Source organism: Limnohabitans sp. (assembly GCF_046052765.1).
GTDB lineage: Bacteria > Pseudomonadota > Gammaproteobacteria > Burkholderiales > Burkholderiaceae_C > Limnohabitans.
In genome coordinates, this window is the sequence record NZ_JAVLFQ010000054.1 from 1 (window position 1) to 51,470 (window position 51,470).

A 51,470-nucleotide genomic window follows, 5' to 3' on the forward strand; every position below is an offset into this window, starting at 1 on the left:
GGCTGCGGACGGACAAGGAGAATAAGCATGCTGCAACCAGCGCGCCGTAAATACCGCAAGGAACAAAAAGGTCGTAACACCGGCATCGCCACCCGTGGCAATACCGTGGCGTTCGGCGACTTCGGCTTGAAGTCCACTGACCGCGGTCGTTTGACCGCGCGTCAAATCGAATCTGCACGCCGTGCGATTTCACGTCACGTCAAACGTGGCGGTCGTATTTGGATTCGCATTTTTCCGGACAAGCCGATTTCACAAAAGCCTGCTGAAGTCCGTATGGGTAACGGCAAAGGCAACCCCGAGTATTACGTGGCTGAGATCCAGCCCGGCAAAGTACTCTACGAAATCATCGGCGTGCCCGAAGAACTCGCGCGTGAAGCATTCCGTTTGGCTGCTGCCAAATTGCCTTTGCGAACCACCTTTGTGTCGCGCCTCATTGGCCAATGATTCAGGAGCTGAAACATGAAAACATCTGAATTACGCCAAAAAGACGCCGCTGGTCTTGACACCGAGATCAAGGAGCTGCAAAAAGCTCATTTCAATATGCGCATGCAAAAAGCAACGCAACAACTCACCAATACATCGCAGATGAAGGTGACACGACGCGCTATTGCACGCGCTAAAACCATTCAGGCTGAACAAGCCGCAGCCCAGGAGTGAACATGACTGAAGCCAAAACATCACTCAAACGCACCCTGATCGGTAAAGTTGTCAGCGCCAAGCGAGCCAAAACAGTCACTGTGCTGGTTGAGCGCCGTGTCAAGCACGCGCTCTACGGCAAGATCGTTGGAAAATCCAGCAAATACCATGCACACGATGAGAACGGTCAATATCACTTGGGTGATGTGATCGAAATCACCGAAAGCCGTCCTATTTCCAAAACCAAAAACTGGGTCGCAACCCGTTTAGTGGAAAAGGCAGCTGCGGTTTAAGTTGTATTTATCTTCCTGACAACGGAAACTTCATAAATGGCCCACAATCGTGGGTCATTTCTTTTTTTGGAGCAACACATGATCAAAGTCGGCGACCACTTACCTCACACCACATTGATGGAATATTCGGATGTAGACGGCGAAGCCTGCAGCATCGGCCCTAACCCTGTCGAAGTAGCCAAAGCAAGCTCAGGCAAAACGATTGCTTTGTTTGCATTGCCTGGCGCATTCACGCCTACTTGCTCTGCCAAACATGTGCCCGGTTACATAGACAAGCTGACCGAGTTGAAAGCTGCAGGCGTGGATGAAATTTGGTGTGTCAGCGTCAACGATGCATTTGTCATGGGCGCCTGGGGACGTGAGTTAAAAGCCACCGGTAAAGTACGCATGATGGCCGATGGCGACGCTGAGTTCACCAAAGCCACAGGCCTGACCTTAGACCTGACTGGCAAAGGACTTGGATTGCGCTCCAACCGTTACTCCATGTTGGTCAAAGACGGCAAGGTGCAAACCTTGAACATCGAAGGCCCTGGCAAATTTGAAGTCAGCGACGCTGACACCATGCTGTCACAAGTCAAGCACTGAATCTGTTTGTGTCAGCAAAGGAAGTGCCTGGCTTGCATCTGCAGCACTGGCGCTTCCTTCCTGTATCAATAGCTGTCTAGCAGCGTAAGAGCGCCATAACTCAGCGCCGCGCAAACCAGAAAAATTAAAACAGCCAGCCATCGATGTCTGGCACTGTCAGCAGATGCTGGGTTTTCATGATGTAGTAATTGGTAACCGCTGACCATGGCTCTTACCAGCGGCATTTTTTGATACAACGCATGGTAGAGAACCGCGGCTATATGAATGATCACCATAGCGAGCAGCAGCCATTTGCCCATACTTGAATGGTAGGCAGTAGCCATGCTTACCCACCTACCACTGATATGAGGCGTGATTGGTCCTGTGAAGCCAGCATCGTCGTCGCTTGCCATGCCAGTGATTAACTGCAATCCAATCAACACCAGCATGACAAACACGGACCAACTGCCCAAGGGATTGTGGCCTGCACGTGTCCAAGAGCCGGGGCGGCGCAGGTAAGCCATGCTGTCACTCACCGAAGGCCAGAAATGGGCAAACCTTGACCAATGGCCGCCGATCACCCCCCAAACAAGCCTGAAACATAACAAGGTGAGTAGCACATAGCCAAACCGGGCGTGCCAGACCATGTGTTCCAACACAAGAACCGTGAACACCGAGGCTGACATGACTACAACCAATGCCCAGTGGAAAATACGGGTGGGTAGATCCCAAACTTTGACAAGAAAATTCATGGAAGAAAAAAATAAAAAACGGGTGAGATGGGTATTAGACCTGAGTGACCTGTCCCCCGCTTTGGCATACATTTGAAAAATTCAGGAGGATTTTCATGAACAAGCTGATTTATATAGCCGTAGCAAGTGTGTTGACTGCCATGGCCGTGCCCGCCAGTGCGCAATTTGCCAAGGCAGAGGACGCCATCAAGTACCGCCAAAGCGCATTGTTTGTCATGGGACAGCACTTTGGACGACTCGCGGCCATGGCGCAAGGAAAAATCCCACACGACCCTAAGACCGCTGCTGACAGTGCGGCCGTCGTGGAGAACATGTCTCGTCTTCCTTGGGCTGCCTTTGGTGAGGGCACAGACCAAGGCGGCAACACCAAAGCAAAGCCTGAGGTGTGGTCTGACAATGCCAAGTTCAAAGATGCGGCTGAAAAAATGATGGCCGAAGTGGCCAAGTTAAATACGGCGGCAAAAACAGGTAAATTGGACGACTTGAAAGTGGCCGTCGGTGCAACAGGCGGCACTTGTAAAAACTGTCACGACAATTTCCGCAATAAATAATTCGGCTCTTGTCACTCGCTGCGCTTGCTTGATTAATTGCAAGTGAGGGACGGTTTCTTAAACCAGCGGCGTGTCGTCTGTGCCCAACCAATCCTTGAGTACTTGGTGAGTGTGTTGACCCAGCATGGGCGGCGGCATGAACTGACGAACAGGGGTTTCACTCATTTTGATCGGGCTTGCAACCAGCGACAAATCTTTGAGTAATGGGTGTTGCCATTGTTCAACCATACGGCGTTGAAGTATGTGTGGATCAGCAAATACTTCGGCCAAATTGTTGATGGGTCCGCAAGGTACTTTGGCCGATTCAAGCAGGCTCAGCCAATATTTTTTCCCTTGCGTCATGAATTGTGCAGACAGCATGGGTATGAGCGTATCGCGGTGCCTAACCCTGTCTTGGTTACGCACAAAGCGTGGATCTGACGCCCACTCGGGTTTTTTGATGCAGTCGCACAATTTGGCAAATTGACCATCATTGCCCACCGCCACAATGATGAAATCTCGCTGGGCATGGTCGTTGGCAGCGACTTCAAATACTTGGTAAGGAACAATATTCACATGCGCGTTGCCCATGCGCCCTGGAGGTGATTGGCGAGGCGTATTTACCAAGAAATTTGCGCCCAAATTGGCCAGCATGGCCACTTGCGTGTCTAACAAAGCCATATCAATATGCTGACCTATGCCGCTGCGTTCAGCGTGACGCAAAGCCGCCAGAATGGAAACCGTCGCATACATACCGGTGAATAAATCGGCCACAGCGACACCTACTTTTTGGGGTCCGCCGCCAACCTCATCGCGCTCCCCCGTGACACTCATGAGTCCGCCCATGGCCTGCACAGCAAAGTCATAACCCGCACGATCAGCATAAGGCCCCGTTTGACCAAAACCTGTGATGCTGCAATACACCAGGCGCGGGTTGATGGACTTCAACGCTTCATAGTGCAAGCCGTAGCGCTGCATATCGCCGACTTTGAAGTTTTCAACAACGACATCTGCCTTGCTTGCGAGGTCGCGAATCAATTGCTGACCTTCAGGGCTGGCCAAGTCGCAAGTGATGGAGCGTTTGTTGCGGTTTGCACCTAAAAAGTAAGCGGATTCAGCACTGTCGGTTTGCGCTTGTGTTTTTAAAAAAGGAGGTCCCCAGCCGCGTGTATCGTCGCCTACCAGCGGGCGTTCTACTTTGACGACATCGGCGCCTAAATCTGCCAGCGTTTGTGTACACCAAGGGCCGGCCAAGACCCGTGACAAATCTAATATGCGAATGCCATCCAGTGAGTTCATGGACAGATTTTCACTCAAACCAGACTACCTATTGAAATTGAAATGGGTTGCGGTTGAGAAGACAACTTGGTCAACCACAGGTAAGCGCAAGACATACCCGGTTCACAAGGACGATAATGCACACAGAGTACAACTTCCATGAACACACGTATTTTGATCATTGCCCATGCGCCCTTGGCGACCGCCTTGCGGGAATGTGCCTTGCATGTGTTTCCTGAATGTACACAGGAGGTGGTAGCTATTGATGTGCCCCCTGATCAATCACCAGAAGATACCTATGCAGCTGCACAGCATTTACTGGTCACAGAGCCTGGGCAGCAAATTCTTGTCTTGACAGATGTCATAGGCGCGACACCGTCCAATGTAGCGCAGCGACTGGTCCAAGCGCATGAATCCAGTCTGGTGGCTGGCGTCAATTTACCCATGTTGTTGCGCACGGTCTGTTATCGGCATGAGAATTTGAAAGAGTTGACCCATCGCGCCCTAGAAGGCGGCACCCAAGGTGTGCTTCAATTAAACGCCGTCAGCAATGGATCCAAATAAATTCAGGAATGTATGAAGTCAACCGTCACAGTTATCAATAAACTTGGTTTGCACGCCAGGGCATCTGCCAAGTTAACCAAAATGGCCGGTAGCTTTCCCTGCCAAGTATGGGTTCGCAGGGGTGAACGCAAAGTCAACGCCAAAAGCATCATGGGTGTGATGATGCTTGCTGCGGGCATAGGCACAGAACTTGAAATAGAGACCGAGGGTGAGCAAGAGGCCCAAGCCATGCAAGCACTGCTGGCGTTGATCAACGATAAATTCGGCGAAGGCGAGTGAGACTGACATGACGTTTTCCATCCACGGTTTGGCAGTCGCCCGTGGTATTGCCATTGGAAAGGCAGTGCTGGTGGCAAGCAGTCGCGTGGATGTGGCTCACTATTTCATACAGCCGTCAAAAATAGAAGAAGAACTCCATCGTTTTACCGAAGCGAAAAATGCTGTCATGACTGAGGTTCAGCGCTTGCATCACTCTGTGCCTAAAGATGCGCCGCCCGAATTGGCAGCACTGCTGGAAGTACACATGATGCTGCTGCAAGACGAAATGCTGGCAGATGGCGTGAAACATTGGGTCACTGACAGGTTGTACAACGCTGAATGGGCGCTGACATCTCAACTCGAAGTGGTGGCCAGACAATTTGACGACATGGAAGACGTGTATTTGCGTGAACGCAAAGGCGACCTTGAACAAGTGGTTGAACGTTTACTGCGCCACATGAAAGGTCTGACAACCCATTTGCCGCCACCTGCAGAGCGTAAATCTGCGAACGCATGGCATCAAGACCAACTACTTGACGACAACCATGAGGCGCCGCTGGTGTTGATCGCGCACGACCTGTCACCCGCCGATATGCTTCAATTCAAGCAAGGTGTTTTTACCGGTTTTGTGACTGATGTCGGCGGTAAAACATCCCATACGGCCATCGTTGCGCGCAGTCTGGATATTCCTGCTGTCGTGGGGGCGCGTCATGCCAGTCAATTGATCAAGCAGGATGATTGGGTGATTATTGATGGTGACGCAGGCGTCATCGTTGTCAGTCCCTCGCCGATTATTCTGGCTGAGTACGCGTTCAAACAAAGGCAATCAGAGCTCGAGCGCGAGCGTCTGGCCAGATTACGACACACTCCCGCCGTCACTGTAGATGGTCAACAAGTGCATTTGCTGGCAAATATTGAATTGCCTGAAGACACGCAATTGGCGCTGGACATGAGTGCGGTTGGCGTCGGTTTGTTTCGCAGTGAATTTCTTTTCATGGGACGCGATGGACAGCTGCCCGACGAAGAAGAGCAGTACCAAGCCTATCACCGCGCAGTTGTAGGCATGAAAGGCTTGCCGGTGACCATACGCACAGTAGATGTGGGCGCTGACAAACCACTTGACCGCACCGCCAAAGACCAAGAGCATTTGAACCCGGCATTGGGGTTGAGGGCTATCCGTTGGAGTCTGGCAGATCCAAACATGTTTTTGAGTCAATTGCGAGCCATATTGCGCGCGGCTGCGCACGGCCAGGTCAATTTGTTGATTCCCATGTTGGCACATGCGCAGGAAATACACCAAACTTTTCAATTGCTGAATGTGGCCCGCCAACAGTTGGATAAAAAATCAGTGCCTTATGGCCCGCTGCGTGTCGGGGCCATGATAGAAGTACCGGCAGCGGCTTTGAGTCTGCCATTGTTTTTAAAACATTTTGATTTTCTGTCTGTCGGCACCAATGATTTGATCCAATACACCTTGGCGATTGACCGTGCCGATGAACAAGTGGCGCATTTGTATGACCCGCTGCATCCGGCTATTTTGAATTTGCTGGCCAACACCATTGCACAGGGGGCGGCAGCAGGTAAAGAAGTCGCTTTGTGTGGGGAAATGGCAGGCGACCCCAGCTTGACACGTTTGTTACTGGGCTTAGGGTTACGCAATTTTTCTATGCACCCTACCCAAATATTGCGGGTCAAGCAGGAAGTATTGCGAGCGGATACCCAGCGCTTGGCGCCTTGGGCTCAGTTTGTGATGCAATCGGATGACCCTGCGACTGAAATACTCACCTACTGATCAGGGCGAACCGCTGGGCACATAAACGCTGTCATCGGTGTAAATCATATCCAGCGGCAGACGAATACCTTTGGCATGGTCCTCGGCGCAACGAATCAATAAACGACTGCGGTGCCTGGCTTGGCTGGCCTTCATTTCATCTAAGCTCATCCATAAAGTGCGCACAATACCTTCATCCAATGGACGTGTCGCGTCATGCGCACCTAACACCCCAGTGAATGCAAAACGCAAATAGGTGATGTCCTCTTCTGGGTCTTGGGGCGTCGGTGGTTTGCTGAACCGCGACAGGTAAATTCCCACCAAAGCAGTTGGTGTGAACGCATACGCCGTTTCCTCCAGCACCTCGCGAACGCAGGCTTGCAGCGGCGACTCGCCCGGGTCCAAGTGACCCGCAGGATTGTTGAACATCAATCCTTTGGGGGTGTGTTCTTCCACCAATAAAAATCGGCCATTGTGTTCAATGATGCCGGCCACGGTCACACTGGGTTTCCAACGATGTGTCATAGTGCAAAATGCTCACTTTTGAGGGCTTGTTCTGAATCTGCGATGATTCTCGCCCATTGCGTATAGGAGATAACCATGCTGATAGGCGTGCCTGCCGAAACCACGTCGGGCGAAACCCGTGTTGCCGTGACCCCAGAAACGGCCAAAAAAATCATTGCCCAGGGACACACCGTCAAGATCCAAGCCGGGGCCGGTGTGGCGGCCAGTGTCACAGATGCCGCCTACGAGGCGGCCGGTGCCCAAATCACTGATGCTGCTGGTGCCTTAGGTGCGGAACTGGTGCTCAAAGTGCGTACACCTTTAGCCGCTGAGTTGACGCAAATGAAGCCGGGCAGTGCGCTTATCGGCATGCTCAACCCTTTTGATGCCGAAGGTTTGCAACGCCTTGCCGCAGCAGGCCTGACCAGTTTTGCGCTTGAAGCCGCACCTCGCACCACGCGGGCGCAAAGCATGGACGTGTTGTCTTCGCAAGCAAATATTGCTGGTTACAAGGCGGTGATGATGGCCGCTGACAAATACCAGCGTTTTTTCCCCATGCTGATGACCGCTGCCGGCACCGTCAAGGCCGCGCGTGTCGTTATTCTGGGCGTGGGTGTGGCGGGCTTACAGGCCATTGCTACCGCCAAGCGACTCGGCGCTGTGATCGAAGCCTCGGATGTGCGCCCCAGCGTGAAAGAGCAGGTGGAGTCGCTCGGCGCCAAGTTCATCGACGTGCCCTATGAAACCGCTGAAGAAAAAGAAGCTGCCGAAGGTGTTGGCGGCTATGCACGTCCGATGCCGCAGAGTTGGTTGGATCGCCAGAAGTTGGAAGTCGCCAAACGCGTAGCGATGGCAGATGCAGTGATTTCTACCGCTTTGATTCCGGGCCGCGCCGCGCCGGTGCTGATCACAGAAGACATGGTCAAAAGCATGAAACCGGGGTCGGTCATCATTGATTTGGCCGCTGGCAAAGGCGCCAATGGCGTAGGCGGTAATTGCCCCTTGAGCGAAGCGGATCGCATAGTTGTCAAGCATGGTGTGACGCTGGTGGGTGAAACCAATTTGCCCGCATTGGTGGCGGCAGATGCTTCGGCACTGTATGCACGCAATGTGCTGGATTTTTTGAAACTGGTTTTGCCTAAGGACAAGGGCTTTACTGTTGATATGGAAGACGACATCGTGGCAGCCTGCCTGATGACACAGGGCGGCGACGTCAAAAGGAAATAAGCATGGACCACACCATCACCAACCTCATTATTTTCGTGCTGGCGATTTACGTCGGTTACCACGTGGTCTGGAACGTCACACCCGCATTGCACACACCGCTGATGGCGGTGACCAATGCAGTGTCTGCCATCATCATCGTAGGTGCGATGCTGGCTGCGGCACTCACTGTCACGCCGCTTGGCAAAACCATGGGCGTGCTGGCTGTTGCGTTGGCCGCTGTCAATGTGTTCGGCGGCTTTTTGGTGACTCGACGCATGCTTGAAATGTTCAAGAAAAAAGCCCCCAAGACAGGAGCTGCGAAATGAGCATAAATCTCGTTGTTCTTTTGTACTTGGTAGCCAGTATTTGTTTCATTCAAGCGCTCAAAGGGCTGTCGCATCCAACCACCTCTATCCGAGGCAATCTGTTTGGTATGAGTGGCATGGCGATCGCGGTGATCACGACGGCCGCTTTGATTTTCAATCAAGCGACCCAGTTAAGTCAGGTGGATCCGGTTCAAGGGCTAGGCTGGGTATTGCTTGGTCTGGTCATCGGCGGCGGCGTCGGTGCCCTCATGGCGCAGCGCGTCGAGATGACCAAAATGCCCGAACTCGTCGCTTTTATGCACAGCATGATCGGTCTGGCCGCCGTGTTCATTGCCATCGCAGCGGTGGTCGAACCTTCAGCCTTCGGTATTGTGGCCCAAGGCTTGGGCACACTGGATATTCCCAATGGCAACCGCTTGGAGTTGTTCTTGGGTGCCGCCATCGGCGCCATCACTTTCAGCGGTTCGGTCATTGCATTTGGCAAGCTGTCAGGCAAGTATAAATTCCGTTTGTTCCAGGGCGCACCTGTGGTGTTTGCTGGTCAGCACATGTTGAACTTGCTTATCGGCATTGCCACAGTGGGCTTGGGCGTGTACTTCATGATCAGCGGCAACTGGAATGCGTTTTTGGTCATGCTGGCGCTGTCTTTTGTGCTGGGCGTGCTGATCATCATTCCTATCGGCGGTGCTGATATGCCGGTGGTGGTGTCCATGCTCAATAGTTACTCAGGCTGGGCAGCAGCAGGTATCGGTTTTTCCTTGAATAACAGCATGTTGATCATTGCCGGTTCGCTGGTGGGTTCGTCTGGAGCCATCCTGTCTTACATCATGTGTAAAGCGATGAACCGATCCTTCTTCAATGTGATTTTGGGCGGATTTGGTGGCGATGCCACCAGCGCTGTCGCCGGCAGCACCGAGCAGCGTCCGGTCAAAAGCGGCAGTGCCGATGATGCGGCTTTTATTTTGGGCAATGCAGAAACCGTCGTCATCGTGCCCGGTTACGGCTTGGCCGTCGCACGTGCGCAGCATGCAGTGAAAGAGTTGGCTGAAAAACTGATTCACAAAGGCATCACCGTTAAATACGCTATTCATCCGGTCGCTGGGCGCATGCCCGGACACATGAACGTGTTGCTGGCCGAGGCCGAAGTGCCTTATGACCAGGTGTTTGAGATGGAAGACATCAACGGCGAATTCGGTCAGGCAGACGTTGCCATCATTCTGGGTGCCAACGACGTGGTCAATCCGGCGGCCATGATCAAGGGCAGCGCCATTTATGGCATGCCCATATTGGAGGCCTACAAAGCCAAAACCGTGATTGTCAACAAGCGTTCCATGGCAGCGGGTTACGCTGGTCTGGACAATGAATTGTTCTACATGGACAAAACCATGATGGTCTTTGGCGACGCCAAGAAAGTGGTGGAGGACATGGTCAAGGCGATTGAATAAGTCGCTATTGATAACAAGGATGCGCCCATGAAGCCGATTGCTATTGTGGGCGCTATGCAGCAGGAGTTGGCAGGCCTCAAGCAGGCTTTGCAAAATACGCACACCATCAAACTGGGTTCGCGAGAAGTCACGTCCGGGACGTGGCACGGGCAACCCGTGGTGCTGGCGCTTTCACACATAGGCAAGGTGGCGGCTGCCACAACCGCCACAGCAATGATTGAGCGGTTTGATGTGACTGAGTTGGTATTCACAGGCGTAGCGGGTGGATTAGGTCAAGGCGTGAATGTCGGCGATATGGTGGTGGCCACTGAGTTTTTACAACACGATATGGACGCCTCTCCTTTGTTTCCCATTTACGAAGTGCCGATGTACGGACGCGCCCACTTTCCCACCGATCTGCATTTGACCCAGAGCTTGAAAGCCGCGGCGCAGGACATTTTGAAAAATCCGGCTCAGTGGATAGACATGGATGTCATGCGTGAATTGCATGTGCATGCACCCAAAGTACATGCAGGCATGGTGGTGAGCGGGGACCGTTTTGTCTCCACAACCGTTGAGAGCCGGGATTTGCAGCAGCGCCAACCCCATGCTTTGGCTGTCGAGATGGAAGGCGCAGCTGTGGCGCAAGTCTGTTTAGATTATGGTGTGCCATTTGGCGCAGTTCGCACGATCTCAGACCGTGCCGACGACGCTGCCACTGTTGACTTTTCTCGCTTCATCCATGAAGTGGCCAGTCGCTATACCTTGGCTTTGCTGGGTACCTGGTTATCCAAGCGCAGCAGCGGTTAACGCAACCAACCGCGCTTGTAGCAAAACCACATCGGCAGGGCTGCACTCAGGAACATGACGCTGACCACATACGGGTAGGCGTAGCTGCCCAGCATGGCAAATTCAGGGAATTGCAGGTTCATGCCGTAAATGCTGGCCACCAATGTGGGTGGCAGCAAAGCCACGCTGGCGACTGAGAAAATTTTGATGATCTTGTTCTGACTGATGTTGATGAAACCAACGGTGGCATCCATCAAGAAGTTGATTTTGTCAAACAAAAACGCCGTGTGACTGTCTAATGAATCGATGTCCCGCAAAATCTGGCGCGCGTCATCAAACTGTTCGGCGTTGAGCATGCGCAGTCGCATAGCAAAACTCAGCGCACGTCGGGTGTCCATCATGTTGCGACGGATACGGCCATTCAAATCCTCTTGGCGAGCAATCTCTGCCAGTACTTCACCAGCCAGTTCATCGGTCACATCGCCAGACAGCACCATTTTGCTGATTTTTTCCAATTCATCGTAAATGCCCTCAAGTGTGTCAGCTGAATATTCTGCATCAGCAGAAAATAACTCTAGCAATACATCTTTGGCGTCCTCGATCAGGCCGGGTGCTCTGCGTGCGCGCAAGCGCAACAATCTAAACACGGGCAAGTCTTCTTCGTGAATTGAGAACAGCACACCGTGGCTTTTTAATGCGGCATTGTGTTGATTCAATATGAAAGCGACTCGAACAGCACGCGGCTCATCAATGTCCGCAATCAAAAAGTCTGAGCGAATATGCAGTTCGCCGTTGTCCTCTTCGTAAAAACGCGCGGACTCTTCAATGTCTTCGTCCATCGCATCGTCAGGAACTTGAACATCAAAATGCTGGCTGATCCAGCGTTTTTCTTCAGGTGTGGGGGACTCTAAATCCACCCAAATCGGTTGAAAGCGTGAGAGTTCTTCGAGCGAGGAAATCTCTTCTTGAAACAGGCGGCCATTGGCCAGCGAAAAAATATTGAGCATGGCAATTCTCAGTGCGTGAATGGGCGGATGAAAAGTTTGGGTACGCTTTCGATTCCGCCTGGCCTGTTGCCGGTAAACCGAAAGCTACCAACTAGGGTAGGTTTCCAAGGAGTTTGCTCCGTGACAAATGAAGCGGTAATTATGGCATTGAGAAATGACTATTGAATCTGACTGTTAAAGTCTGCGGTTTATCTGGTGAAATTGAATGCATACTGAACTGACGCCCAGGCGTGAACTGGCATTGCTACTGACATTGGCTGGTATTCAATTCACCCATGTGGTTGATTTCATGATCATGATGCCACTGGGGCCGCAACTGACAGCCTTGTTTTCAATCAGTGATGCGCAATTTGGTTTGCTGGTATCGGCTTACACATTTGCCGCTGGTATTTCAGGTTTATTGGCTGCGTCGTTTGTCGATCGTTTTGAACGTAAGCGGCTTGTTTTGGTGCTTTACTTTTTGTTTGCGCTGACCACGCTGGGCTGCGCCATGGCGCCTACCTACGGTATGTTGATGCTGGCGCGAACGGCAGCCGGAGTGTTTGGCGGGATCTTGTCAGCCATGACGCAAACCGTGATCGGCGACGTGATTCCGTTCGCACGCCGTGGCCGCGCAACCGGGTTGGTGATGACGTCATTTTCTTTGGCTACCGTCGTCGGTGTACCTAGTGGCTTGTTTCTCGCTAACCATGCAGGCTGGCACAGCAGTTTCATCGCTATCGCGGTCGCATGCTTGTTGGTTGGTGCGATGGCCTTGGTGAGTTTGCCGACGCTGGACAAGCACGTGGCGCAGGCGCGGGGTCAAGATGTGTTGTTTGCTGTTCGCGGTGTATGGGCGGATCAAAACCACCGACGCGCCTTGGCCATGTCTTCCGCCATGATGTTCGCGGCCTTCACCGTGATCCCCTACATCACCATTTATATGCAAAGCAATCAGGTATTGTTGCCGACTGAAATTCCCTTTATTTATTTAAGTGGCGGTGTGGTGACCTTGTTGTCCGCGCGTTGGATTGGCATACTGACCGACCGGGTCGGTAAGCGCAAAATGTTTCAACGCATGTTGCTGCTGTCCATGGTGCCTATGACCATCACCACCCTGATGCAGCCGCTACCTTTACCGGTGGTGCTGCTGGTGTCATCAGCCCTGTTTTTCTTCATGAACGCGCGCATGATCCCTGGCATGGCATTGTTGACTTCAGCTGCCCAACCGCAATTTCGCGGCGCATTCATGTCGTTGAACGGTGCAGTGCAGTCCATGTCCATTGGTTTAGCGACTTGGATCGGGGGCCTGCTGATACAGCGTAATCCTCAGGGCCAAGTCACGCATTACTGGCTGTGTGCGCTGGTCGGGGTGTCTGCCTCACTGTTAGCTTATGCATTGGCTCAGCGGGTCAAGATGCATACCTCTGAGCCAGGCCATGTAGCTGCTTGAAGGTGGGCGTGCACTCACATTTCCCTTTTTTCGATGAAGGACAGACCGCGGGGTTTGCTTTTTTTTCCAACAAGGTGCATAGTGGCGAAGACCTGTCACCGTTCAGGCATGTTGCCTGGGCGATTGCGCACAGGTATTTGTTTGGAGGCTTGGTATGAATTTAACGATCAGCGGTCATCATCTTGAAGTCACCCCAGCATTGCGAGGTTACGTCACCCAAAAATTAGACCGCATCATGCGTCACTTTGACCAAGTGGTCGATGTGCGCGTCTTGCTATCTGTAGAAAAGCAAAAAGAAAAAGAAGGTCGTCAGCGTGCAGAATGCAATATTCATGTCAAGGGCAACGATTTGTTTGCTGAAAGCGCCAGCCAAGACCTGTATGCAGCTGTCGATGACTTGGTTGACAAACTGGACCGGCAAGTCGTGCGACACAAAGACCGCATCCAAAATCACCAGCACCCCAGCATCAAAAGGGATATGTTGAATTGAAATTCAGTGTGTTGTGTGAAAACCGCCTGTCTGACAGGCGGTTTTTTTCATGAATCTTCTTTTTATTTAATCTAAAAGTAATAAATATTTACCCTAGCTTGACATTGAATCTAGGTGCATAATCAGCCCCCAATCATGAACAGACTCGCTGCCATTTTGCCCCCTGCCCAAGCGATTGTGCAGGTAGACGCCACCAGTAAAAAACGTGCTTTTGAGGAAGCCGGTTTGCTGTTTGAAAACCTGCACGGTCTTAACCGCGCCATGGTTGCAGACAGTTTGTTTGCCCGCGAACGACTGGGGTCTACCGGCTTAGGTTACGGCGTGGCCATTCCGCATGGACGTATCAAGGGCATGAAATATCCCCTGGCGGCGGTTTTTCTGTTGGCAGACCCGATTGGGTTTGATGCACCCGATGAAAAGCCTGTGTCTTTGATGATTTTTTTGTTGGTGCCAGAAGCTTCCACCCAAAAGCACCTTGAAATTTTGTCGGAAATTGCTGAAATGCTGAGTGACAACGGTTTGCGTGACCAGTTGAAGCAAAGCCAAAATGCCGCCGAACTCCACCAGTTGATATCCAACTGGCGATCTGTGCAAACTGTTTAATTTGCTTTCACTTTGAAACCTACCGCTGTCAGCGCAGACGTATTGTTTGAAGACTTTCGTCAGAAGCTGGATTGGCAATGGGTGGCCAGTCAAGATGCCACCGAGCGGCATTTCGATGAAGTCGCAGTGCGCATGGCACGCTCTGGCGCTGACTTGGTGGGTTACCTCAATTACATCCATCCTTACCGCTTACAGGTTTTGGGCGAGCGGGAAATCAATTATCTAACCCACGAAGACCCACTGATAGCTGAGCGTCGTATATCGCGCATTGTGACCTTGGTGCCGCCTGTGCTGGTCGTGGCAGACGCGCAGACGCCTACCGAGTCCTTGCTCACAATGTGTGAGCAGGCGCAAATCCCCATGTTTGTCACTGCAGAATCTGCAGCCTTTGTGATTGACTTGTTGCGCGCATACCTTTCCAAGCATTTTGCCGACCGCACCACATTGCACGGTGTGTTCATGGATATTCTTGGGATGGGGGTGATGATCACTGGCGAATCAGGCTTGGGCAAAAGCGAACTGGGGCTGGAATTGATTTCGCGCGGCCATGGGCTGGTGGCAGACGACGCGGTGGACTTGTACCGCATCAACCAAACGACGCTGGAAGGCCGTTGTCCGGCTTTGCTGCAAAACTTGCTTGAGGTGCGTGGCATCGGACTGTTGGATATCCAGGCGATCTTTGGCGAAACAGCCGTGCGCCGCAAAATGCGTTTGAAGCTGATTGTTCATCTGGTGCGCAAGGAAACGTTGGAGCGAGATTACGACCGCTTACCGCATGAACCTCTGACCGAGATGGTGCTGGGCATTGCCGTGCGCAAAGTGGTGATTCAGGTGGTGGCAGGTCGCAATATTGCGGTGCTGGTTGAAGCCGCTGTGAGGAATACGATTTTGCAGTTGCGCGGCATCGATACCTACGAAAAATTTGTGGGCCGCCACCGCGAAGCCATGCTGTCCAACCAGATCGATTGATCAGGCGTTTTTATGCGGGCAAGGGTTACGCTTGCAATGTGCGTACAAGCTCAATGCATGGTCGGATATTTCAAATCCTTTGGCGTGGGCAATGTCGTGCTGGCGTTTTTCAATTTCAGCATCAAAAAATTCTTCCACCCTGCCGCAATCCAGACAAACCAAGTGGTCATGATGCTGGCCTTCATTGAGCTCATAGACCGCTTTGCCACTTTCAAACTGACTGCGTGTCAGCAAGCCGGCTTGCTCAAATTGCATCAATACCCGGTAAATGGTGGCCAGTCCAATGTCGGCACGTTCATTGAGCACCAAGCGGTACACGTCCTCGGCGCTCATGTGTCGTTGCCCGCTTTTCTGGAACAACTCCAAAACAGTGATGCGGGGCAGTGTGGCTTTTAAACCCGTATTTTTTAAATCACCTTTAGACTGCATATGACCTTTCGCAACCAGGGAGAGGGAGAGTCATGACCCATCGTTACAATGGATTAATCATAGCCTGCTTATTCCCTACCATGACTCCCATGCATCCTCCACTGGCGCGCAGCTGCGGTCTGATCCTGCTGTCGTCGTTACTGACAGCCTGTGCCTTGGTGGACGACCCAGTCGCCCGAGCGATGCGTAAAGTCACGCCCTACCGCATCGAAGTTGTGCAGGGTAATTTTGTCTCCAAAGAGCAGTTGCAGGTATTGCGACCAGGCATGACCCGTTTGCAAGTCAAAGAAATTTTAGGCACACCCTTAATCACCAGTGTGTTTCATGCCGATCGCTGGGACTATGCATTCACCATACGGCGCAAAGGTACACAACCGCAGCAGCGCAAGTTATCGGTATTTTTTCAAAATGATATGTTCCTGAAAGCAGAGTCTGAAGAATTACCCAGTGAATCTGAATTTGCCGAGCGCATTTCGGTACCCGAGGAACTTCAAAAACCACCACGTTTGCAAGCCACGCAGCAAGAACTTGACAAGTTTCGTCAATCCTCTTCCCCCTCCACACCTGTAGAGCCTGTGGACAACAACACGCAGCGCAAGCAGTACCCGCCGCTGGAATCCCCCGTCAGATAATTTGAAAGCTATGAGCAACCCTTCAGACAGCCCTATTTGCCAAATCGCCATCGCAGGTGCCAGCGGGCGCATGGGCCGAATGTTGATTGAGGCTGTGATACATGCCGAGGACACGCAGCTTTGCGGGGCATTGGACGTTGTTGGTAACTTGCATCTGGGCACCGATGCGGCTGCATTTCTTGGCAAGCCGGTGGGCGTGCAAATCACTGCCGATATAGATGCGGGCTTGCAAAATGCACAGGTGTTGATCGATTTCACGCGCCCTGAGGGCACTATGCAGCATGTGGCGGCATGTCGTCGGCTTGGAGTGCACATGGTGATCGGCACAACAGGCTTCACTGAAGCGCAAAAGGCTGAGATCAAAGCTGCCGGTCAAGATATTGCCATCGTCATGGCGCCCAATATGAGCGTGGGCGTGAACGTGACACTCAAGCTGCTGGAAATGGCTGCGAAAGCTTTAAGTGAGGGTTACGACATTGAAATCATAGAAGCTCACCACAAGCACAAAGTCGATGCGCCTTCTGGCACCGCGTTGAAAATGGGTGAAGTCATCGCCGAGGCACAAGGGCGCGCCTTGAAAGACTGTGCAGTCTATGAGCGCTATGGTCACACCGGTGAACGCGTTGCCGGCAGCATCGGCTTTTCCACCATCCGTGGTGGTGACATCGTGGGGGACCACACGGTGATGTTTGCCACTGAAGGCGAACGCATAGAAATCACCCACAAATCGGCCAGTCGCAGTACCTATGCCCAAGGCAGTTTGCGTGCGGCACGTTTTTTGGCACATCAGCGCAGTGGCTTGTTTGATATGTTTGATGTGCTTGGGTTGAATCAGCAGGGTCGCGCCGCGTGAGCTTGATAGACACGCTGTCGCAAGCAGATGGCTTGAGTCGTGCGGTCACGTTGTTATTGCTGTGTATGTCTGTGGCCAGTTGGGTGATTATTCTTTACAAAAGTTGGCTGTTGCAATCGGCCGTCAAGGACTTGGCTGTTTGCAAAGGACTTTTTTGGCAGGCAACGGATTGGAGCCAAGCGCATGCGCAGTGGTTACAAGCAGATCGCCAGGCCATGTTTGTGCCTTTGTTGCAAGCGATCAGCTTGGCGCCAAGTAACGGACTGGCCTCACAGCCTATGCTGCAAGACCAACTGACTCGCTCTTTGCGCGAAGCCTTGCAAGCAGTTCGCACCCGTTTGCAATGGGGCCAAGATGTGTTGGCGACCGTTGGTGCCACAGCGCCATTTGTGGGTTTACTGGGGACGGTCTGGGGTATTTTTCATGCGCTCACCAACCTGTCGGTAGCTGGGCAATACACCTTGGACAAGGTGGCACAGCCAGTCGGTGAGGCGCTAGTCATGACAGCCGCTGGTTTGGCTGTCGCCATACCTGCGGTGATAGCCTATAACCTGATGGGGCGACGCTTGGCACGCATAGACGCCGAACTCGAAGGCTTGGCCTACGACTTGCGGGCATTGGCGCCCAGCGTCACTGTCAAGCTAGGATGAGAGGCAAGCATGGCCTTTGGTGAATTTGAACCACGCCAAAACCATACGCCCATGGGTGACATCAATGTCACGCCCTTGGTAGACGTGATGTTGGTGCTGTTGGTCATTTTCATCATTGCAGCGCCGTTGATGACCAGCGGCTTACACATGGAGTTACCACAGGTTGATGTACCGCCGACTTCTGTCAAGACCACACAACTCAACGTCGCGCTCGACAGCACCGGTGAATTGACTGTCGATAGTCAGCCATTGCAAATCAACCAATTGGCGGCTGCTTTGAGCTTGCGCGCCCAAGCAGCCCAGGCCAGCGAGGTGCAACTCAGCATTGATAAAAACGTGCCCTACGGCAAGGTGGCAGAAGTGATGGCTGAAATACAAAAATCCGATCTGCACAGTGTGTCTATGGCGGTGCTGTCCGCAGCGCCTAAAATGCAGTCCAACTCCCCGACTGTGCGCAATTGAGCGCGCACGGGGTTTCTTATTGAACCCCATGCCATCTCATTCCCACCCATCCGAACCCGTCAGTGGCGAAACCGCTCACACCGATTACCAAGCATCAGCGATTGAAAAGGCCGTGCAAGCTGCCTGGACGCGTGCAGACGTTTACCGTGTGACTGAAGACAAGTCGCGACCCAAGTACTACGCTTGTTCCATGCTGCCTTACCCCAGCGGGAAGCTGCACATGGGTCATGTGCGTAACTACACCATCAACGACATGCTTACCCGACATTTGCGCATGAAGGGCTTCAATGTACTCATGCCTATGGGCTGGGACGCGTTCGGTTTACCTGCAGAAAACGCTGCGCTGAAAAATGGTGTGCCGCCAGCCAAATGGACCTACGAAAACATCGCCTACATGAAGCAGCAAATGCAGGCCATGGGGCTGGCCATTGACTGGTCGCGCGAAGTCGCCACTTGCGATGCCAGTTACTACCGATGGAACCAGTGGTTATTTTTGAAGATGCTGGACAAAGGCATCGCCTACCGCAAGACCCAAGTGGTGAACTGGGACCCAGTGGACCAGACCGTGCTGGCCAACGAGCAAGTCATTGATGGCAAAGGCTGGCGCACAGGCGCGGTGGTTGAAAAGCGCGAGATCCCCGGCTACTACCTGAAGATCACCGACTATGCACAAGAGCTGCTCGACCATGTGCAAATCGGCAACCCCAAGGCCACCTTGAATGGCTGGCCGGACAAAGTGCGGTTGATGCAAGAGAACTGGATTGGCAAATCTGAGGGCGTACGTTTTGCGTTTACCCATGAGATTCGGGATGCTGCGGGTCAATTGATCCAAGACGGCCGCATGTATGTGTTCACCACGCGCGCCGACACCATCATGGGTGTGACGTTTTGTGCGGTCGCACCCGAGCACCCACTGGCGTTGTATGCGGCCGCGACCCAACCCGCCCTGGCGGCATTCATCGAAGAATGCAAAGCTGGTGGCACCACCGAGGCGGAACTGGCATTGAAGGACAAGGTCGGCATGGACACCGGTTTACAGGTGACGCATCCGTTGACGGGTGAGCAAGTGGCGGTATGGGTGGGCAACTATGTGTTGATGAGTTACGGCGATGGCGCGGTCATGGGTGTGCCAGCGCACGATGAGCGGGATTTTGCGTTTGCGTTGAAGTACGGGTTGGTGATTAAGCAGGTAGTCAGTGTTGGTGCCGCTGACATGACGGTATTGCGTTCGGATGGTGGTGCCGCTGCGGGGACTGCCCCCAGCGTACCCGCTATCGCTCATCAAGTGAAGGCTGCAGCATCGTTCGATAACCAAGTATGGAAAGACTGGTACGCCACCAAAGACGGCGTATGCCTCAACTCCGGCGTGCTTGATGGACTGCATTTCAAAGACGCGGTCAATAAAGTGTCCGCGCTAATCGCGGCGAAAAACCTGGGCGAGAAAAAAACCACCTGGCGTTTGCGCGACTGGGGTGTGAGCCGTCAGCGTTACTGGGGTACACCGATTCCCATCATCCACTGCGACGAGCATGGCGCGGTGCCCGTGCCGGAAAAAGACCTGCCAGTGGTGCTGCCGCAAGACTGTATACCCGACGGTTCCGGCAACCCATTGCACAAGCACCCAGGCTTTCACCAAGGTGTGGTTTGTCCAACCTGCGGTAAACCGGCACGGCGTGAAACCGACACCATGGACACCTTTGTCGATTCGAGTTGGTACTACATGCGTTATTGCGACCCGACGAATACCGACAAGATGGTGGCAGATGGCAGTGATTACTGGATGCGTCAAGAAGGAGTGGCTAGCGGCGGCAGCGGTATGGATCAGTACATCGGCGGCATCGAACACGCTATTTTGCATTTGTTGTACGCACGTTTCTGGACCAAGGTGATGCGTGATTTGGGTTTGGTGAAAGTGGACGAACCGTTCACCAAGCTGCTGACCCAAGGCATGGTGCTCAACCATATTTACTCGCGCAAAGGCGAAAAAGGTGGTGTTGAATATTTCTGGCCACACGAAGTCCAGGACCAGTATGACGCGACCGGTAAAGTGATTGGCGCGGTTTTGAAAGAAGCCAAAGGACATTTACCGGCTGGCACTGCCATCGTCTATGAAGGCGTGGGTACCATGAGCAAAAGCAAGAACAATGGCGTGGACCCGCAAGACCTGATCGAGCGCTACGGCGCTGACACGGCGCGTTTGTACACCATGTTCACTGCACCTCCCGAGGCTACGCTGGAGTGGAATGATTCGGCTGTGGAGGGCAGTTACCGTTTTTTGCGTCGGGTATGGAATTTTGCGCACAAGCACCGTGCAACTATTGCCCAAGGTATGGGGGTCGACAGAAGTCACCCTGTGGAATTCAGCAAACCTGCCAAGGCCTTGCGACTAGATATTCACAGCGTGCTCAAGCAGGCGAATTACGACTACGAGCGCATGCAATACAACACGGTTGTTTCTGCGGTGATGAAAATGCTCAACACCTTAGAAGATGCTGTGTTGAGCGACAGCGCGGAAGACTGCGCCGCATTGGCTGAATGCGTTTCTATTTTGCTTCGCGTGCTCTATCCGGTGTGTCCGCATATCAGCTATCACTTGTGGGGCGACTTAGGTTATGCGGCTTGTTGCGGTGATTTATTGGACGTGAGCTGGGCTGGCGTGGACGACAGCGCACTGGTGCGCGACGAGATCGAACTCATGCTGCAAGTCAACGGTAAATTGCGCGGCTCGCTGCAGGTCAGTGCACAAGCAGACAAAGCGGCCATCGAGCAGGCGGCGCTTGCAAGCGAAGCCTTTCAAAAACAGGCGCAGGGGGCCGCGGTGAAAAAAATCATCATTGTTCCCGGCCGACTCGTCAATCTGGTGGTCTGATGTCACAACCAACTGCTGATCAAAAGACGACTCGCCGCACGTGGCTTCATCGAAGCTTTCAAGCTGGCGCCGTTGTCATCAGCGCTGCATTATTGACGGCATGTGGTTTTGAGTTGCGAAAAGCCCCCGAGCTACCTTTCAAAACCATGTACACCAACTTTGCCGAGGCGTCGGTATTTGGGCAATTGCTCAGGCGCAATCTCAAAGCCTTGGACAACATCGAAGTCATCATGGATGTGCGAGACATAGAACGTGCCGATGTGATTCTTGAAATTCTTGAAGAATTGCAGGAAAAAGTGATTCTCTCTCGCACCGCTACCGGCACTGTCAGAGAGTACACGCTGCGTTTAAGGGTTCGCTTCAAATTAAGAACCCGTGATGGTTTTGATTTGATACCCGCCGCGGACCTGGTGCAAGAACGTGAAATCAGCTTTAATGAAACCGCCGCTTTATCTAAGGAAGCTGAAGAGCAATTGCTGTACCGTGATATGCGTGCTGACTTGGTCCAGCAAATGATTCGCCGGCTGGCCGCCGCGCGCATGCCCTGAGCCCTGTTCATGCAAATCGCTGCTGCACGTCTTTCCGACCAACTTCACAAAGGCGTGCGCAGTCTTTACACCTTGCATAGTGATGAGCCTTTGCTGCTGCAAGAAGCGGCTGATTTAATCAGACTGACTGCGCGCAACCAGGGGTATACCGAGCGCCATGTATTCACTGTCATCGGTGCTCATTTTGATTGGGCAGAGGTGCAGGCCGCCGGTGCTTCTATGAGCTTGTTTGCCGACAAGTTGATATTGGATTTGCGTATTCCTTCTGGCAAACCCGGCAAAGAAGGCAGCATCGCTTTGCAGCAATTGGCGCAAAGCGTGGCAGACAACGACGCGGTGCTGTTATTGGTGTCATTACCAAGGCTGGATAAAACGGCTAAGAGCAGTGGTTGGTTCTTGGCATTGGAGGCCCATGGCGCGACGGTTCAACTCGATCCAGTCCATCGTGCCGACTTGCCCGCTTGGATTGCCCAGCGTTTGGCTCAACAGCAGCAGCGTGTGCGTGAAGGCGAAGAAGGCCAGCGCAGTTTGCAGTTTTTTGCTGATCGGGTTGAGGGCAATTTATTGGCCGCTCACCAAGAAATTCAAAAACTGGGCCTGCTGTACCCGCAAGGCGAATTGGCTTTGGAGCAGATAGAGCGCGCGGTCTTGAATGTGGCTCGTTACGATGTGTTCAAGTTGGGCGAGGCGGTGCTGGCCGGACAACATGGGCGGGTGCAGCGCATGATGGATGGCCTGCAGGCTGAGGGCGTGTCTGAGGTGCTGGTGCACTACACCTTGGCCGAAGATATTCGCAGCTTAAAGCGCGTCAAGGATGCAGTCGCTGCTGGCCGACCGTTGCCTCAGGTTTTGCGCGAGCAAAGAGTATGGGGGCTCAAGGAGCGATTGTTTGAGCGCGTTTTACCGCATATCTCTACGACCTCGCTTGATCGTTTGCTACAAAGTGCGCATCAGGTCGACGGCATTGTCAAAGGCATGAAACTGCCTGCTTGGCCCACAGACAACTGGCAAGCCTTATTGCGACTGGCATTGATGTTGAGCAAGGCATGTAACGCTCGCTGATTGTTTTTTCCGCTGATGCAAGGCTGTTTGCAAATCAATATTTGCACCTGTTGCTATCTCTGCCAAAATCTGAACATGAACGCACACACTATTTCCGATCTGATGTTGGTTATGGGTCAACAGGCCAAGCAAGCCAGCGCCAACATGGCCAAAGCCACAGCAGCCAGCAAAAGCGATGCATTACGCGAGCTCGCGCGTTTGTTGCGTGATGACACCCAGGCCTTGGTGGCCGCCAACCAAGAAGATTTACAGCGAGCCCAAGCCAACGGTTTGGACGGCCCCATGTTGGACAGGCTGAAACTCACGCCTGCTATTTTGGAAACCTGCGCTATCGGCTGCGAGCAATTGGCGGTCATGCCTGACATCATCGGCAGCATCTCCGGCATGACCCAACAACCTAGCGGCATTCGCGTGGGCCAGATGCGCGTGCCCATAGGCGTGTTCGGCATGATTTTCGAGAGCCGACCCAATGTCACCATTGAGGCTGCTTCGCTGGCCATCAAGAGTGGCAATGCCTGTATTTTGCGCGGCGGCTCAGAAGCATTGGCGTCCAACACGGCGTTGGCGCAACGTGTTCAACAGGCTTTACATAACGCCGGTTTGCCGCGCGATGCGGTGCAACTGGTGCCGACCACGGACCGTGAAGCTGTGGGCCATTTGATCGCTATGCCAGATTTTGTCGATGTCATCATTCCGCGCGGCGGCAAGGGTTTGATCGAGCGCATCAGCCGTGATGCCAAGGTACCTGTCATCAAACACTTGGACGGCAATTGCCACACTTATATCGACGATCCCTGCGATCTAGAGACGGCCATCAAGGTCACCGACAACGCCAAAACACAAAAGTACAGTCCCTGCAACGCCACCGAAAGTTTGTTGGTGGCGCGTGGTGTGGCGGCGGCATTTTTGCCGCGCATAGGACACATATTCGCCGACAAAGGGGTGGAGATGCGCTGCTGCCCCGAGAGCAAAGCCTTGCTTGTCGATGTCAAGGGCGCAGTGGTGAAAGATGCGCTTGAGCAAGATTGGTTCGAGGAATACCTTGCCCCCGTCATCAGCATCAAGGTGGTCAAAGATGTTGATGCCGCCATTGCGCACATCAACCACTACAGTAGCCACCACACGGATGCCATCCTCACGCTCAACCACGTCAACGGTCAGCGCTTTGTGCGCGAAGTCGATTCAGCCAGTGTGATGATCAACACCAGCACGCGGTTTGCCGATGGTTTTGAATATGGTCTGGGTGCTGAGATTGGTATTTCCACCGATAAATTTCACGCACGCGGCCCGGTGGGCATCGAGGGCTTGACCTCGCTGAAGTTTGTGGTGTTGGGGATGGGGGAAGTCAGGAGCTGAGCGTTGCTATTGCTGGCGATAGCGTGGCAATCAAAAGCAAAAACGCTAGGCAAGCGTTTCCCGTCATCATTAAGCCTGTCGCGCGCAGGCCCAATTAAAAGTCTGGTTTAGAAAATGAAACCCCCGTACCGTATAGCTTAGGCAAAGCTTGAAGACTATGGTTTGACACACAGTTACTTGTTTTGTATGCCTGTCACAAGCCCTTCGCTTGAAACTGTCAAAATCCCCCCCACCTCTTACACACACACGAGACAACAAGCCCCATGGGTCCCCACCTCATTACCGCACTGACCGGCCCCATCAACGAGCTCGAGCAGCGCATCATCGATTCCATGCCGGCTATCGAGCGCTGGTTTCGCTTGGAATGGATGGAGCACACACCGCCTTTTTATTCATCGGTCGATATCCGCAACGCAGGCTTCAAGCTCGCACCGGTAGACACCAACTTGTACCCCGGCGGCTGGAACAACCTCACACCCGAGATGCTGCCACTGGCAGTGCAAGCCGCCATGGCAGCGATAGAAAAAATCTGCCCCGAAGCCCGCAACCTGTTGCTAATACCCGAGAACCACACACGCAACACGTTTTACCTGAGCAATGTCGCGCAACTTGCGCGCATCTTCAATATGGCCGGACTGAATGTACGCATCGGCTCTATCAATCCCGACATCAAAGAAAATACATCCTTTGAACTGCCCAATGGTGACAGCCTGATGCTCGAACCCATCATCCGCAGTAAAACCAGACTGGGTTTGAAAGACTTTGACCCGTGTACGATTTTGTTGAATAACGATTTAAGCGCAGGTATCCCAGGTATCCTTGAAGACCTCCACGAGCAATACCTGCTGCCACCTTTGCATGCTGGTTGGTGTGTGCGACGTAAAAGTGTGCACTTTGCCAATTACGAGGAAGTGGCCAAACGATTTGGCAAAATGATAGGCATAGACCCTTGGCTGATCAATCCCATGTTCAGCCAATGTGGCGAGGTCAATTTTGCAGAAGGTGAAGGCATGGAATGCCTGACCACCAATGTCGACGCGCTGCTCACCAAAATCCGTCGCAAATACAAGGAATTTGGCATCCACGAAAAACCGTTTGTCATTGTCAAAGCCGACAACGGTACCTATGGCATGGGCATCATGACCGTGCGCGATGTCAAAGACCTGGAGGTGCTTAACCGCAAAACCCGCAACAAAATGAGCGTGGTCAAAGACGGTCAAGAGGTCAACCAGGTCATCATTCAAGAGGGCGTGCAGACCAACGAGCGCATCAATGACGCGGTGGCTGAGCCGGTGGTCTACATGATGGACCGCTATGTCGTCGGCGGTTTTTACCGGGTGCATGCTGAACGCGGCATTGATGAAAACCTGAACGCCCCCGGCTCCAGTTTCGTTCCTTTGGCATTTGAGCAAAGCGCTCACACACCACAGCCAGGCATGAAACCCGGAGCCAGTGCGCCTAACCGCTTTTACATGTATGGGGTGATTGCCCGTCTGGCCATGCTGGCCGCCAGTTATGAACTGGAAGCCACCGACCCGGACGCCGAGGTGTACGAGTAAAAAATAACTCGTTTGCTGCGTTGCAAAATCGTTAAACTTTGTGCTTCCTAGATTACCGGTAGGGCGGCAAATGTCGCTCGATGTTTTATGAGCGAAGCGATCAGCCAAGACCACCAGCAATCTTCGTTGGCTGGTTTGACATTGGGTGCCATTGGGGTGGTTTACGGGGACATCGGTACCAGCGTGCTGTACTCCGTCAAAGAAGTGTTTGGCTCAGGCCACGTGGCATTTACCCCAGATAACGTTTACGGCATTTTGTCCATCTTTTTTTGGACGTTGACTTTCATTGTTTCCCTCAAGTATGTAACGCTGGTGCTGCGCGCCGACAACAATGGCGAGGGCGGTCTGGTGGCCATGCTGGCCTTGGCATCTTCCTCGGTGCGAGATAAACCGCGCTTGCGCAGCGTGTTGCTGGTAGTGGGTATTTTTGGCACTTGCTTGTTTTATGGCGACGGTGTGATCACCCCGGCTATTTCCGTGCTATCGGCCGTAGAGGGTTTGGAAGTCGTTTCCCCCACGTTTAAAAAAGCCGTTATACCTTTGACCTTGCTGATTTTGTTATGTTTGTTTGCCGTACAAAAACGCGGTACAGGCGGCATAGGCAAGTTCTTTGGTCCTATCACCATGGTTTGGTTTGCTGCAATCGCGGTGCTGGGGCTCTACCACATCGTTGGGCACCCAGAGATTTTGTGGGCCATCAGCCCGCATTACGCTGTCTTGTTCATTTGGAACCAACCGTTCACAGCGTTCATCATTTTAGGTGCCGTGGTCTTGTGCGTGACAGGTGGAGAAGCGCTGTATGCGGACATGGGACACTTCGGTAAACAACCGATTCGTCTGGCTTGGTTTGCCATCGTCATGCCTTGCCTGACGCTGAATTATTTTGGACAGGGGGCTTTGTTGTTGAGTGACCCGGGCGCGGTGGACAACCCGTTTTTCAATATGGCACCCGATTGGGCATTGATTCCATTGGTGGTGTTAGCAACTGCCGCCACCGTGATCGCCTCTCAGGCCTTGATCACCGGCGCTTTCAGTGTGACCAAGCAAGTCATTCAACTCGGCTTTTTGCCTCGCTTGCAAATTTTGCACACCAGCGCCAAAGACACTGGGCAGATTTACATGCCACTGGTGAATTGGGGCTTGTTTGTGGTCATTGTGCTGGCGGTGGTGATGTTTAAAACATCTAGCAACCTAGCTGCAGCCTATGGCATTGCAGTTTGTACAGACATGTTGATTACCACTGTACTGACATTTTTCGTTATCCGTTATGCGTGGAAATACCCCTTGTGGTTGTGCATTGCGGCGACATCAGTGTTCTTCTTGGTCGACCTGGCTTTTTGGAGTTCCAATTTGTTGAAACTGGCCGACGGCGGCTGGTTTCCCTTGTTCATCGGCGGATTGATATTGACGTTGATGCTGACATGGCGAGACGGGCGCTCGTTGCTTCACCACAAGACACGTGATGAATCGATGGGTCTGGCGTCATTTTTAGAAGCCTTGTTCTTGGCGCCACCTACCAGGGTGGAAGGCACCGCTGTATTTTTGACGTCTGAGGACGGCATAGTTCCCAACGCCATGCTGCACAACCTGAAACACAACAAGGTCTTGCATGCGCAAAACCTGTTTGTCACGGTACGTAACCATGAAATACCTTGGGTGGTGAATGACAAACGCGTTGAAGTCGCCGATTTGGGTAACAGTTGCTGGCAAGTCATCGTCCATTACGGTTTCATGGATGACCCGGATGTGCCGTTTGCGCTGTCCTTGATGCGCGGACAGGTTGGCGAGATCAACGCCATGAACACCAGTTACTTTTTGTCGCGTGACAGCATTGTGCCGACCGTTGGCGGCGGTATGTCGCAGTGGCGCGAGAAATTGTTTGCACAGATGTACCTCAATGCCAGCGCTGCTGCAGACTTTTTGAATTTACCCAGCAATTCGGTGGTGGAGATGGGTAGCAAAATAGAAATCTGAACCCGGATTAGGTGACCGATCCGTTCGCTGTTACCCTAGCGCCATGAACATATTGTTTGTTTGCGATCCTGTGGCTTCTTTTCATATCGAAAAGGACAGCACCTTCACCATGATGCGCGAAGCCCAACTGCGCGGGCATACGGTCTGGGTTTGCGGTACCGATGCGCTGTTTTGGCAAAGCGGTGGGCTGGTCAGTGCTCGCATGCATCAGTTGAAATTGACTGGCCGTTGCGTGGATTGGTTCACTGTCACTGCTGAAGCGAACCGAAGTTTATGCAGCCTAGACGCTATCGTCATGCGCAAAGACCCACCATTTGACAATGAGTATTTTTATGCCACCCATTTATTGAGCCAGGCTGAACGCGAAGGTGCGCGTGTGTTCAACAGTCCGCAGGCACTTCGTGAGCATCCTGAGAAGTTGTCATTGATGGAATTTGCGGCTTTTGCCCCGCCTACACTGGTCACGCGCGACGCCAAAGCCATTCGCGAATTTCATGCATTGCACCATGACATCATCTTGAAGCCATTGGACGGCATGGGCGGTATGGGTATTTTTCGGGTCAAGGCCGATGGTTTGAATTTGGGCAGCATCATCGAAACCTTGAACCACAACGGCGCTGTCAGTGTGATGGTGCAAACGTTTTTGCCTGAAATCACACAAGGGGATAAGCGTGTTCTCGTGATTGACGGAGAAGCGGTTCCTTTTGCGCTGGCAAGAATTCCGCAGGGCAATGAAGTGCGCGGTAACTTGGCCGCCGGCGGCAAAGGCGTGGCCAAGCCCTTGAGCGTGCGTGACAGGCAAATCGCCGAGGCGCTCGGACCGGTGCTGGCCGCGCGCGGTTTGTTGCTGGTGGGTCTGGATATCATCGGAGACAGTTTGACCGAAATCAACGTCACCAGTCCCACCTGCTTCAGAGAAATCACTGACCAAACCGGCTTTGATGTACCCGCCATGTTCATGACTGCACTCGAGCGTCGTCTGGCCGATTAATATAGTTCACAATGACCATGCACACCACCTATTTCGAGTGATGAAGGTCTTTATAGAACAAAGTTTATTTGAGCCTTATGCGTACGCTGCCAAAGAGCGGTTAGACGCTGTCAGGCCTTTTGAATATGCACAGACGCGCAACCATGTACAAGGCGCTGTCAGTATGCTGTCCCCTTATCTGACCCACGGCATATTAAGCGTTCCTGAGGTGGCTGATTACATGTATCAGGTGCATCGCATGGGGGCACAACATAAGTTTATTTACGAGTTGGCTTGGCGCGAATATTTTCAGCATGTGCATGAAATGTTGGGCGATGCGATACACAACAATTTGCACCCAGGCGTATTGCCTGAAGATGCCTACAGCTTGGACCTGCCGGCCGATGTTCGCAGTGGTGCCAGTGGTATTCCTGTGATCGACCAAGCGGTGAGACAGTTGTATTTCAACGGTTATGTACATAACCACGCTCGTTTATGGCTGGCCAGTTATCTCGTGCACATACGCAAAGTGCATTGGCGCGTCGGTGCCGATTGGATGTACAGCCATTTGCTGGATGGTGATGTCGCTAGCAATGACTTGAGTTGGCAATGGGTGGCAGGCACCGCCAGCAGCAAACCCTATTTATTCAATGCAGACAATGTGAGTGTCAATGCACCAGAAATGTGGCACAGCAAAAACACGGTGATCGATCAGGAAAAAGACATCATCGACATGATTGCACGCAGCCGTGCCACATTCACACAAACAGCCCAAGCGTTTGCACGCATTGACGAACCAGAGCTACTCAGCCGACCACCAGCAGAATTCGATTTGTTACCAGCAGGCATCGCGGCGGATAAGTTGATCGGCCGCCATGTCTGGTGGATACACCCTTGGTCATTGACCGATAAGCCGCCTCTCGATGCGCCGGCAGATGTCATGCGTGTGGCTGCCTGTTGGTACGAATGGACGCAAGACAGACCGTGGAGCATGGCCCGATGGAAGTTTGTTGCCAAGGGCATGCATCAACTGGCATCACACTGCTGGTTTGAAGATGCCACACGTTTGGCTGAGATATTAAGCAAAGCCAAAGCTGTGCATGTCTGGGACCACCGCAGCTTGCCCGATTGGCCTGGCGTGCCTTGGGTAAGGCACAGCGCACCTCGCTTGTGGCCGGCGCAGCCAGAGCACTGCGCATCATTTTCAAATTGGTGGAGCAAGGTCAATCGCTACCGCTTGACCTTGCCACAGTTGTTGCGGCGAGTGGTTTGACCGAATCAGACCGCCGCTTTGACTTTCAATCGCCAAGCATGCAATAGCGGTTCTGTATAACCGCTGGGTTGGGTCATGCCGTGGAACACCAAATCGGTGGCTGCCAAATAGGCTTTGGAGGTGGTGAAGTGAGCGGCCATGGGTTGGTACAAGGGGTCGCCGGCATTTTGCTTGTCGACCACCGCCGCCATGCGCTCAAAGGTAGCGCGAACTTGCGCTTCGCTGACCACGCCATGCTTGAGCCAGTTGGCGATATGTTGGCTGGAAATGCGCAGCGTGGCGCGGTCCTCCATCAAGCCGACATTGTGGATATCGGGCACTTTGGAGCAGCCCACCCCTTGGTCGACCCAGCGCACCACATAGCCCAGAATACCTTGGACGTTGTTGTCCAGTTCTTGCTGTTTGTCAGCCTCGCTCCAATCGGCTTTGGCAACGACGGGCACGGTCAACAAGTCTTTCAATAAAGCAGCGTGTTGTTTATCAGCGTCGATCTTTTCAAGTTCCTTTTGCACGTCACTCACCAGCAGTTGGTGGTAGTGCATGGCGTGCAACGTCGCTGCCGTTGGGCTGGGCACCCAGGCGGTGTTGGCACCGGCTTTAGGATGCGCGATTTTTTGCTCCATCATGGCTTTCATCAAATCGGGCATGGCCCACATGCCTTTGCCGATTTGCGCTTTGCCGCGCAGGCCGCATGACAAGCCGACCAACACATTGTTTTTCTCGTAGGCGGCGATCCACGCGCTGCTCTTCATATCGCCTTTGCGCAGCATGGGACCGGCGTGCATGGCGGTGTGCATTTCGTCGCCGGTGCGGTCTAAGAAACCGGTGTTGATGAACGCCACGCGGCTGGCTGCAGCAGCGATACAGGCTTTGAGGTTGACGCTGGTGCGGCGCTCTTCGTCCATGATGCCGAGCTTGACGGTGCTGTCGGGCAAACCCAGAATCTGCTCAACTCGGCCAAACAATTCAGACGCAAAAGCCACTTCAGCAGGCCCGTGCATTTTGGGTTTGACGATATAGACCGAGCCAGTGCGTGAATTGCGGATGCCGTTGGCACCATGGCCTTGTAAATCATGCAAAGCAATCGCGGTGGTGACCATGGCGTCCATGATGCCCTCAGGAATTTCATGTGTGAGGCCATCGGCACCGTCAAACAGAATGGCTGGATTCGTCATCAAATGGCCAACGTTTCGTAAAAACAGCAGCGAGCGCCCGTGTAGTTTCACCTCGGCGTTGCCCTTGGGTGAGTGGTACACCCGGTCGGGGTTGAGGCCGCGTTTGAAGCTGTGGCCGCCTTTGGTGACATCTTCTGTCAGCGTGCCTTTCAAAATGCCTAACCAGTTGCTGTAGGCCAGCAGTTTGTCCTCGGCATCCACGGCGGCGACGGAATCTTCCAGGTCCAAAATGGTGGAGAGTGCGGCTTCGACCACCAAGTCGCTCACGCCTGCCGGATCGGTGGCTCCAATCGGGCTTTTCGGATTGATTTGTATATCCAAGTGCAAGCCGTTGTGAACCAACAGCACGGACGAGGGGTGGGCTGCATCGCCTTGGTAGCCAACCAATTGTGTGGGGTCTGACAACGCAGAGGTTTTGCCGCCTTTCAAAGACACCACCAAAGCGCCTTTGACCACGGCATAGCCGGTGGAGTCGATGTGTGAGCCCTTTTTCAAAGGCACGGTGCGGTCCAGCACATAGCGGGCGTATTCAATGACTTTGGCGCCGCGTTTGTCGTTGTAGCCCGGGCCTTTGGCACAGCCGTTGTCTTCAGATATGACGTCAGTGCCGTACAAAGCGTCATACAGTGAACCCCAGCGTGCGTTGGCGGCGTTCAAGGCATAGCGGGCGTTCAAAATCGGCACCACCAATTGCGGGCCTGCCTGCACAGCCAATTCAGCATCCACATGAGATGTGGTGGCTTTGGCTTTGGCGGGTACCGGCACGAGGTAGCCGATACCGTGCAAAAACGCCTGATAAGCCTTCATGTCAGCCACCGGGCCAGGATGGGATTGATGCCATTGGTCTAACTCGGTTTGTAGCCGGTCGCGTTCGCTCAGCAGAGCAGCATTTTTCGGCGCCAAGTCTTGCACCAGTTGGTCAAACCCCTTCCAAAAAGTGACACTGGATACACCCGTGCCTGGCAGTACTTGTTGGTCAATAAAGTGATACAAGGAGGAGGCCACATGGAGTTTGTAAAGTGATGTGCGCTGAGTCATTCAAGGCTTTCTGATGGGAAAAATGGAAGGTCGGGGTTTTCACCGATAATTTTGTATTTTAGGAGTTCGTTGTGCAATTTTTCAAACTTGTTGTCACAGCACTGACCATCGGTGCTTGTTCGCTGGCGTTAGCTGAGTCTGAGTTCGGCATTTTTGGCGGCGCTCAAAGCTCCCCTCACTCAGACGTTGTCAACACCAAAGCCAACACCACCTTTTATACCGGTTGGAAAGCGCAATCATTTACCTTTCCTATTTATGCCGGATGGCGTTATACCCGTTGGTTAGACGACGATTGGGCTTATGCGGTCAATTACGCCCACACCAAAGCTATCTCAACCGATCAGGGCAGCTCAAGTGACAAGACTGGCTATACAACGCTCGAATTCACTGACGGCGCCAACCCCATCACGGTGATTGCTATGCGCAGGTTTTCATACAGGGACATCAAACCTTATGTCGGCGCAGGATTGGGTATTTCTGCGCCCCACGTGGAAGTTCAATGGACCGGCAGCAGCAAAACATTTGGCTACCAGTACGGCGGCCCGGTTGCGACTGTGCTCGCAGGCTTTAGCTACCCTTACAGCGACAAATGGAGTGTGTTCACCGACTTCCAGATGCACTACATGAAAATGAACGTGGCGATTGACGGCGGCCGTCTCAAAACCAATCTGATTACCAATGCATTGAACGTTGGAGTCAGCTACCGCTTCTGACCGGCCTATATGCAACAGGTTCAGCAAGATCTGCTGGCAGCGCTGACCACTGCCTTGGAAACTTTGTCGCCCGGGAGTGGCGATAAGGCCCGTTTTGAAACGCCTAAAGTGGCTTCGCATGGAGACTGGGCCGTCACTGCCGCCATGCAATTGGCGAAACCTTTGGGTCGCCATCCGCGCGAACTCGGCGAGCAATTACGCAGCACTTTGTTGGCGTCTACAGCGGGACAACGCTGGGTCTCAGCCATCGAGCTTGCCGGGCCAGGTTTCTTGAATTTGCGCCTCAAGCCTGAAGCCAAGCAGCAGGTGGTGGTTGAAGTGTTGCGTGCCCAGGCGCTTTACGGTGTTCAAGCAAAGCACGGACAAAAATTACTGGTTGAGTTTGTTTCTGCGAACCCGACCGGACCCTTGCACGTCGGTCATGGCAGACAGGCCGCATTGGGTGACGCGATTTGCAATTTGTTTGAAACCCAAGGCTGGTCGGTGCACCGCGAGTTTTATTACAACGACGCTGGCGTACAAATTCAAACCCTGGCCATTTCTACGCAGTGCCGTGCCAAGGGCATCAAGCCCGGGGATCCGCAATGGCCAGAAAACGCCTACAACGGTGAGTACATTGCCGACATTGCGCAAGACTTCTTGGCCAAGAAAACCGTCACTGCAGATGACCGCAGCTTCACTGCCAGTGCCGATATCAACGACATAGACAACATCCGCGACTTTGCGGTGGCGTATTTGCGCCGTGAACAAGACCTGGATTTGAAGGCCTTTGTTGTCAAGTTTGACCACTATTACCTCGAGTCCAGTTTGTATAGCGATGGTCGTGTAGAGGCTGCGGTGGCGAGTTTGCAGGCCTCTGGCCACACCTATGAACAAGACGGCGCCTTGTGGTTGCGCTCTACCGATTTCGGTGACGATAAAGACCGCGTGATGCGCAAGTCCGACGGCAGTTACACCTATTTTGTGCCTGATGTGGCTTATCATTTAGCCAAGTGGGAGCGCGGTTTCACCAAAGTGATCAACATCCAGGGCACCGACCACCACGGCACGATTGCACGGGTACGCGCTGGCTTGCAGGCCGCTTCAGTGCAACAGCAATTGCATATTCCTCAAGGCTACCCAGACTATTTATTGCACACCATGGTGCGCGTCATGCGCGCCGGCGAGGAAGTCAAAATCTCCAAGCGAGCAGGAAGTTATGTGACCTTGCGCGACTTGATCGAGTGGACCAGCAAGGACGCGGTGCGTTTCTTTTTGCTCAGCCGCAAAGCAGACACCGATTATGTGTTCGACGTAGATTTGGCGCGCGCCAAAAACAATGAAAATCCGGTGTACTACGTGCAATACGCACACGCTCGCATTTGTTCGATTTTGAGCACTTGGCAAACGCAATCACAGATGCCGCTTGAAGGTTTGTGTAACGTCGACCTCACGCCGCTTAACAGCCCACCGGCACAGGCACTGATGATGTTGCTCGCGCGTTATCCGCAGACACTGACACAGGCTTGCGCAGACATGGCGCCGCATGATTTGACGTTTTATCTGCGTGACTTGGCCGCCTGTTATCACAGCTATTACGATGCAGAGCGCATACTGGTGGAGGACGTCAACACCAGAGACGCCAGAGTGGCTTTGGTCAAAGCCACCGCACAGGTTTTGTCAAACGGATTGAATCTGCTGGGTGTGGATGCACCGATCAGCATGTAAAGGTACATCACATGGGACATTTTTTCTTGCAGCGCGGCAACACTTTGGTGGGTTTTATTTTGGGCTTGGTCGTCGGGCTGACGGTAGCGCTGGGCGTGGCGGTTTACGTCACCAAGGTGCCGATTCCGTTTTTGAACAAAGGGCTGACGCGCAATGCCGAACAAGATGCGGCAGAGGAAAAGAAAAACAAAGACTGGGATCCGAACGCTCCTTTGTACGGCAAGAACCCTGGCGCCAATACGCCTTCAGAAACAATCAAACTTGGCAAGCCAGGTGAAGTGGCAGCGCCAGCGCCAACGGCGCCAAGCGCCTCCACCTCGGAGGATCCCTTGGGCGAATTGGCAGCCAGCAAAGCGCAACAAGCCGATGCGTTTCAGTACTTGGTGCAAGTGGGCGCCTTTCTCAACAGCGCTGAGGCTGACAGCCAACGCATCAAACTGGCACTCGCCGGTTTTGAGCCTGTGATTTCACAGCGCGATCAAGATGGCAAAGTGATTTACCGCGTGCGTGTCGGTCCCTACGACAGCAAGTCGCAGGCAGAACAAATTCAAGCGCAATTGAAAACAAATAAATTCGAATCCGCATTGATTCGCGTGCAACGTTGAACCAGAAAGGTATTGTCATGAAACGCCGTCAATTCACATCTCTTGGTAGCACTGCGTTGGCAAGTGCCTTGTTAAGCTATTGGCCCGCGTCACAGGCTCAGCCAACAGCCTTCAAAGCCGGAACCGATTACTTGGCGTTGTCCAAGACACTCCCCAGTGAATCTGCCAAAGGCAAGATTGAGGTGCTGGAGTTTTTTTGGTACAACTGCCCGCATTGCAATGCGTTCGAACCCACGCTTAGTGCATGGAGTAAAAAATTACCCAAGGATGTCGAATTGCGTCGCGTACCGGTGCGTTTCAGAGAGACCTTTGAACCACAGCAACGCGCTTACTACGTGCTTGAAGCGCTGGGCAAAGTGGAAGAATTACATGCCAAGATGTTCGCCGCTATTCATATTGAAAAACAAACCCTTGAAAAGCAAGATGCACTGGTTGCATGGGCGGAAAAAAATGGCATACCCGCTGCCAAATTCACCGGGTTGTTCAATTCGTTCTCTGTCGTCAGCAAGGCCCGTCGTGCGGCGCAACTGCAAGAACAGTTCAAGGTGGAGGGCGTACCCGCGCTCGGCATAGGTGGACGTTTTTATGTGGATGGCAGTTTGTCCGGCAGCATGGAGCGGGCTTTGCAGATCACTGACTTTTTGGTCAACGAGATTCGCAAGGGGCGCTGATTAAGCGGCTGGTTTATACCCCTACAATGCGAGGATTGTTCACTACAGCAATTTTCGTGCCTTGAAAACCCTAGCCCTCATTCTCAGCCTGTTCGTACTCACGCCTTCATTGGCCATGGCTGAGGCAGCCGATCGAAAAAAACCGATGAATGTGGAAGCGGATTCATTGGACCATGACGAGCTCAAACAGGTCAGCATTTTCACGGGCAAAGTTTTGGCCACCAAAGGCACCATCACCATGCGCGGCCACCGTATTGAAGTCCGCCAAGATCCTGATGGTTACCAGTATGGTGTGATCAAACCCTTGGCGGGTCAGCGCAGTTTTTTTCGCCAAAAGCGTGAAGGTGTAGATGAGTGGATTGAAGGCGAGGGTGAGTCGATTGAATACGATGGCAAGGCAGACAAGGTGGTTTTGCTGGGTCGTGCTGACTTCAGACGTTACCGTGGCACGGTGCTGAGTGATCAGATGACAGGGCAACGGATTGTGTATGAAAACTTGACCGACCAGTTCACTGTAGACGGCAAGGTGGGGGGCAACAAACCTGGCAATGGCACGGGCCGTATCCGTGCCGTGTTGTCTCCCAAGCCAAGTGACGAGGCCGCCAAATAATGGCCCTCACCGCAGCCGCCACCGCTGACGGTTTGCAGGTGCAGCATTTGCAAAAATCCTATGTGGGTCGCCGCGTGGTCCAAGATGTGTCGATTTCGGTCAACAAGGGCGAAGTGGTGGGTTTGTTAGGCCCTAATGGCGCGGGAAAAACCACTTCTTTTTACATGATTGTCGGGCTGGTGCGGGCTGACGGCGGCACGATTTCTATTGACGGCGTCCCTGTTGAGCATTTACCCATTCACCTGAGAGCGCGCATGGGCCTGAGTTACCTGCCGCAGGAGGCTTCCATCTTTCGCAAACTCAATGTCGCCGACAACGTGCGTGCTGTGCTTGAATTACAAACCGATGGCAACGGCAAATCCTTGAGCAAAACTGAGATTGAGCAACGTTTAACGGGTTTATTGCAGGAACTGCGCATCGAGCACTTGCGTGAATCTGCGGCGCTGGCTCTCTCTGGTGGCGAACGTCGCCGTGTAGAAATTGCCCGCGCCTTGGCTACTCAACCGCGTTATATCTTGCTGGATGAGCCATTTGCCGGCATTGACCCGATTGCCGTGCTTGAAATTCAGCGCATCATTGGTTTTCTCAAGGCCAAAGGCATTGGTGTGTTGATCACCGACCACAATGTGCGTGAAACCCTGGGCATTTGCGACCATGCGTCCATCATCAGCGAGGGTCGGGTGTTGGCCGAAGGCAAGCCGCAGGACATTATTCATAACCCAGAGGTACGGCGGGTGTACCTGGGTGAAAATTTCCGCATGTAAGGCACGGAACGCAGCATGAAGCAAGGCCTCTCACTGCGCGTCTCGCAACACCTGGCACTCACGCCTCAGTTACAGCAGTCGATCCGTTTGTTGCAACTCTCCACCTTGGAGTTGAGTCAGGAAATTGAACAAATGCTGGACGACAACCCGTTTCTTGAAAAAGAAATGGAAGACCTCGCGCCGCGTGAAGACTTCGGGCTGGCGCAGGAAGACGCCATAGCAACCCCGTCTGAATCAGAAGCTGATAACGACGTTTGGGAAGGCCCGATGGATCGCGTCAGTGAGGTGCGGGTGGAGACTGCCAGTGAAGCCTCGGATGCGCCGTTGGATGCGGCTGGTGTGGCTGAAAGTTGGGACGGAGACGGCAGCGTCGAGTTTTCGCCGGATGACAGCGAGTGGGGAGGCGACGCACCGGCGAGCAATAACAATAACAACAACGATGAAAAAGCGCAGGCCACCGAATTGGCACGTAACCAGGAGTCCCTCACCGCATATTTGCACCGTCAAGCCTTGTCCCTGCGATTAGATGACACGGATCGCGCTGCCTTGCGTTTTCTGATCGAGTCCCTCAATGATGATGGTTATCTGGAAGACAGCTTTCAAACGCTGGCTGAAAGTCTGGCGGGCGACGATATCGAACAATGTGAAGAGCTGGTGCATCGCTTTCATGTGGCCTTGGGTTTGTTGCAAAGCTTGGAGCCCACGGGCGTGGGTGCGCGAGATTTGGGCGAGTGTTTGCGCTTGCAACTGCAAGTCATACCTGCGGATACTGAAGAACGAGCGCACGTGCGCGCGTGTGCTCTGTCCATTTGTAAACAGCCGTTGGAGTTGCTGGCAAAGCGCGATGTCAAACGCTTGGTGATGGCTATTGGGGCCAGCGAGTTGGAGGTCAAGACGGCCATGGCGCTGATTGCACGCCTAGAGCCCAAGCCCGGACGTCGCTTTGTCGATGTGGAGCGTAATGTGGTGGTGCCTGATGTGCTGGTCACTGCCAGCGGATTAGACAAGCAGGGACTGCCTCAATTTCGCGCCATGCTCAACCCAGAGGTGATGCCGCGCCTGAAGGTGAACGACATTTACGCCAATGCCCTCAAAGGCAGCAAGGGCGACAGCCACGCCGGATTGCAACAACGCTTGCAAGAAGCGCGTTGGATGATCAAAAACATCCAGCAACGTTTTGAAACGATTTTGCGCGTGAGCAATGCCATCACGCAGCGACAAAAAAGTTTTTTCATTCATGGCGAACTCGCCATGAAGCCCATGGTGTTGCGTGAAATTGCAGAAGAGCTGGGTTTGCACGAATCCACCATCAGCCGCGTCACCACAGCCAAGTACATGCACACGCCCTACGGCACCTTTGAATTGAAATATTTTTTCGGCTCGGGGCTGGGCACGGACAGCGGCAACAATGCGTCAAGCACGGCGGTGCGCGCACTCATCAAACAATTGATCGCCAGCGAAAACCCGAAAAAACCCTTGTCGGACAACCAACTCTCTGACATGCTCAAGGAGCAAGGCATCGATTGCGCGCGTCGCACGGTGGCCAAATACCGAGAAGCTTTGCGCATAGCGCCTACCAACCTGCGAAAAACGCTGTGAATGCATTGAACCTGTTTGTCCCCTGCGCCGCCGGGGTGGAGGCTTATCTGGCTGCCGAAGTGGCACACATCACGGGTTTGCCGCCAACTGCCATGCAAACCCTCAGAGGCGGTGTGCAATTGCAAGCGTCATGGCGCGACGCGTTGCTTTTAAATTTACACAGCCGCTTGGGCATGCGGGTGTTGATACAACTGGCCAATGCACCTTACCTGAGCGAGCAAGATATTTACAACGCTGCCGCCAACGTTGCATGGGAAATGTGGTTCACGCCGCGTGAGAGTTTTCGCATTGATTTCACCGCGCAACACAGCCCGCTCAAGAGCTTGAACTTTGCCGCACTGCGAGTCAAGGATGCGGTGGCAGACCGGTTCCGCGACAAAGCGGGCGTGCGACCGGATGTTGACACGCAGCGACCGGCGGTGCGCATACATCTGCACTTGAGCGAAAAAACCCAAAGCATTTACCTAGACACCAGCGGTGAGCCCTTGTTCAAACGTGGCTGGCGCGAAGACAAGGGGGACGCGCCGCTCAAAGAAACCTTGGCGGCCGCCATGTTGGCGGCCAGTGCATGGAGCATGCCGCCGGTGTATGCGCCCGGTGAAACACGGCCTGCGCAAATCCCGCTGGCAGGTGTCGAGCAAGGTTTGGCTTTGTATGACCCATGCTGTGGCAGTGGCACCATCGCTATTGAAGCCGCGCAAATCGCTTGCCGCATCGCTGCGGGTGCACACAGGCGCTTTGGTTTTGAGCGTTTGCGTATGTTTGATGCCCATGTGTGGCAGCAACTTAAAGAACAGGCGGCGGCAATGCAATGTGCGCCGCGAGCACCGGTGTTTGCCAGTGACGTGGCTTTTCGCATGGTTGATTTCGCCAAACGCAATGCCGAGCGTGCCGGCGTGGCGCATGTCATTGAATTACGAGGTGGCGACGCTTTGCAACGCATGCCGCCCGGTCACACGCCAGGCATCATGTTGGTGAATCCACCTTACGGAGAACGCATAGAGACCGCTGGTGTAGCGGGCAGTTCCAAGCGTGGCTTTCGTGCTGATCACTCGCCCTCTTTCGATGATGACGCAGACCCAGGCGCAAACCCCAAAACCGGCAGAGAAACGGGGCAAGTGCAAGACGGCGGCGACTTTTTCACTCAGTTGGCCAGCCATTGGAAGAAAAATTATGCGGGTTGGCGCGCCTGGGTGTTGACGCCAGATTTGAAATTGCCTGGGCGCATGCGTTTGAAAGAATCACGCAAAGTGCCGATGTGGAACGGTCCCATCGAATGCCGAATGTTTCGCTTTGAATTACAAGCGGGATCGATGCGATCTGAAACGCCTGTGTCTGGCCGTGAATGAGGGTCTGTTGGCTTTGTCGGTCATGACCTTGGAGCGACAAGATAGAAATCCAGATGCCATGAAGCCAGACAATACCGATCCTCCCAAGGTGGTACTTGACACCAATATCTTGTTGGATCTGTGGATTTACCAAGACCCTGCTACCACTGCGTTGCTGAATGCGTTGCAAGAAGGCCGTATACATTGGGTAGCCACGTTGAGCATGCGAGAAGAACTCTGCCGTGTGTTGACATACCCGCACATCACCGAGCGCCGACTGCGTCAACACATCACTGTGGAAGCTGTGATGGCGCAATTTGATAAATATGCACATATCCAATCGATGGCTGTGCGTGCCCCTTATGTTTGCAAAGACCCAGATGATCAAAAATTTATAGATCTTGCGGTGGTACATCAAGCCTTGTTACTGAGCAAGGACAAACAAGTGCTGCGATTGACCAACCGCTTGGCCAGATTGTCGGTGACTGTGTCTCAGCAACTACACTCTCATTAGTCATTTCATAAGCGGAGAAGCTATGTCATTGCGAATGACAGACGATCAGATCAGTCAAGCCTTGTTGCTATTGAATGCAAGCGCATCTGTGAAATGGCGTATTCACGATAAGAAACTGCAAGCTGACTTCAAGTTTGCCGACTTCCATCAAGCTTTCGAATTCATGACCGCTGTGGCGCAGGTAGCGCAACAGATGAACCACCATCCTGAATGGATGAATGTGTACGACCGCTTGACGGTGCAACTGACCACGCATGATGCAGGCGGTTTAACGCTGCTGGACTTTCAATTGGCGCGGGCCATGGCTGATTTGCGTCAAGTGTTGCTTCACCCAGAAAGTCGCGCCGTACAAACAGCAAACACGCCGTTGCCAGACGCATTGCGTGCATGGGTACAAGCCTTTAACAGCGCTGATTTGAACGCCATGCGTCATTGTTATGCGAATGACGCTGTGTTGTGGGGCACTTACGCCACGCAATCGATTGAGGGTCGGCATGGGGTCTGCGGTTATTTTCAACAAGTATTTGATTCTGGCCGCCAAGTTCAAGTGCATGTGTTGTCGCACCAAATCCGCCATGACATCGGCATGCAAATAGGGATTGGCAGTTGCCGTTTTGTGTCGCAAGAAAATGCTGTGGAGGTCAGCGCCGAGGCACGCTTTACTTTTGTGTGGCGGTCTGTGGCTGGCATTGACCAGATCGTGTCGCACCATTCATCTGTGATGCCTGTGCCAAAGATCACTTGACCCAGTCTAGCGATAGCGCATGACCATCATCAAGCCGGTAACAATGGTTTCTGATGAACGAGACAGCGGTCAACCACGGTGATTGAGTAAAGCCAGTAGACGCTCAACGGCATGCGCATGTGTGGCCCCGCGGACGGTTGCACGGTCACCCTCGAAATGGCAGGTTTCAACTTTGACCCAAGCGGTTTCAGCCCCCAGCGTTGGACCGTTGTCGCTGGGCAACGCCCAGGCAAAACACACGGTTCCCACGGGCTTGGCGCGGCTGCCGCCGCTAGGTCCTGCAATACCGGTGACGGCCAAAGCCACTTGCGCTTTGCTGTGATTCAACGCGCCCAGTACCATGGCCTGCGCCACTGTTTCACTGACCGCTCCGTGCAAGTCGATCAATGCAAAAGGAACACCTAGCAATTCATGTTTGGCGTCATTGCTGTAACTCACAAAGCCGCGTTCAAACCATTGGCTCGAACCGGCAAGCGCAGTGCAACCAGCGCTGATCATGCCGCCCGTGCAGCTTTCAGCCGTGGCCAACATCCAACCGCGTTGCAACAAAATAGCTGAAAGTCTTTCTGTGTTTTCAGTCACGTTCATCTGGTGGCCTGCCATAGAGAAATAAACAACAGCGTGCAAAACGCTGCCACGATATCGTCAAACATGATGCCAAAACCACCACGCCAACCCAGGCCGTGGAAATGGCGGTCTGCCCAGCCTACCGGTCCGGGTTTGAGCGCATCCAACAAGCGAAACAACACAAAGGCCACCAACTGCCCGGCCAATCCCACTGGCATCCATAGCCACAACACCATCCAAAAAGCGACTATTTCATCCCATACTATGGCGCTGGGGTCTTGCACTTGCATATGTTCTGCTGTCAGGGTGCAGGCCCACCAACCGATAGGCAGAGAAACAGCGATCAAATACCCCATCTCTGCCGTGGTTAACCACACACTCAACAAACCATACGCAGCCCATGCCCACAACGTGCCTACCGTGCCTGGCGCTCGAGGGCTCAGGCCAGCCCCAAAACCCATGGCTAACACATGGGCTGGGTGTGACCACATGAAACGGGCCGCATGGCCTTGGGTATCAAATGACATGGAGATGCATCTTTACAAAAAATGGTCAAACGAAGCAAACCGTCGCGACAGTGGCAGACCGTTTGCATCCAGCACCTGCAGTCCACTGCCACTGGTGATGCGGCCCACGCAAGTGACACTGATGTCGCAGTCGTTTGCAGCCTCTTGTACCGCTTGCGCTTGGTCAGGGGAGGCGGTGAAAAGCAATTCGTAGTCATCTCCACCAGACAAAGCCATGTCCAAGCGTTTGGCAAAAGGCAGGGCTTGCATGGCTGCAGTGATGGCGGCGCTGTCCTGTACCCAGTCTGTGGTTAAAACTGCGCCGACCTGAGACGCTTTAAGTATCTGGCCTAAATCGCCTACCACCCCGTCACTGACATCGATACATGCATTGGCGATGCCGCGTAAGGCCATGCCTAGGGCCACGCGCGGCTGGGGTTGCTCTAAGCGCCGCCTGACTGATTCGAAGTCTGCGCTGGAAAGAGACACATTACCGCGAAATATCTCCAGCGCCAACCTGGCGTCACCTACCGTGCCGCTGATGTAAATGTCGTCCCCTGCTTGGGCTGCGCTTCGCAACAATGCATCGCCTGGTGGCAATTCGCCAAACACGGTGATGCAAATAGTTAAGCAACCTTGGGTGGTGTCGCCGCCGATTAACTCACACTGGTACTCGTCAGCCAAAGCCATCATGCCGTCAGAAAAACCTTTGAGCCAGCTCTCGTCAACCCTTGGCAATGCCAGCGCAAGTGTGAACGCCAAAGGTTTGGCGCCGCTGGCAGCCATGTCACTTAAATTGACAGCCAAGGCCTTGTGGCCTAAGCGCTGGGGTGCAACTGTGCTGAGGAAATGACGGCCTTCGATCAGCATGTCCGACGACACTGCGAGCTGCATGCCGGCTTGCGGTTGCCATAAAGCGCAATCGTCGCCGACTCCCAGCACCGCCCGTCTGGTCGGACGGGTGAAATAGCGGGCAATCAGATCAAATTCACCCATGCTGTTTAATGCATACGCCGCTTGCTGCCGGAGTCGCTCAAAGCGTCCAACACAAACATGGGGATATCGACATCGAATTTTTCGCCATCGACAGCGACGCAAAAATAACTGCCGTGCATAGTGCCAGTAGGTGTACGCAAGCGGGTGCCGCTGGTGTATTCAAAGCTCTCGCCCGGTTGCAACAGAGGTTGGTGTCCGACCACGCCCAAGCCTTTGACTTTTTCGTGCATACCTTCAGCATCGTTGATATGCCATGTGCGGGAGATGACTTGGGCGCCTATATCACCGTGGTTAACTATATTCACGGTGTAGGCAAATGCAAACAAACCGTCGTCCGGACTGGATTGCTCGGGCAGGTAATGTGGCGTGACTTCCACGCTGAGTTTGTAGTTAGCCATGGGGTGAGGGAGAATCAGTCAGAATAAAGGGGAAATGCCGATTCTCACACCATAATCACCCATGACTACCACCTACCGCATCGCCCCATCCATTTTGTCCGCCGATTTCGCCCGCCTGGGCGAGGAGGTGAAAAACGTTGTCGCCGCCGGTGCCGACTGGATTCACTTTGACGTCATGGACAACCACTATGTGCCCAATTTGACTTTCGGCCCTATGGTGTGCCAGGCGCTCAAGCCGCATGCCAAAACGCCTGCAGGTGTTGCCGTCCCTATTGATGTGCATTTGATGGTGCAACCGGTGGACGCATTGGCGGCGGCTTTTGCCCAAGCCGGCGCTGACTTGATCAGCTTTCACCCCGACGCTTCTAGCCACGCCCACCGCAGCGTACAAGCCATCAAGGCGGCCGGTTGTCAGGCCGGCGTGGTGTTCAATCCAGCCGAACCTTTGGATGTGCTGGACTGGCTGATAGATGACATTGATTTGATCTTGATCATGAGTGTCAACCCCGGCTTTGGCGGGCAAAGTTTCATCGATTCTGCTTTGCGTAAAGTCGAGCATGCTGCCAAACGCATACAGGCCAGTGGACGCGACATCCGTTTAGAGGTTGACGGCGGCATCAAGCCCGACAATATCCGTTCTGTTGCCGATGCCGGTGCAGACACGTTTGTGGCTGGCAGTGCTATTTTTGGCAAGCCGGATTACAAAGCGGTGATCGATCAGATGCGCCAAGCGCTGGCTTAATTTTTTTGAAATGCATAAATGAAATACACCACCTCGTTATTTTGTGTCGCTGCCAGTCTGCTGGCTGCCAGCGTCAGTCATGCGGCTTGTTTTGCGGATTCACCGCTGACCAAACCGGACAGCCGTTACGAAGCTGCCAATGCCAATGGCACTGAAGTCAAAGACAAAGAAACCGGCTTGGTCTGGCAGCGTTGTGTGGTGGGTATGCAGTGGAATGGCACGGCCTGCACAGGGGCTGCGACTGCCCAAGACTGGTTCACTGCCACCAAGTCTGCCAGCGAAGCCAAATGGCGCTTACCTACCCAAGCAGAGCTGGAAGGTTTGAGTGAAAAAAGCTGCTCGGACCCGGCCTTGAACCAGACTTGGTTTGGCTCTCCTCCTTTTGGCTGGGTATGGACATCCACCGATATGGGCAGCCCTGATGGTGCGGTAGTGGTCCATTCAGGGAGCTCTTTGATTGCCAATTTGATCAAAAAAATTCCTTTGTTTGTCAGACGTGTGAAATCTTAAATTTTTCTTATGACTGCCCACTTACCTCCGTTTACGTTCGGCGATATACAGGCCGTGATGATTGATCTTGACGGCACCATGGTCGACACCATGGGCGACTTTGAAGCCGCGCTCAATTTGTGCTTGAGCGATCTCGATTTGCCCAAGGTGTCGCCTGCGGTGGTGAATATTGCGGTGGGCAAAGGCTCCGAGCATTTGATTCGCACAGTTTTGCGTCATCAACTTGATTTGCCCGAGGTCAAAGCCTCAGGCATGGTGTGTGACAACACCGGTGTTGAGAATTTATTTGAACCTGCTTTTGCTCGCTACCAACACCACTACGAAAAAGTCAACGGCAAGTTCGCAGATGTGTATGCAGGCGTGTTGCCCGGTCTGCAGCAATTGCAAGCACGCGGCTTAAAGATGGCTTGTTTGACCAATAAACCGACGGCGTTTGCCAAAGTTCTGCTGGCCGACAAAGGGCTGGCTGGTTTTTTCAGCCATGTCTATGGCGGCGATACTTTCCCGCGCAAAAAACCCGACCCTATGCCACTGCTGGAAACCTGCAAGGCTTTGGGCACTTTGCCTGCGCATACTTTGATGCTAGGTGATTCGCAAAACGACGCTCTCGCTGCGCGCGCAGCGCAGTGCCCTGTGGTGCTGGTCACTTACGGGTACAACCATGGTGAGCCGATACACGGGGTAGATTGCGATGGGTTTGTGGACAGTATGGCTGAGCTGCAAGTCTGATCGATGGCTTGACTTGGCTTTTGTTACACTTTTAACTATGTTTACTCATCTTCCTATTCTCACAGGGTCTAATGACCGGGGAGCTTGGCCTTGGCGTCGCCCGTCTTGTATGGCGTAACCTGGCTTGATTGAGTTGTTACGCCTCCTCTGAAGCCAGGGTATTCAACCCTCTTTTTTCTTTTTTTGCCCTTCTCAAAGGGCTGAGCTGTGGAGGCTCCCAGTGATCTCTGAAATTGAATTCAACCAGTTGTTGACGCAAGGCTATAACCGGATTCCCTTGATGGCCGAGGCTTTTGCCGATCTCGAAACGCCGTTGTCGCTGTACTTGAAGCTGGCGTTCACCAAGGACAGTGGCAAATACAGTTTTTTACTTGAATCTGTGGTGGGCGGCGAGCGTTTTGGTCGCTATAGCTTCATTGGTTTACCCGCGCGTACTTTTCTCCGGTCCCAAGGATTCGGTGATCAGGCATACACCGAAGTCGTCACTGATGGTGTGGTTGTCGAGACCAACCAAGGCAATCCCTTGGACTTCATCGAAGCCTACCAACAGCGCTTCAAAGTGGCTTTACGTCCGGGCATGCCACGTTTTTGTGGTGGTTTGGCTGGGTACTTCGGCTACGACACAGTGCGTCATATCGAGAAAAAACTTCAGCATTCCTGTCCGCCGGATACCTTGGGATGCCCCGATATTTTGTTGCTACAAACCGAGGAACTGGCGGTCATTGATAACTTGTCGGGCAAATTGTCATTGCTGGTCTATGTAGACCCCGGCCAACCACAAGCCTATGCGCGGGGTTTGCAGCGTTTGCAGCAATTGAAAGAGCAACTTAAACATTCTGTACTGACACCTGAGATTCAGGCAACAGAGCGTCAAGAGGCTGAACGTGAATTTCATAAAGCCGATTACATACGTGCAGTTGAACGCGCCAAGGCATTGATTGAGGCGGGTGATTTCATGCAGGTGCAAGTAGGGCAGCGTATCCAAAAGAAGTTTTCTCAGAGCCCTTTGTCTCTATACCGTGCATTGCGCTCACTCAATCCGAGTCCGTATATGTATTTCTACAACATGGGGGATTTCCAAGTCGTGGGTGCATCGCCAGAAATATTGGTGCGCCAAGAAACCACGCCCGCAGGCAACAAAGTCACCATCAGGCCTTTGGCAGGAACACGGCCACGCGGCGCGACCCCCGAGCAAGACATTGCTACTGAGCATGAGCTCATCAACGACCCCAAGGAACGTGCTGAGCATGTGATGTTGATTGACTTGGCACGCAACGACATAGGGCGAATTGCGAAAACCGGCAGCGTCAAAGTGACCGAGGCTTTTGCCGTCGAACGCTACAGCCATGTGATGCATATCGTGAGCAATGTCGAAGGCTTACTCACAGATGGAATGAGCAGCATGGATGTATTGCGAGCGACTTTTCCTGCTGGCACACTGACAGGGGCGCCCAAAGTACACGCCATGGAATTGATCGATCAACTCGAACCCGTGAAGCGAGGTATTTACGGAGGCGCTTGCGGTTATTTGAGTTTTGCTGGAGACATGGATGTGGCTATTGCTATACGCACCGGCATCATCAAGGACAACACTTTGTACGTGCAAGCGGCAGCCGGTGTGGTGGCGGATTCGGTCCCCGAGATGGAGTGGCTGGAAACCGAGCACAAGGCGCGCGCTTTGTTGCGAGCAAGTGAGCTGGTCGAGGAGGGCTTGGTATGAAGCTCCTGATGATCGATAACTACGACAGTTTCACCTATAACCTGGTGCAGTACTTTGGTGAATTGGGAGCGGCCATAGAAGTTTTTCGCAATGACGAAATCACCATCGCGCAAATATCAGAACTGTCGCCCACACACTTGGTGGTGTCGCCAGGCCCGTGTTCGCCTGCTCAAGCGGGTATCTCGGTTGCTGCGATTCAGCATTTTGCGGGTAAATTGCCCGTTTTAGGCGTGTGTCTGGGGCATCAAAGCATAGGCGCTGCGTTCGGTGGAAATATCGTGCGCGCACAACAATTGATGCATGGAAAAACCAGCGTCATTCATACCACCCAACAAGGTGTGTTCACTGGCTTACCTGAGGCATACACAGTCAACCGTTATCACTCGCTGGCGATTGATCGCACAACATTGCCAAAGGAACTTGAAGTCACTGCTTGGACCGAGGATGGTGAAATCATGGGCGTTAGGCATCGCAGTTTGGCGGTGCAGGGTGTGCAATTTCATCCGGAGTCCATACTCACGGAGCATGGCCACGCCTTGTTAAAAAATTTTTTACACGGTGCGCCTTGAACACCTTAGCCCCACGCAATGACAATTTGGATTCGCTCGCAACCATGCTGCCCGTTTTGCAATCGGCGCATGCTTTGTATATGCTTGAAACAGTGACATTCATCAACAAGATGTTTACGGAGAACGCATGACCATCACTGCCAGCCAAGCTTTACAGCGCACCATAGAGCACCGGGAAATTTTTCACAATGAAATGTTGCATCTCATGCGCATGATCATGCATGGAGAGATTTCGCCTTTGATGACAGCCGCCATACTCACCGGTTTGCGTGTCAAAAAAGAAACCATAGGTGAGATCACGGCGGCCGCACAAGTCATGCGTGAGTTCTCCACCAAGGTAGAAGTGGCGGACAAAACCCATTTGGTCGACATTGTCGGTACGGGCGGTGATGGTTCTCATACCTTCAATATTTCCACCTGTGCCATGTTTGTTGCCGCAGCCGCAGGCGCGCGCGTGAGCAAGCATGGCGGTCGCAGTGTCAGCAGCAAAAGTGGCAGTGCCGATGTGTTGGAAAACCTGGGCGTCAACATCAATTTAAGCCCATCAGCGATTGCCGAATGCATTGCACACACCGGCATTGGATTCATGTTTGCACCCAATCACCACCCTGCCATGAAAAACGTCGCCCCAGTGCGCAAAGAAATCGGTGTACGAACGATTTTCAATATCCTCGGCCCGCTGACCAACCCCGCTTCTGCGCCGAACATTTTGATGGGTGTTTTCCATGCCGATCTGGTTGGCATACAAGTGCGAACCTTGCAAAGACTCAGCGCTGAGCATGCGGTGGTGGTGTATGGGCGCGATGGTATGGATGAGGTCAGTTTAGGTGCGTCCACGCTGGTGGGTGAGTTGAAAAACGGCGAGATCACCGAGTACGAAATTCACCCGGAAGATTTCGGCCTGACCATGGCCAGCCATCGCAGCTTGCGGGTGGAGACAGCAGAGGAATCACGCGATATGCTCAAGGCCGTGTTGAACAATCAACCGGGTCCGGCGCTCGACATCGTTGCCCTGAATGCAGGCGTGGCTTTGTATGCAGCAGATGTTGCACCAACCATGATGGACGGATTGAAGTTGGCGCAGCAAGTGCTTGCCAATGGTTTGGCGAATCAAAAATTAACTCAGTTCATCGAATTCACCCACCGTTAAGACTTGGGTCGATATAAGGAAACGCAGTGAGCGACATACTCAACAAAATAGTAGCCACCAAGCACGAGGAAGTGGCCCTGAGGCTGAAAAAAATACCTTTCGCCGCCATGCGTGCAGATGCAGAAAGCCGTGTCATGACACGTGGCTTTGAAGCTGCTTTGCGTGCCAAGATGGCCCAAGGTCAGGCGGCAGTCATCGCTGAAATCAAGAAGGCCAGCCCTTCCAAAGGTTTGCTGCGCGAAGACTTTATTCCGTCTGACATCGCCCAGAGTTATGCGTATGGTGATGGCAAGCTCAGCGCGGCTTGTTTGTCCGTGCTTACCGACGAAAGTTATTTTCAGGGCAGCACAGATTATTTAAAACAAGCCCGTGCTTCATGCGACTTGCCGGTGTTGCGCAAAGATTTCATGGTGGATCTCTACCAAATCTACGAGTCACGCGCCATGGGCGCAGACTGTGTGCTGTTGATCGCGGCCTGTCTGGATGATGCACAAATGGCTGAGTTTGAGGCCGTGGCCCACAGCTTGGACATGGCGGTGCTGGTGGAGGTGCATGACAGCGCGGAAATGCAGCGTGCGCTCAATCTGAAAACGCCTTTACTCGGGGTGAACAACCGTAATTTGCGAACCTTCGAGGTGTCATTGGACACGACGCTTGATTTGCTCAAAGAGTTGCCCGCCCATCGCCTGCTGATCACTGAGAGTGGTATCGCTACCCAAGCCGATGTGCAGCGCTTGCGCGATGCCGGTGTGCAGGCTTTTCTGGTTGGCGAAGCATTCATGCGAGCAAGCGAACCTGGCGAAGCATTGGCGCAATTGTTTGCCGAATGACCCTATGTATTTACATCACGCGAACCCCAAAGAGTGGGCCGTGCATGCGACTTGGCAACCGTTAGTCAACGCCTTTTGGCAAAGCCCTGATGGCCAGGCATTGCAGGTGTATTTGAGTCAGCGTCTCGAGGCAGGCGCGCGTATTTTCCCGCCTGAGCCCTTGCGCGCGCTGTGGCACACCCCGCTTTCAGGGGTAAGGGTGGTATTGCTGGGACAAGACCCCTACCATGCCGTCGGCCAAGCACAGGGCCTGTCTTTTTCTGTGGCGCAAGGCTTGGCTATTCCGCCCTCTTTGCGCAATATATTCAAAGAAATGCATGCAGACCTTGGCTTGCAACCCCCGATGAGCGGTTCGCTGGTCACATGGGCCGACCGTGGTGTGTTGTTACTCAATACATGTTTGACCGTTGAGGAAGGGCGCCCTGCATCTCATGCTGGACAAGGCTGGGAAGCGTTGACTGATGCCATCATCAGTGCGGTAGCCAAGCAGCCACAGCCAACGGTATTTTTGCTGTGGGGCGCGCATGCGCAGTCAAAACGCCACTTGATTGAAGTCGATGAAGCAATGCAAAAGGAATTTCTGCAAGCAGCGCATTTGGCAAATGCAGGTAAATTCATGCGTTCAGAGGGCGTGGGTAACTCGTTGCTAGAGGCGAACCACCCCTCGCCTTTGTCTGCTTTGCGTGGCCCCAATCCATTCATGGGCTGCAAACATTTCTCTATGGCTCAGGCTTGGTTACGGACGCAAGGCGTTGATTTTCAATGGGATTTGGAAGAATAACGTGGCTTAACAGGCATTTAGGCGCACAGTTGACAGTAAATATTCACGTCTAAACCTGTGCTATAGTCTTTGGCTCGCTGGAGGGGTGCCCGAGTGGCTAAAGGGGGCAGACTGTAAATCTGTTGGCTATACGCCTACGTTGGTTCGAATCCAACCTCCTCCACCAGGATTAGAAGACCGTCAAAAGCCCGGATAGCCTCCGGGCTTTTTTCTTGTCTGCGCAGCCCCGGGTCAGTCGACCTGTGCGCCGGAAAACTTCACCACTTCGGTCCATTTGGTGATCTCGCTGCCGATCAGCCCGGCGAATTGGGCCGCGGTGCCGCCCATCGGGGTATAGCCCATCGCGACCAGCCGGCCGCGAAAATCCGGGTTCGCCAGTGCGGCGTTGATGGCGGCGTTGATCCGGGTCGTGATCTCGCCGGGTGTTCCCTTGGGGGCGAGCAGGCCCATCCAGGTTTCCGACACCAGCT

57 protein-coding genes, 1 tRNA gene and 2 pseudogenes are annotated in these 51,470 nt (G+C 53.3%); 49 read left to right on the top strand and 11 right to left on the bottom strand.

What is annotated here, in order from left to right; genetic code table 11:
• Positions 1-27 precede the first annotated feature (27 nt).
• From rplP to AC9UG7_RS07275, 4 genes are all read left to right on the top strand, one after another.
• Positions 28-444 carry a 50S ribosomal protein L16 gene (gene rplP, locus AC9UG7_RS07260; RefSeq protein ID WP_509586082.1) on the top strand — a complete coding sequence of 139 codons (417 nt, stop codon included), beginning with the start codon at positions 28-30 and terminating at the stop codon, positions 442-444.
• A gap of 15 nt (positions 445-459) precedes the next feature.
• A complete protein-coding gene (rpmC, locus tag AC9UG7_RS07265; RefSeq protein WP_509586084.1) occupies positions 460-657 on the top strand; it encodes a 50S ribosomal protein L29 in 198 nt (65 codons plus the stop codon).
• Positions 658-659: 2 nt separating this feature from the next.
• Positions 660-929: a 30S ribosomal protein S17 gene (gene rpsQ / locus AC9UG7_RS07270; protein WP_509586086.1), complete on the top strand. Its 270-nt coding sequence runs from the start codon at positions 660-662 to the stop codon at positions 927-929.
• Between the two features lie 78 nt (positions 930-1,007).
• Complete coding sequence (locus tag AC9UG7_RS07275) at positions 1,008-1,514, top strand: peroxiredoxin (RefSeq protein ID WP_509586088.1); 507 nt, start codon at positions 1,008-1,010, stop codon at positions 1,512-1,514.
• A 65-nt stretch (positions 1,515-1,579) separates the two neighbouring features.
• Here AC9UG7_RS07275 and AC9UG7_RS07280 read toward each other — a convergent pair whose 3' ends face one another.
• Positions 1,580-2,245, bottom strand: coding sequence for a cytochrome b/b6 domain-containing protein (locus AC9UG7_RS07280; protein ID WP_509586090.1), 666 nt, complete (start codon positions 2,243-2,245; stop codon positions 1,580-1,582).
• A 95-nt stretch (positions 2,246-2,340) separates the two neighbouring features.
• Here AC9UG7_RS07280 and AC9UG7_RS07285 point away from each other — a divergent pair, with 95 nt between their 5' ends.
• Complete coding sequence (locus AC9UG7_RS07285; protein ID WP_509586092.1) at positions 2,341-2,796, top strand: c-type cytochrome; 456 nt, start codon at positions 2,341-2,343, stop codon at positions 2,794-2,796.
• 57 nt (positions 2,797-2,853) lie between these two features.
• On the opposite strand, the gene AC9UG7_RS07290 is transcribed toward AC9UG7_RS07285, so the two are convergent.
• Entirely contained in the window at positions 2,854-4,074 is a 1,221-nt protein-coding gene (locus AC9UG7_RS07290; RefSeq protein WP_509586093.1) for a CaiB/BaiF CoA transferase family protein, read from the bottom strand.
• A 138-nt stretch (positions 4,075-4,212) separates the two neighbouring features.
• Between AC9UG7_RS07290 and AC9UG7_RS07295 the strand changes: the two genes are divergently transcribed.
• The 3 genes from AC9UG7_RS07295 to ptsP are packed head-to-tail and all read left to right on the top strand — an operon-like array spanning position 4,213 to position 6,667.
• Complete coding sequence (locus AC9UG7_RS07295; RefSeq protein WP_509586095.1) at positions 4,213-4,617, top strand: PTS sugar transporter subunit IIA; 405 nt, start codon at positions 4,213-4,215, stop codon at positions 4,615-4,617.
• 12 nt (positions 4,618-4,629) lie between these two features.
• Positions 4,630-4,896 carry an HPr family phosphocarrier protein gene (locus tag AC9UG7_RS07300; RefSeq protein ID WP_509586097.1) on the top strand — a complete coding sequence of 89 codons (267 nt, stop codon included), beginning with the start codon at positions 4,630-4,632 and terminating at the stop codon, positions 4,894-4,896.
• Between the two features lie 7 nt (positions 4,897-4,903).
• Positions 4,904-6,667: a phosphoenolpyruvate--protein phosphotransferase gene (gene ptsP, locus AC9UG7_RS07305; RefSeq protein ID WP_509586099.1), complete on the top strand. Its 1,764-nt coding sequence runs from the start codon at positions 4,904-4,906 to the stop codon at positions 6,665-6,667.
• On the opposite strand, the gene AC9UG7_RS07310 is transcribed toward ptsP, so the two are convergent.
• Positions 6,668-7,171, bottom strand: a complete 504-nt coding sequence (locus AC9UG7_RS07310) for an NUDIX hydrolase (RefSeq protein WP_509586101.1) — start codon at positions 7,169-7,171, stop codon at positions 6,668-6,670.
• A 75-nt stretch (positions 7,172-7,246) separates the two neighbouring features.
• Here AC9UG7_RS07310 and AC9UG7_RS07315 point away from each other — a divergent pair, with 75 nt between their 5' ends.
• From AC9UG7_RS07315 to AC9UG7_RS07330, 4 genes are read left to right on the top strand one after another with little or no spacing between them, the layout of a single operon-like run.
• Positions 7,247-8,377 (top strand): Re/Si-specific NAD(P)(+) transhydrogenase subunit alpha, encoded by a 1,131-nt coding sequence (locus tag AC9UG7_RS07315; RefSeq protein WP_509586103.1) that lies wholly within the window; start codon positions 7,247-7,249, stop codon positions 8,375-8,377.
• 2 nt (positions 8,378-8,379) lie between these two features.
• The gene (locus AC9UG7_RS07320; RefSeq protein ID WP_509586105.1) at positions 8,380-8,682 is read left to right on the top strand and encodes an NAD(P) transhydrogenase subunit alpha part 2; all 303 of its coding nucleotides are present in this window, start codon (positions 8,380-8,382) and stop codon (positions 8,680-8,682) included.
• Positions 8,679-10,127, top strand: coding sequence for an NAD(P)(+) transhydrogenase (Re/Si-specific) subunit beta (locus tag AC9UG7_RS07325; protein ID WP_509586107.1), 1,449 nt, complete (start codon positions 8,679-8,681; stop codon positions 10,125-10,127). The genes AC9UG7_RS07320 and AC9UG7_RS07325 overlap by 4 nt, the downstream gene beginning before the upstream one ends.
• A gap of 27 nt (positions 10,128-10,154) precedes the next feature.
• A complete protein-coding gene (locus AC9UG7_RS07330; protein WP_509586109.1) occupies positions 10,155-10,916 on the top strand; it encodes a 5'-methylthioadenosine/adenosylhomocysteine nucleosidase in 762 nt (253 codons plus the stop codon).
• Here the strand turns inward: AC9UG7_RS07330 and AC9UG7_RS07335 are convergent.
• Positions 10,913-11,902, bottom strand: a complete 990-nt coding sequence (locus tag AC9UG7_RS07335) for a magnesium and cobalt transport protein CorA (protein ID WP_509586111.1) — start codon at positions 11,900-11,902, stop codon at positions 10,913-10,915. The genes AC9UG7_RS07330 and AC9UG7_RS07335 overlap by 4 nt on opposite strands.
• 205 nt (positions 11,903-12,107) lie before the next feature.
• On the opposite strand from AC9UG7_RS07335, the gene AC9UG7_RS07340 reads away from it, so the two are divergent.
• From AC9UG7_RS07340 to hprK, 4 genes are all read left to right on the top strand, one after another.
• Entirely contained in the window at positions 12,108-13,334 is a 1,227-nt protein-coding gene (locus AC9UG7_RS07340) for an MFS transporter (protein ID WP_509586113.1), read from the top strand.
• A 154-nt stretch (positions 13,335-13,488) separates the two neighbouring features.
• The gene (gene hpf / locus AC9UG7_RS07345) at positions 13,489-13,824 is read left to right on the top strand and encodes a ribosome hibernation-promoting factor, HPF/YfiA family (RefSeq protein WP_509586115.1); all 336 of its coding nucleotides are present in this window, start codon (positions 13,489-13,491) and stop codon (positions 13,822-13,824) included.
• 135 nt (positions 13,825-13,959) lie between these two features.
• Positions 13,960-14,427: a PTS sugar transporter subunit IIA gene (locus AC9UG7_RS07350; RefSeq protein ID WP_509586117.1), complete on the top strand. Its 468-nt coding sequence runs from the start codon at positions 13,960-13,962 to the stop codon at positions 14,425-14,427.
• A gap of 12 nt (positions 14,428-14,439) precedes the next feature.
• Positions 14,440-15,396 carry an HPr(Ser) kinase/phosphatase gene (hprK, locus tag AC9UG7_RS07355; RefSeq protein ID WP_509586119.1) on the top strand — a complete coding sequence of 319 codons (957 nt, stop codon included), beginning with the start codon at positions 14,440-14,442 and terminating at the stop codon, positions 15,394-15,396.
• Here hprK and fur read toward each other — a convergent pair whose 3' ends face one another.
• Positions 15,397-15,825 (bottom strand): ferric iron uptake transcriptional regulator, encoded by a 429-nt coding sequence (gene fur, locus AC9UG7_RS07360; RefSeq protein ID WP_509586121.1) that lies wholly within the window; start codon positions 15,823-15,825, stop codon positions 15,397-15,399.
• Between the two features lie 80 nt (positions 15,826-15,905).
• Between fur and AC9UG7_RS07365 the strand changes: the two genes are divergently transcribed.
• From AC9UG7_RS07365 to AC9UG7_RS07420, 12 genes are all read left to right on the top strand, one after another.
• A complete protein-coding gene (locus AC9UG7_RS07365; RefSeq protein ID WP_509586123.1) occupies positions 15,906-16,457 on the top strand; it encodes an outer membrane protein assembly factor BamE in 552 nt (183 codons plus the stop codon).
• A 10-nt stretch (positions 16,458-16,467) separates the two neighbouring features.
• Positions 16,468-17,310, top strand: a complete 843-nt coding sequence (dapB, locus tag AC9UG7_RS07370; RefSeq protein WP_509586125.1) for a 4-hydroxy-tetrahydrodipicolinate reductase — start codon at positions 16,468-16,470, stop codon at positions 17,308-17,310.
• Positions 17,307-17,960 (top strand): MotA/TolQ/ExbB proton channel family protein, encoded by a 654-nt coding sequence (locus AC9UG7_RS07375; protein WP_509586127.1) that lies wholly within the window; start codon positions 17,307-17,309, stop codon positions 17,958-17,960. The genes dapB and AC9UG7_RS07375 overlap by 4 nt, the downstream gene beginning before the upstream one ends.
• 9 nt (positions 17,961-17,969) lie before the next feature.
• Positions 17,970-18,422 carry an ExbD/TolR family protein gene (locus tag AC9UG7_RS07380; protein WP_509586129.1) on the top strand — a complete coding sequence of 151 codons (453 nt, stop codon included), beginning with the start codon at positions 17,970-17,972 and terminating at the stop codon, positions 18,420-18,422.
• A gap of 28 nt (positions 18,423-18,450) precedes the next feature.
• The gene (locus tag AC9UG7_RS07385; RefSeq protein WP_509586131.1) at positions 18,451-21,291 is read left to right on the top strand and encodes a leucine--tRNA ligase; all 2,841 of its coding nucleotides are present in this window, start codon (positions 18,451-18,453) and stop codon (positions 21,289-21,291) included.
• A complete protein-coding gene (locus tag AC9UG7_RS07390; protein WP_509586133.1) occupies positions 21,291-21,839 on the top strand; it encodes an LPS-assembly lipoprotein LptE in 549 nt (182 codons plus the stop codon). Before AC9UG7_RS07385 ends, AC9UG7_RS07390 begins: the two co-directional genes overlap by 1 nt.
• 9 nt (positions 21,840-21,848) lie before the next feature.
• Positions 21,849-22,901: a DNA polymerase III subunit delta gene (gene holA / locus AC9UG7_RS07395; RefSeq protein ID WP_509586135.1), complete on the top strand. Its 1,053-nt coding sequence runs from the start codon at positions 21,849-21,851 to the stop codon at positions 22,899-22,901.
• A gap of 75 nt (positions 22,902-22,976) precedes the next feature.
• Positions 22,977-24,257 carry a glutamate-5-semialdehyde dehydrogenase gene (locus AC9UG7_RS07400; RefSeq protein WP_509586137.1) on the top strand — a complete coding sequence of 427 codons (1,281 nt, stop codon included), beginning with the start codon at positions 22,977-22,979 and terminating at the stop codon, positions 24,255-24,257.
• A 263-nt stretch (positions 24,258-24,520) separates the two neighbouring features.
• Positions 24,521-25,816, top strand: a complete 1,296-nt coding sequence (gene gshA / locus AC9UG7_RS07405; RefSeq protein ID WP_509586139.1) for a glutamate--cysteine ligase — start codon at positions 24,521-24,523, stop codon at positions 25,814-25,816.
• A gap of 87 nt (positions 25,817-25,903) precedes the next feature.
• Entirely contained in the window at positions 25,904-27,790 is a 1,887-nt protein-coding gene (locus tag AC9UG7_RS07410; RefSeq protein ID WP_509586141.1) for a potassium transporter Kup, read from the top strand.
• Between the two features lie 43 nt (positions 27,791-27,833).
• Entirely contained in the window at positions 27,834-28,781 is a 948-nt protein-coding gene (gshB, locus tag AC9UG7_RS07415; RefSeq protein WP_509586143.1) for a glutathione synthase, read from the top strand.
• Positions 28,782-28,821: 40 nt separating this feature from the next.
• Entirely contained in the window at positions 28,822-30,033 is a 1,212-nt protein-coding gene (locus tag AC9UG7_RS07420; RefSeq protein WP_509586145.1) for an FAD-binding domain-containing protein, read from the top strand.
• 5 nt (positions 30,034-30,038) lie between these two features.
• On the opposite strand, the gene AC9UG7_RS07425 is transcribed toward AC9UG7_RS07420, so the two are convergent.
• On the bottom strand, positions 30,039-32,246 hold the full coding sequence (locus AC9UG7_RS07425) for a malate synthase G (protein WP_509586147.1): 2,208 nt from the start codon (positions 32,244-32,246) through the stop codon (positions 30,039-30,041).
• Between the two features lie 71 nt (positions 32,247-32,317).
• On the opposite strand from AC9UG7_RS07425, the gene AC9UG7_RS07430 reads away from it, so the two are divergent.
• The 11 genes and pseudogenes from AC9UG7_RS07430 to AC9UG7_RS07480 form a co-directional block, all read left to right on the top strand.
• Positions 32,318-32,959, top strand: a complete 642-nt coding sequence (locus AC9UG7_RS07430) for an outer membrane protein (protein ID WP_509586149.1) — start codon at positions 32,318-32,320, stop codon at positions 32,957-32,959.
• A gap of 9 nt (positions 32,960-32,968) precedes the next feature.
• The gene (gene argS / locus AC9UG7_RS07435) at positions 32,969-34,666 is read left to right on the top strand and encodes an arginine--tRNA ligase (RefSeq protein ID WP_509586151.1); all 1,698 of its coding nucleotides are present in this window, start codon (positions 32,969-32,971) and stop codon (positions 34,664-34,666) included.
• An 11-nt stretch (positions 34,667-34,677) separates the two neighbouring features.
• Entirely contained in the window at positions 34,678-35,271 is a 594-nt protein-coding gene (locus tag AC9UG7_RS07440; RefSeq protein ID WP_509586153.1) for an SPOR domain-containing protein, read from the top strand.
• 17 nt (positions 35,272-35,288) lie between these two features.
• Entirely contained in the window at positions 35,289-35,942 is a 654-nt protein-coding gene (locus tag AC9UG7_RS07445) for a thiol:disulfide interchange protein DsbA/DsbL (RefSeq protein WP_509586155.1), read from the top strand.
• Positions 35,943-36,003: 61 nt separating this feature from the next.
• The gene (gene lptA / locus AC9UG7_RS07450; protein ID WP_509586157.1) at positions 36,004-36,552 is read left to right on the top strand and encodes a lipopolysaccharide transport periplasmic protein LptA; all 549 of its coding nucleotides are present in this window, start codon (positions 36,004-36,006) and stop codon (positions 36,550-36,552) included.
• Positions 36,552-37,316, top strand: coding sequence for an LPS export ABC transporter ATP-binding protein (lptB, locus tag AC9UG7_RS07455; RefSeq protein ID WP_509586159.1), 765 nt, complete (start codon positions 36,552-36,554; stop codon positions 37,314-37,316). The genes lptA and lptB overlap by 1 nt, the downstream gene beginning before the upstream one ends.
• A gap of 15 nt (positions 37,317-37,331) precedes the next feature.
• The gene (locus AC9UG7_RS07460) at positions 37,332-38,915 is read left to right on the top strand and encodes an RNA polymerase factor sigma-54 (protein ID WP_509586161.1); all 1,584 of its coding nucleotides are present in this window, start codon (positions 37,332-37,334) and stop codon (positions 38,913-38,915) included.
• A complete protein-coding gene (locus AC9UG7_RS07465) occupies positions 38,912-40,264 on the top strand; it encodes a THUMP domain-containing class I SAM-dependent RNA methyltransferase (RefSeq protein ID WP_509586163.1) in 1,353 nt (450 codons plus the stop codon). The genes AC9UG7_RS07460 and AC9UG7_RS07465 overlap by 4 nt, the downstream gene beginning before the upstream one ends.
• On the top strand, positions 40,257-40,757 hold the full coding sequence (locus tag AC9UG7_RS07470) for a putative toxin-antitoxin system toxin component, PIN family (protein WP_509586165.1): 501 nt from the start codon (positions 40,257-40,259) through the stop codon (positions 40,755-40,757). Before AC9UG7_RS07465 ends, AC9UG7_RS07470 begins: the two co-directional genes overlap by 8 nt.
• Positions 40,758-40,791: 34 nt before the next feature.
• Positions 40,792-41,055: pseudogene (locus AC9UG7_RS07475) on the top strand (4a-hydroxytetrahydrobiopterin dehydratase); the annotation flags it as partial.
• Positions 41,056-41,145: 90 nt separating this feature from the next.
• Positions 41,146-41,502 (top strand): annotated as a pseudogene (locus AC9UG7_RS07480) (nuclear transport factor 2 family protein); the annotation flags it as partial.
• 69 nt (positions 41,503-41,571) lie between these two features.
• Here the strand turns inward: AC9UG7_RS07480 and AC9UG7_RS07485 are convergent.
• The 4 genes from AC9UG7_RS07485 to apaG are packed head-to-tail and all read right to left on the bottom strand — an operon-like array spanning position 41,572 to position 43,969.
• Positions 41,572-42,090, bottom strand: a complete 519-nt coding sequence (locus AC9UG7_RS07485; RefSeq protein ID WP_509586167.1) for a CinA family protein — start codon at positions 42,088-42,090, stop codon at positions 41,572-41,574.
• The gene (locus AC9UG7_RS07490) at positions 42,087-42,596 is read right to left on the bottom strand and encodes a phosphatidylglycerophosphatase A family protein (protein ID WP_509586169.1); all 510 of its coding nucleotides are present in this window, start codon (positions 42,594-42,596) and stop codon (positions 42,087-42,089) included. Before AC9UG7_RS07490 ends, AC9UG7_RS07485 begins: the two co-directional genes overlap by 4 nt.
• 12 nt (positions 42,597-42,608) lie before the next feature.
• A complete protein-coding gene (gene thiL, locus AC9UG7_RS07495) occupies positions 42,609-43,571 on the bottom strand; it encodes a thiamine-phosphate kinase (RefSeq protein ID WP_509586171.1) in 963 nt (320 codons plus the stop codon).
• Between the two features lie 5 nt (positions 43,572-43,576).
• Positions 43,577-43,969, bottom strand: coding sequence for a Co2+/Mg2+ efflux facilitator ApaG/CorD (apaG, locus tag AC9UG7_RS07500; RefSeq protein ID WP_509586173.1), 393 nt, complete (start codon positions 43,967-43,969; stop codon positions 43,577-43,579).
• 61 nt (positions 43,970-44,030) lie between these two features.
• On the opposite strand from apaG, the gene rpe reads away from it, so the two are divergent.
• The 10 genes from rpe to AC9UG7_RS07550 all read left to right on the top strand — a co-directional run bounded on the left by rpe (position 44,031) and on the right by AC9UG7_RS07550 (position 51,166).
• Positions 44,031-44,711, top strand: coding sequence for a ribulose-phosphate 3-epimerase (rpe, locus tag AC9UG7_RS07505; RefSeq protein WP_509586175.1), 681 nt, complete (start codon positions 44,031-44,033; stop codon positions 44,709-44,711).
• An 18-nt stretch (positions 44,712-44,729) separates the two neighbouring features.
• Entirely contained in the window at positions 44,730-45,221 is a 492-nt protein-coding gene (locus tag AC9UG7_RS07510) for an Lcl C-terminal domain-containing protein (protein ID WP_509586177.1), read from the top strand.
• Between the two features lie 9 nt (positions 45,222-45,230).
• Positions 45,231-45,950, top strand: coding sequence for a phosphoglycolate phosphatase (gene gph, locus AC9UG7_RS07515; protein ID WP_509586179.1), 720 nt, complete (start codon positions 45,231-45,233; stop codon positions 45,948-45,950).
• Between the two features lie 220 nt (positions 45,951-46,170).
• Positions 46,171-47,670 carry an anthranilate synthase component I gene (trpE, locus tag AC9UG7_RS07520; protein ID WP_509586181.1) on the top strand — a complete coding sequence of 500 codons (1,500 nt, stop codon included), beginning with the start codon at positions 46,171-46,173 and terminating at the stop codon, positions 47,668-47,670.
• On the top strand, positions 47,667-48,239 hold the full coding sequence (locus AC9UG7_RS07525) for an aminodeoxychorismate/anthranilate synthase component II (RefSeq protein ID WP_509586183.1): 573 nt from the start codon (positions 47,667-47,669) through the stop codon (positions 48,237-48,239). The genes trpE and AC9UG7_RS07525 overlap by 4 nt, the downstream gene beginning before the upstream one ends.
• Positions 48,236-48,370 carry a hypothetical protein gene (locus AC9UG7_RS07530; RefSeq protein WP_509586185.1) on the top strand — a complete coding sequence of 45 codons (135 nt, stop codon included), beginning with the start codon at positions 48,236-48,238 and terminating at the stop codon, positions 48,368-48,370. The genes AC9UG7_RS07525 and AC9UG7_RS07530 overlap by 4 nt, the downstream gene beginning before the upstream one ends.
• On the top strand, positions 48,367-49,389 hold the full coding sequence (trpD, locus tag AC9UG7_RS07535; RefSeq protein WP_509586187.1) for an anthranilate phosphoribosyltransferase: 1,023 nt from the start codon (positions 48,367-48,369) through the stop codon (positions 49,387-49,389). Before AC9UG7_RS07530 ends, trpD begins: the two co-directional genes overlap by 4 nt.
• Before the next feature lie 26 nt (positions 49,390-49,415).
• Complete coding sequence (gene trpC, locus AC9UG7_RS07540) at positions 49,416-50,219, top strand: indole-3-glycerol phosphate synthase TrpC (RefSeq protein ID WP_509586189.1); 804 nt, start codon at positions 49,416-49,418, stop codon at positions 50,217-50,219.
• Between the two features lie 4 nt (positions 50,220-50,223).
• Positions 50,224-51,000 carry a uracil-DNA glycosylase gene (locus AC9UG7_RS07545; RefSeq protein WP_509586191.1) on the top strand — a complete coding sequence of 259 codons (777 nt, stop codon included), beginning with the start codon at positions 50,224-50,226 and terminating at the stop codon, positions 50,998-51,000.
• A 79-nt stretch (positions 51,001-51,079) separates the two neighbouring features.
• Positions 51,080-51,166: transfer RNA gene (locus tag AC9UG7_RS07550), tRNA-Tyr, on the top strand.
• A gap of 65 nt (positions 51,167-51,231) precedes the next feature.
• Here AC9UG7_RS07550 and AC9UG7_RS07555 read toward each other — a convergent pair.
• Positions 51,232-51,470, bottom strand: a 239-nt coding sequence (locus tag AC9UG7_RS07555) for a tripartite tricarboxylate transporter substrate-binding protein (RefSeq protein ID WP_509586193.1), incomplete at its 5' end; no start/stop codon positions are given.

Coding starts and splice junctions, on each gene's coding strand:
- rplP (WP_509586082.1), top strand. CDS start 28: ATGCTGCAACCAGCGCGCCGTAAATACCGCAAGGAACAAAAAGGTCGT.
- rpmC (WP_509586084.1), top strand. CDS start 460: ATGAAAACATCTGAATTACGCCAAAAAGACGCCGCTGGTCTTGACACC.
- rpsQ (WP_509586086.1), top strand. CDS start 660: ATGACTGAAGCCAAAACATCACTCAAACGCACCCTGATCGGTAAAGTT.
- AC9UG7_RS07275 (WP_509586088.1), top strand. CDS start 1,008: ATGATCAAAGTCGGCGACCACTTACCTCACACCACATTGATGGAATAT.
- AC9UG7_RS07280 (WP_509586090.1), bottom strand. CDS start 2,245: ATGAATTTTCTTGTCAAAGTTTGGGATCTACCCACCCGTATTTTCCAC.
- AC9UG7_RS07285 (WP_509586092.1), top strand. CDS start 2,341: ATGAACAAGCTGATTTATATAGCCGTAGCAAGTGTGTTGACTGCCATG.
- AC9UG7_RS07290 (WP_509586093.1), bottom strand. CDS start 4,074: ATGAACTCACTGGATGGCATTCGCATATTAGATTTGTCACGGGTCTTG.
- AC9UG7_RS07295 (WP_509586095.1), top strand. CDS start 4,213: ATGAACACACGTATTTTGATCATTGCCCATGCGCCCTTGGCGACCGCC.
- AC9UG7_RS07300 (WP_509586097.1), top strand. CDS start 4,630: ATGAAGTCAACCGTCACAGTTATCAATAAACTTGGTTTGCACGCCAGG.
- ptsP (WP_509586099.1), top strand. CDS start 4,904: ATGACGTTTTCCATCCACGGTTTGGCAGTCGCCCGTGGTATTGCCATT.
- AC9UG7_RS07310 (WP_509586101.1), bottom strand. CDS start 7,171: ATGACACATCGTTGGAAACCCAGTGTGACCGTGGCCGGCATCATTGAA.
- AC9UG7_RS07315 (WP_509586103.1), top strand. CDS start 7,247: ATGCTGATAGGCGTGCCTGCCGAAACCACGTCGGGCGAAACCCGTGTT.
- AC9UG7_RS07320 (WP_509586105.1), top strand. CDS start 8,380: ATGGACCACACCATCACCAACCTCATTATTTTCGTGCTGGCGATTTAC.
- AC9UG7_RS07325 (WP_509586107.1), top strand. CDS start 8,679: ATGAGCATAAATCTCGTTGTTCTTTTGTACTTGGTAGCCAGTATTTGT.
- AC9UG7_RS07330 (WP_509586109.1), top strand. CDS start 10,155: ATGAAGCCGATTGCTATTGTGGGCGCTATGCAGCAGGAGTTGGCAGGC.
- AC9UG7_RS07335 (WP_509586111.1), bottom strand. CDS start 11,902: ATGCTCAATATTTTTTCGCTGGCCAATGGCCGCCTGTTTCAAGAAGAG.
- AC9UG7_RS07340 (WP_509586113.1), top strand. CDS start 12,108: ATGCATACTGAACTGACGCCCAGGCGTGAACTGGCATTGCTACTGACA.
- hpf (WP_509586115.1), top strand. CDS start 13,489: ATGAATTTAACGATCAGCGGTCATCATCTTGAAGTCACCCCAGCATTG.
- AC9UG7_RS07350 (WP_509586117.1), top strand. CDS start 13,960: ATGAACAGACTCGCTGCCATTTTGCCCCCTGCCCAAGCGATTGTGCAG.
- fur (WP_509586121.1), bottom strand. CDS start 15,825: ATGCAGTCTAAAGGTGATTTAAAAAATACGGGTTTAAAAGCCACACTG.
- AC9UG7_RS07365 (WP_509586123.1), top strand. CDS start 15,906: ATGACTCCCATGCATCCTCCACTGGCGCGCAGCTGCGGTCTGATCCTG.
- dapB (WP_509586125.1), top strand. CDS start 16,468: ATGAGCAACCCTTCAGACAGCCCTATTTGCCAAATCGCCATCGCAGGT.
- AC9UG7_RS07380 (WP_509586129.1), top strand. CDS start 17,970: ATGGCCTTTGGTGAATTTGAACCACGCCAAAACCATACGCCCATGGGT.
- AC9UG7_RS07385 (WP_509586131.1), top strand. CDS start 18,451: ATGCCATCTCATTCCCACCCATCCGAACCCGTCAGTGGCGAAACCGCT.
- AC9UG7_RS07390 (WP_509586133.1), top strand. CDS start 21,291: ATGTCACAACCAACTGCTGATCAAAAGACGACTCGCCGCACGTGGCTT.
- holA (WP_509586135.1), top strand. CDS start 21,849: ATGCAAATCGCTGCTGCACGTCTTTCCGACCAACTTCACAAAGGCGTG.
- AC9UG7_RS07400 (WP_509586137.1), top strand. CDS start 22,977: ATGAACGCACACACTATTTCCGATCTGATGTTGGTTATGGGTCAACAG.
- gshA (WP_509586139.1), top strand. CDS start 24,521: ATGGGTCCCCACCTCATTACCGCACTGACCGGCCCCATCAACGAGCTC.
- AC9UG7_RS07410 (WP_509586141.1), top strand. CDS start 25,904: ATGAGCGAAGCGATCAGCCAAGACCACCAGCAATCTTCGTTGGCTGGT.
- gshB (WP_509586143.1), top strand. CDS start 27,834: ATGAACATATTGTTTGTTTGCGATCCTGTGGCTTCTTTTCATATCGAA.
- AC9UG7_RS07420 (WP_509586145.1), top strand. CDS start 28,822: ATGAAGGTCTTTATAGAACAAAGTTTATTTGAGCCTTATGCGTACGCT.
- AC9UG7_RS07425 (WP_509586147.1), bottom strand. CDS start 32,246: ATGACTCAGCGCACATCACTTTACAAACTCCATGTGGCCTCCTCCTTG.
- argS (WP_509586151.1), top strand. CDS start 32,969: ATGCAACAGGTTCAGCAAGATCTGCTGGCAGCGCTGACCACTGCCTTG.
- AC9UG7_RS07440 (WP_509586153.1), top strand. CDS start 34,678: ATGGGACATTTTTTCTTGCAGCGCGGCAACACTTTGGTGGGTTTTATT.
- AC9UG7_RS07445 (WP_509586155.1), top strand. CDS start 35,289: ATGAAACGCCGTCAATTCACATCTCTTGGTAGCACTGCGTTGGCAAGT.
- lptB (WP_509586159.1), top strand. CDS start 36,552: ATGGCCCTCACCGCAGCCGCCACCGCTGACGGTTTGCAGGTGCAGCAT.
- AC9UG7_RS07460 (WP_509586161.1), top strand. CDS start 37,332: ATGAAGCAAGGCCTCTCACTGCGCGTCTCGCAACACCTGGCACTCACG.
- AC9UG7_RS07485 (WP_509586167.1), bottom strand. CDS start 42,090: ATGAACGTGACTGAAAACACAGAAAGACTTTCAGCTATTTTGTTGCAA.
- AC9UG7_RS07490 (WP_509586169.1), bottom strand. CDS start 42,596: ATGTCATTTGATACCCAAGGCCATGCGGCCCGTTTCATGTGGTCACAC.
- thiL (WP_509586171.1), bottom strand. CDS start 43,571: ATGGGTGAATTTGATCTGATTGCCCGCTATTTCACCCGTCCGACCAGA.
- apaG (WP_509586173.1), bottom strand. CDS start 43,969: ATGGCTAACTACAAACTCAGCGTGGAAGTCACGCCACATTACCTGCCC.
- rpe (WP_509586175.1), top strand. CDS start 44,031: ATGACTACCACCTACCGCATCGCCCCATCCATTTTGTCCGCCGATTTC.
- AC9UG7_RS07510 (WP_509586177.1), top strand. CDS start 44,730: ATGAAATACACCACCTCGTTATTTTGTGTCGCTGCCAGTCTGCTGGCT.
- gph (WP_509586179.1), top strand. CDS start 45,231: ATGACTGCCCACTTACCTCCGTTTACGTTCGGCGATATACAGGCCGTG.
- AC9UG7_RS07525 (WP_509586183.1), top strand. CDS start 47,667: ATGAAGCTCCTGATGATCGATAACTACGACAGTTTCACCTATAACCTG.
- trpD (WP_509586187.1), top strand. CDS start 48,367: ATGACCATCACTGCCAGCCAAGCTTTACAGCGCACCATAGAGCACCGG.
- AC9UG7_RS07545 (WP_509586191.1), top strand. CDS start 50,224: ATGTATTTACATCACGCGAACCCCAAAGAGTGGGCCGTGCATGCGACT.